The following is a 57,671-nucleotide window of genomic DNA, read 5'->3' as shown; positions in this document are numbered from 1 at the left end:
ACGATATTTCCGACATCACCAACACCAATTCCATCGATTAATACATTTCCTGAAGGAACCCTTCCTCCAACACTCATTTTCCCATTTTTATATTCAAGAACTTCTCCTTTTTCCGGAATGAATATGCGGTCTCTCGTAATTCCAACTTGTGCAGCAAGCTTACCATGGGCAATTAACATCCGGTATTCACCTTGAACCGGAATAAAATATTTTGGTTTGATTAAATTTAACATTAATTTCAAATCTTCTTGCAGTCCATGTCCAGTTACGTGCACTTTATTTGAACCGGATAGAACAGTTGCACCTGCACGATACAACATATCGATTGTTTTGGACATAAATAACTCTAAACCCGGAGAAGGACTTGCTGTAATAATAACCGTATCCCCTTGTTTAATATTAATATGTTTGTGATTACGCTTGGCCATTTTTTGTAAAACTGCAAATGGCTCTCCTTGATTACCTGTAGCTAAAACAACAATTTTATCGTCATCATATTTTTCTATATCTTGGACAGGGATAATTAGGTCTTCCGCTTTCACATGCAAATAGCCAAGTTTAAATGCAATATCGTTTATTCTTTCTAAGCTTTTTCCAACAAGTGCCACTTTTCTTCCATTCTCAAATGCTGCATCAAAAACTTGTTGAATACGAAGTAGATTTGACGCAAAACAAGCTAATACAATTCTACCTTTTGCCGAGTGAAAAGCATTTGACATTTCGGTAGCAACTAATGTTTCTGATATATTAAACCCCGGGTGTTCAGCCTCGGTACTATCGGATAAAAGACAGAGAACACCTTGTTCACCAATTTGCGCCATTTTGCCTATCTCCGCACGATATGCACCTTGCACACCTTGATCAAATTTAAAATCACCGGTATGAACAATATTCCCCTCAGACGTATGAATACAGATCCCGACTGAATCTGCAATACTGTGCGTTGTCTTAAAAAAACTAATATCAGCTGTTTCAAATTGTAATAAAGAATCGGAATGAATGATAACAAATTCAACCTGTCTTTTTACTTTTATTTCTTTTAATTTCTCTTTTGCTAATGCAATGGTTAATTTTGTTCCATAGACAGGTACATTAATTTTCATTAAAATATATGGTAAAGCACCTATTGCATCTTCATGTCCATGTGTAAGGAAAATACCTTTGATACGCTCCTTATTATTTTCCAAATATGTAATATCAGGAATAACGATATCGATACCTAGCATTTCATTCTCAGGAAACATTAATCCCGCATCTATAACAAAAATATCGTCATCGATGTCTATTACATACATATTTTTCCCAATTTCACCTACTCCTCCAAGTGGTATTATTTTTATCGTTTCATTTTTTCTCTTTTTCAAAACTTTGTTCCTCCTAGGATGAATTTCCGAACTAAATCAGTTATAGCCATTATAATCGAAATCGAATTTACACATCAATCTATAATTTAATTTTTAAATATTAACGATTATTTGTTTTTATGAAATTTTTAATATCCCCTCAAAACTTTTTACTAAAAACTACACCTCCCAGCAAAGCTGAAAGGTGTGACAAATTCCTTAAATTAATTGTAATTGATCATTTAAAAGAAGTTCCATCGTATTGCTTAACATGTTAATTTTTTTAAGATCACTGTCAAAATTCATTAATGCAATTTGCAGCCAATTTTTTTCAACTAAATATCGATTCCGGTAATGTACTAAAAATCCATTTAAATATAAATCCTCGCCAAATGCAAGTGACGAAAGCTCTTTTGGCAATTCGATCGTAATCACACAAGGTGATGAAATTTGCTCATCAATGACAAACGTAAATCCTTTTTCCTTAAATAATTCACATGCTTGAAAATAAACGGAACGTCTCTCATTATAAAAGTCCGTTTTTGAAAACTTTTTAAGTGCAGTATTAAGCGCTAAAAATAAATTTGAATTTTGGGAAAATGGAATTCCATTGCTTTTTTGATAATACTTTATATCTATATACCGTGGGATGTGATAATTTGTATCTTCAAGATTATTAAAAAACACAAAGGATAATCCTGTATAACTTCCAATTGCTTTCCCCGAAACACCAGTTGCCAAATAAATAGAATCAAAATTTAAAGGCACTGCTCCGATTGAACTAATGGCATCAACACATAGTTTAACTGAATAATTCCTACATAACCTTTCTAATGAAAAATAATCATTCACCATACCTGTTGATGTTTCGCAGTGAACAAACCATAACCAATCATAATTCTTTTTCGCTAACTTCTCTTCAATTTTATGAAAATCAAATTCCTCTCCCCATCGATAGAATAAATGATCAAATTGTAGTTGGAATCGGTTGGCATGATCGACTAATCGCTCTCCAAATTCACCATTCGATATAATTAACCCATTTGTCCCTAATCCAGATAAATGAGCAGCCACAGCATCATTACTTAATGTCCCTGAACCGGTTAGTACTACGACATTTTGAGCATTAGTCAACGCAGTTAACTTCTTATTAACCGAGTGAACGATGGTGGAATGGTCTTCGGAACGATGCCAAACTGGTTGATCATCAAAGGCGGCTTTCACTTCAGCATCAATGGTTACCGGTCCGGGTAAATAAGAAGAAATTTGTGTGAACGCGTGTAAATTTTTGTTTTTCATATACGTTTTTTTAGTTAAATACATTGGCTGAAACAACGCATCTTCTGATCCAACTAAATAGGCAAAGGATTCAAAACCTAAGTGACGGTATAATTTACTTTGTCGAGTTGTTCCGGAAATAAATGCAATATCATAGCCGCGTTGTAAACAATAACGAATCAATCCCCCTGTTAAAGCTGCAAATACCCTTCCATTTCGATAGTTCTTCTTTACGGCTAATAAACGAACTTCACAAGGTTTAGAAAAGCTAATATTTAAGTGATTTTCAATTGAACCCAGTTTTTCATCAAGTGAGAAAGGACGAGTATCCCGTAAGGCCAACATTCCAATTACATCAGAATTTTCCTTGCAGATGATGTATTCATTTTCTTCATGAAATCGGTCCACAAGCTTTCTTTTATCGTTTATATGATGTTGCGGAATTTCTTCAACAAAAGTCTCATAGTTTAAATTCAATATTTGATCAATTTCTTCTTTTTCCCTTGCCATCTTAACAATAAAACTCATTGTTCATCCCCCACAATTACTTTTTTATCTGTATGTCTTAATATAATGATGATTGCAATTATGGTAATAGCAATACTTACCCATAAATTACTTTCATACAAATATAAGAAAATTGGTGTCGTCATGATTGCTATAAGACCAGATTTCGTAAATGAGCGATAAATAAGAAACAATATGATAAACACACCAATAAAACTAAAAGTCGAGAAAGGCGATATATATAATAATCCCCCGATAAAGGAAGCTACTCCTTTCCCTCCCTTAAATTTATAGATTACTGGATACATATGCCCTAATAATACAAGAATTAATGCGATGGATTGTCCAATAATTCCTATACCGGCTTTATCGGCTAACAAACATACTAAAAATGCCTTAAGCATATCTCCAATCAGGACAAGTAGAAATCCCCATTTTCCAAATGAACGTCCAGCATTCCTTGCACCTGGATTTCCACTTCCTAAATGAAATACATTTTTGCGATATAACAGTACTCCTACAATATGAGCAAATAAAAATTGCCCGATGAAATAAGCAAATATGTAAATAAAAACCTTCTGCACTACTATCTTCCTCTACAAAAGTATATGTATATATATTACCATTATTTTCAGAAATTTGGACAAAAGCATTGAAAAAAAGGACTGATTTTTTTATCAGTCCTTTTTCATTTATCAATTTTTTAGTAAATTAGTTAATTCAAGTCGTTCATTTTCCGTTAATGGTACTAGCGGAAGGCGTACTGAACCAACATCCAACCCTTTAAGTTGAAGTGCCGTTTTCACTGGTACAGGACTTGGTGCTTGAAACAATCCTTTCATAATCGGTAACAGCTTTTGGTGCATTTTTGCTGCTTTTTCAATGGACCCATCTAAAAAGGACTGAATCATTTCTTGCATTTCATTTCCAATCACGTGGGAAGCAACAGATACAATTCCTTGCCCGCCAATTGATAATACTGGTAATGTTATTCCGTCATCTCCGCTATATAATTCGAAGTTTTCATCCGTATTAGCAATGATTTCAGTCATAGCATCTAAACTTCCACTCGCCTCTTTAACAGCAATAATATTCGGTATCCGCGAAAGTTTAATAATCGTGCTAGGTTCAATATTAATAACAGACCGCCCGGGAATATTATAAACCATAACTGGTAGGGATGTAGATTCCGCTATCGTTTTAAAATGTTGATAGATCCCTTCCTGATTCGGTTTATTGTAATATGGTGCTACAATCATAATAGCATCCACACCGATTTCCTCAGCTTTTTTTGTTAATTCAATTGAAGCATACGTATTATTACTTCCTGTTCCGGCGATGACCGGAATTCTCCCATTAACTGTTTTAACAACAAAACGAAAGAGAGCTAATTTTTCTTCCGTTGTTAAGGTTGGGGATTCTCCAGTTGTTCCAGCTACAACTAATGAATCTGTACCGTTATCAATTAAGTATTCAATTAATTGACTAGTTTTTTGGAAATCAATATTTCCTTTCTTATCGAAAGGTGTAACCATAGCGGTGGCAACCCGACCAAAATGAGCCATCCAACTCACTCCTTTATTTCATTACTCCAGTTAGTTCCTCCTGAAGATTAAATACATCATGAAGGGCATTAACTGCTTCGACTAAATCTTGCTCCTTAACCAACACCCATATGGTTGTATGACTATCTGCCGATTGTAATATGCGAATGCCCTTTTCAGAAAGTGCAGATACGATTTTATAAGTAACTCCCGGCACACCATTCATGCCTGCACCGACAACGGACACTTTTGCACATCCTCTTTCAACAATCGGATTATAGCCAAGATCTTTCAAAACAATAACCGCTCGATCAATTAGCTCTTCTGCAACTGTGTACACAACCCCAGTTGGTGAAATATTAATAAAATCTACGCTAATTTTTTCACTTGCCATTGCTTTAAATACGACAGATTGTAAATTGTATTGCCCATCCTTTTCTAAGACTTTGATTTGAGCAACCTTTGGTACGTAGGCTATTCCTGTAATAAGACGTTCCCTTATGATATCTGTTCCTTTATTTTGTCGATTGACGGAGGTAACTAGAGTGCCTAAATCATCCGAGTACGTCGAGCGAATTCTAATAGGTACTTTTGCTTGCATTGCAATCTCTACTGCACGCGGATGAATAACTTTTGCACCTTGATAGGCCATATTGCACACTTCTGTGTAGGTTACAATCGGCAATCGTCTTGCTTTTTCTGCTATTCTTGGATCCGCTGTCATGATTCCATCAACGTCTGTAAATATATCAATCCACTCCGCGTTTAAGGCAACACCAAGGGCCGCTGCAGAGGTATCACTACCGCCACGTCCAATTGTAGTTACATCTCCACCCGCAGTGGCACCTTGAAACCCAGCAACTACGATGACATCATGCATTTTAAGTTCTTTAAGCAAACGATCACACTTCATATTGATAATTTTTGCATTTGTATGTTCGGAATTTGTTCGAAACCCAGCTTGGGCACCTGTTAATGCCGTCGCTTTAATCCCTTTCTCCTGTAGCATATTTGAAAAAACTAAACTTGATATAACTTCACCACAGGATAGAAGTAAATCTTGTTCACGTTTATTTAAACATGTTTTTGAACCGTTTACTAATGACAAAAATGTATCTGTTGCATATGGATCGCCTTTTCTCCCCATAGCGGATACTACTACAACAACTTTATAGCCGTCATCTAATGCTTTTTCTATATGCTTTAATGCATGTAAGCGACTATTTTCATCGCGTACTGATGTACCACCAAATTTTTGCACAATCAGTTTCATCATAACACCTCTAAATTTTACTTTAACTCTGACTAATTATTAAATAGCCACTTTATTTTACCAATCCAAGTTTCACTAAGCTTTCAGCAATTTGAACGGAGTTCCAAGCCGCACCCTTCAATAAATTATCTGAAACTACCCACATATGAAAACCATTTTCCTCATCTAAATCTTTACGAATTCTTCCTACAAATACATCCTTCTTCCCTACAGCATATGCAGGCATAGGGTACAATTGTTCATTTGGATTATCTTGAAGAATAATACCATCGGCATCACCTAATAATGTGCGGATATTTTCTACGTCAATTCCCTCACGGTTTATTTCAAAATACACAGATTCTGAATGACCAGTTTCTACAGGTAACCGCACACATGTAGCCGCTACCTTTAATTGTGGCATATGCATGATTTTCTTCGTTTCGTTTATCATTTTCATTTCTTCAAATGTATAACCATTTTCTTCAAACTTATCGATTTGTGGAACCGCATTAAAGGCAATTTGATAGTGGTTTTTATCACCTTTGACCGGTAAAATTTTCGGTTCAATGGTTTCACCTTCAATAATCGCACGAGTTTGATTTTTCAATTCATCTATTGCTGCGGCTCCCGCTCCGGATACAGCTTGATAAGTGGATACAATAACTTTCTCTAATCCATATGCTTTGCGAATAGGTTCAAGTGCAACCACCATTTGAATTGTAGAGCAATTAGGATTAGCTATAATACCATTGTGTAGTTTTAAATCTTCTTCATTTACCTCCGGAACTACTAACGGAACCTCAGGGTCCATTCGGTATGCGCTCGTATTATCTATAACAATAGCACCACGTTTTACAGCCTCTGGTGCAAATAATTTCGAAATATTTCCGCCGGCACTAAAAAGGGCGATATCAACATCTTGAAAACTATTAGGTTTTGCTTCTTGAACAACGATATCTTCATCTTTATATTTTAAAACTGTACCTGCTGATCTTGAGGAAGATAAAAGAGTAAGCTTTCTTATTGGAAAGTTTCTCTTTTCTAATGTAAGAAGCATTTGTTGTCCAACTGCACCTGTTGCGCCTACAACAGCTACATGAAAACCGGTTGTTGCCATAAACATTCCCCTTCCAAATTCACTTATAACTTATTCTATCATCTAAGCAATGATAAAGTTTATTTTATCATATATATGGTCGGCGCTATACTTTTTTCTATTATTTTAGTAAAGGATTTTTTCTGACGTCTATATTCATAAGAACCAGGTACGCCTTTAGTTGTACCTGGTTCGTAAGTTTATTCATCCCGAAATCTTTCGACGATAACAGGCTGGAGTTGTCGTCCTTCCAGTGCAGCTTTAACTGTATCTTGTAAGGAGGACATTCTTGCTACCATTGAATTGGGTTTCTTTATCGGGTCATCTTGCCCATATGGAATAAAGTAAATATGTTTCGTTGCCATTAATCTCATAAGATTTACCCCATTCAAGCCCAGTGCATCATTTGTTGATATTCCTAAAACTACTGGTTTTTGATTTCTAATCGTTGCCTTTGCGGCCATTAGAACGGGAGAATCTGTTAATGCGTTCGCTAATTTGCTCATTGAATTTCCTGTTAATGGTGAAATGACCATACAGTCTAAAGGATATTTGGGTCCAAGTGGCTCTGCCTCAACGATTGAATCAATTACCTTTCTTCCTGTGACTGATTCAATTTTTTCAATCCAGTCTTCACCTTTTCCGAATCTCGTTTCTGTATTTTTAACAGTAAACGTTACGATCGGTACAACCTCTGCCCCTACTTCAACTAATTTCTCTATTTCTGGAAAAACTGCATCATATGTGCAATGGGATCCTGTTAATCCAAAACCAATTCGTTTCCCCTCTAAGCTCATTGTTCATTCCCCTTTCTTTTTATTACATCTTCATCAATTAGCTGAGTTAATACGTTACCAAGTATTTGCCCTGCGGTTTTTGGTGCAACGATGCCTGGCAAACTTGGTGCTAATAATGCTTTAATTCCACGTTTTTCTGCGTAGCGAAAATCTGTCCCACCCGGTTTAGATGCCAAATCAATAATCAACGTATGTGTTGGCATTTTTTGAATAACTGCGGCATTCACAATTAATTGCGGAACAGTATTAATACATATATCAATATCCTTCACTTCCAAATCTAACTCTTTTAAATGAAATGGTTTAAGAGCCATTTCTTCAATACGTGCAATATGTTCAGTTTTTCTTGCACCTACCTTTACTTTCGCTCCTAAATGATGAAATGCTCTTGCAACACTCATGCCAACTCTTCCTAGACCAAGAATGGCTACAGTTGATCCATGTATCGTAAATTCGGTATGTTGAATTGCCATCATAATTGTTCCTTCAACAGTAGGGATTGAATTATATATAGCAACATCATTTCGTTCAAAAAGTTTGACTAATTTTCGATTGGCTTTTTGTGTAATACTATCTAAATATGGATTGCTGATTCCTGAATAAATCGTGCAATAAGAGGGTGTTTTTAAGATAATTTCTTCCGTTAATCTCACTTCTTCATTTGAAAAAATGGTATCTACCTGTCCTTCAAGGTTTGTTCCAGTTACAGGTAAAATTATCGCATCAATTTCATGAAAATTTACTTCGCTTAATTTTTCTTTGTATACGCCTGAATACACATGATCTAATTGTTCAAAACCAATTAATGATAGTCTTGCATCTAATTCTGCTAATTTGCGAATTACTTCAAGTTGACGCGCATCACCGCCAATTACAGCTATTTGCAATCCTGTCAACATCATATCGTCACCTTCTTTATGATGATTACGCTTATCACTTACACATCTTATGTATTTACCTAGAAATCTGTGATTTGTTGATAAAATTAAAAAAGATTGGCTAATCGCCAATCCTTAAATGAACAATATGTTAGTAATTATTTTCAGGTACTTCCAAAATAATCATATCTGAACCAATCGTTCGAATTTGTTGCCATGGAACCCTTATTTCATTTGTTTGCTTTCTCATCCATTTTCCGGTTGGTATGATTAAAGATTGGATTTGTCCCGACTTTTCATTGAATTCTAAATCAGTGTGTCCTAGTACGCCTAATCTTTCCGCTTTTTTGAAATCGACGATTTCTTTTCCACTTAATTCACTTAATCGCATACTCATGACCCTCCTTATAACAACTGCTATTATCAATGTATCGCTTGTCAGTCTTTTTTAGAACGAGCAATTAAGAAAAGCGAAAAGCGCCTTGCCCATCGACGTAAAAGACTTACGGGACTTTGACTGAGATAAAGGAAACGCGGGTGATGCAAGGCGAATCGATGTTGACTTATCGTAGGGAAAAGTCCTGAAGTTTTCTAGTCGATAGGCGCTGGAGCTGGACAGCAAAAACAAAAAGTCCCCGTCATCAAATGACGAGGACTTTCACTTATTATTGTATACCTTTTGGCAATTTTCCGTCCGGGCTTACTAAAGAAACAGAGAAATGAGGGGTAAAAACTTTTTTCGATAGATTGTTTACATGATCAATTGAGACTTCATCGATCATTTCAACTATTTCATCGAGTGTGCGGTGTTTTCCTAATAGTAATTCGTTTTTCCCGTTTCTACTCATTCTGCTGTTTGTGCTTTCGAGACTAAGCATTAAATTTCCTTTTAACTGTTCTTTACAATTTTGAACCTCTTTAGATGTTACTCCGGTATCCTTTAAATGGTCTAATGTCGATTGAATCGTTTCATACAAGTGATCTAATTGTTTCGCACCGGTACCGGCATAGATCGTGACTATTCCGGAATCTTTAAATGAGGAGTGATAGGAAAATACAGAGTATGCTAATCCTCGTTGTTCTCTTACTTCTTGAAATAGTCTTGAAGACATGCTTCCGCCTAATATATTATTTAATACAATTAAATCGTAAATTTCCTTATGACCTATTGGCAAACCTTCAAAACCTAAGCAAAGATGTGCCTGTTCTGTATCTTTTTTTCTTACTATATTATTCAAATGAAAAGTTGGAACATTCTCTTCACTCGTGTGGTTTCCACCATTGTATGATCCAAATAGCGATTCCACTTGCTTAATAAAAGAATCTTTAACATTTCCAGCGATAGAGATAACCACTCGATCAGGTGTATACATATCATGCATATATTCATTTAAAGTCTGACCAGAAAATGTTTCTAACGTATCCTCTGTACCAAGAATCGGATATCCTAAAGGGTGATTTTCATAGACTGCTTTGCTAAGAAGATCATGAACAATATCATCAGGAGTATCTTCATACATTTTTATTTCTTCATACACAACATTTTTTTCTTTTTTAAGTTCTTCCTCAACAAAAGTGGAATTGAAAAACATATCTGAAAGTGTGTCAAGAGCAAATTGTGCATGGTTATCTAAAACCTTAGCATAATAGCACGTGTACTCTTTTGAAGTAAATGCATTTACTTGTCCACCTATTGAATCGAATGCTTCCGCAATTTCCTTAGCTGTTTTTGTTTTCGTGCCTTTAAAGAACATATGCTCCAAGAAGTGGGAGATACCGTTATTTTTACGATCCTCATTTCTTGAGCCTGTTCCTATCCAAATGCCTATTGCAACTGACCGAACAGTTGGGATCTCTTCGTGCACAATTCTTAGTCCGTTTTGACATGTATATTTCTTAATCAATTTGAATCCTCCTAAACTTGGTGGGTGTATGTTCACCATTAGGCTTTTTTCATTAATCTTTTTTTAGTTTTCCATCATTCATTTTAATAATCCGTTCTTCATCCAATAATTTTGATACAGTTCCAATTCTCAGTTGCTTCTTTTTTATTTCAGTTATCAAACGTTGCAATGATTTTTCTGTTGAATCCGTTGGGTGCATAAGAATAAGTGCACCGGGATGAATTTTGGACATTACACGGGTGACGATTGTATCAGGAGAAGGTTTTTGCCAATCAACTGTATCTACACTCCACATGATTGTTTGTAAATTCATTGAATGAGCAATTTTCACTACTTCATCACGATAACTTCCGCTAGGCGGAGCAAATAATCTAACTTGTTTACCAGTGGTTGCTTTAATAACCTGATTTGTGCTGATTAATTGTTCACGAATCCGATCTGCAGAAAGAACCTTCATATCCGGATGTGTGTACGAGTGATTTCCCACTTCATGACCCGAATCAACAATCATTTTCGCTAATTCCGGATTTTCTTTCACCCATCTTCCTTCTAGAAAAAAAGTGGCATGAATATTATTATCTTTTAATGTTTTTAACATAGGTTGCAGAAATTCATTTCCCCACGCAACATTAATGAGAAAACTCACCATTGGTTTATCAGGATTTCCTCGATATATTGGAGAGGGAGGTAAATCCTTTATATGTACTTTAGGTGAAATTTGTTTATAGACTAATTTATTTTCATCGAATTTACCATCTTTTTTCATATTATCGTAGGAAGCTTTAATATCCACTTCAACACCATTATAACCGGGAGTTGCTTTCCATACTCTATCATTCACAGCATCTTGTGGTTTAATCGAATAGTTTTTAGCTACCCGAACAATATAATCATATAAATCATTTTGTTTAGTTGGAATGTTTTCTGCATCTGTTAATTGGGTAAGATAGCTTTTTGATAATGGATTATTAATGATCGACAAAGTAAGAATAGCAATCAGAGCAAAACCTATCAAGTGTTTTAATTTATTCTTCACCTTAATATCCCCCTTCTTTTTAAAAATATGAAAAAGAAGGACAAGGTAGAACACAATACTTATTAGTATTTTATTTACTCTAAAGATTAATGAACCATAAAAAAAGCCAGGGTTTCCTGACTTTACTAGTTATTTTCATTTTTTTCCTTTTGCTCTTTTAAAACCGATTTTCTTGAAAGATTTACTCGCCCTTGGTTATCAATTTCGAGAACTTTGACTAGGACTTCATCGCCAATTTTTAATACATCCTCTACTTTACGGACTCTTTCTTCAGCAATTTCTGATATATGAACAAGTCCATCTTTACCACTAAAAATTTCGACAAAAGCGCCGAATTTTTCAATCCGTTTTACTTTTCCTAAGTAAATTTGTCCTACTTCAACTTCTCGGACAATATCTTCTATAATTTTCTTCGCTTTTTTATTCATTTCTTCATCCGTTGAAGAAATGAACACTGTACCATCTTGCTCAATATCAATTTTAACGCCAGTTTCTTCAATGATTTTGTTTATTTGTTTTCCACTTGGTCCGATAACGTCTCTTATCTTATCAGGATTAATCGTCATTGTTAAAATTTTTGGTGCAAATGCAGACAACGATTCACGTGGATTAGAAATTGTCGACATCATATGATTTAATATTTGCATCCGGCCTTGTTTAGCTTGTTGTAATGCTTCTTCTAAAATTTGTCTGGAAAGACCTTCAATTTTAATATCCATTTGCAGTGCTGTTACACCTTTAGAAGTACCGGCAACTTTAAAATCCATATCGCCTAAATGATCTTCCATGCCTTGGATATCCGTTAAAATTGTATAATGTTCACCAGATTTAACTAAGCCCATTGCAATTCCCGCAACCGGTGCTTTAATTGGTACCCCTGCATCCATCATTGCTAGTGTACTGGCACAAATACTTGCTTGAGAAGTGGAACCGTTGGATTCTAAAACTTCCGAAACTAGTCGAATCGTATAAGGAAATTGTTGTTCATTCGGAATAACCGGTTCAAGCGCCCGTTCGCCAAGTGCACCATGTCCAATTTCACGGCGACCAGGTCCTCTCATAGGTCCTGTTTCACCTACGCTAAATTGCGGAAAATTATAATGATGCATGAAGCGTTTTGACTCTTCGATTCCGAGCCCATCCAGTATTTGAACATCACCTAATGCGCCAAGAGTACAAATGCTTAATGCTTGCGTTTGTCCACGTGTGAATAAACCAGATCCATGTGTTCTTGATAATAAGCCAACCTCTGAAGATAAAGGACGAATTTCATCGATTTTTCTTCCATCTGGACGAACTTTTTCCTCGGTAATTAAACGGCGTACTTCACCTTTTACTAATTTATTTAAAATTTGTTTTACTTGCTTAATTGTATCTTCTGCTAATTCTTCACGTTCTTCAAATTTAGCAATTACTTGATCTTTTACCTCTTGAATAGCTTCTTCTCTCGCATGCTTTTCTTGTACTTGAATGGCTTTAATTAAATCTTCTTCACACATCGTACGAACTTCTGATTCTAATTCTTCGTCAATTTCGTATAATGTGACTTCCATTTTTTCTTTTCCAATTTTTGAAACAATCTCTTCTTGGAATTGAATTAATCTTTTGATTTCTTCATGACCAAACATAATTGCTTCTAACATTATTTCTTCAGGAACTTCATTCGCTCCTGCTTCAACCATATTGATTGCATCTTTAGTTCCGGCTACAGTTAAGTGCATATCGCTTTTTTCCATTTGTGATACTGTAGGATTAATGATAAATTTATTATCAATTCGACCGACTATTACTCCAGCAATTGGTCCTTCAAATGGAATATCTGAGACGGATAATGAAAGTGATGATCCGAACATTGCGGCCATTTCAGAAGGGCAGTCTTGATCCACACTCATAACAATGCTTACTACTTGAACTTCATTTCTGAATCCATCAGCAAATAACGGACGAATTGGGCGGTCAATTAAGCGGCTTGCTAAAATTGCCTTTTCGCTTGGTCTCCCTTCCCTTTTAATAAATCCTCCAGGTATCTTTCCTACTGCATAAAGACGCTCTTCATAATTTACAGTTAACGGAAAAAAATCAACTGATTTAGGTTCTTTCGAAGCCGTTGCAGTACTTAAAACGGCTGTATCTCCATAGCGTACTAAAACTGCTCCGTTTGCTTGTTTAGCTAATTGACCAATTTCTACCGTAAGTTCACGGCCGGCCCAATCTAAAGTAAATACTTGTTTCTCATGTTCCATATAAAAACTCCTTTCTACTTTTAAATCACCGTTTAGGGACTTTAAAAGCATGATTAATTTCTTAGTCATTTGAACAAAACATTATTGAATCTTTTTATGTCATCGCTTAATATGTATTGTAATCAAAATAACTTAAAAGTTTATCGTAACTTTTTGGGAGTTATCATGATAATAAAAAAGCGGGATAAATCCCGCTTCTTTTGTTAATTCGATATAAATTAACGACGTAAGCCTAATTTGTTAATTAGCTCACGGTAACGTTGAACATCTTTATTACGTAAGTAAGTTAGTAAGTTACGACGTTTACCAACCATTTTCAAAAGACCGCGACGTGAATGGTGATCTTTTTTGTGTACACGTAAATGTTCATTCAAATTATTAATATCCTCTGTTAGGATTGCAATTTGAACTTCTGGTGATCCAGTATCAGTTTCATGAACTTTGAATTGATTGATGATTTCGTTTTTGCGTTCTTGAGCAATTGCCATCCTTTTCACCTCCTAAAAATAAATAATCCCCAATTACTGAGCAAGCGTCGGTGACTCGACTTGCCAAGCAACGGTTCATTACACTGTAATATAATACTACTTTTTGTCTAAAAAAACAAGTCTAATTTCTATTTTTTTCAAAGTAATTAATGGTATTTTGTTTATCTTTTGCAATCTGAAGTTTTAATTGATCGATTCCAGCAAATTTCTGTTCATCTCTAATTCTTAAATGCCATTCGATTGAAACTTCTTCACCGTAAATGGATTGATCAAAGTCAATAATATGTACTTCAATTGATAGGGAATATTCATCGATACTTTTGAAAGTGGGCTTAAATCCTACATTACAGACCCCGTGATACCAATTTCCATCAATTTTAATTTTAACAGCATAAACGCCTGTTTTCGGGATAATATATTCATTGGATAGTTTGATGTTGGCAGTTGGAAAACCGATCTGTCTGCCGCGCTTTTCTCCATGAATTACGATCCCATTTGTCGTGTAAAATCTTCCTAAAATGCGACGAACTTCCGTCATATCTCCTTCTGCTAATAATTCCCTAGTTAAACTGGAACTCACTTTCTCATCTCCCGATTGTCGGTTAATCGCAAGTTTTTCTACTGTCGTATAGGTGAATTTTCCTTCTGAATGAATTGGCAAAGTTTCCATTGTTCCTTTACCAAATTTCCCGTATGAAAAATCAAAACCGGCGACTACATGATGGACATTTAATCCGATAATATATTGTTTTACATATTCTTCAGGAGAAAGATTAGCAAAATTAGATGTAAACTGAACAATAAATAAATAATCAATTCCCATTCTTTCAATGAGTTTCTTCTTATCTTCAATAGGAGTGATTAGCTCAACTTGTTTATTATTTTGACTTAACACAACAGAAGGATGCGGATCAAATGTCATTACCGCACTTTTCCATTGATTTTGTTCAGCAATTTCCTTCGCCAAATTAATGACTTTTTGATGTCCTAAGTGAATGCCATCAAAATACCCAAGTGCCATAACTAGGGGAGGAAAATCCTGCTTGTTGAATGAATGTGGATGATGTATTGTGATTACTTTCAATTTTCTCACCTATTTCTTTCTATTAGATCAATTATTAAGAACTTTAACAGGCTTTATTAAATGCGGCTTTTCAGGATGAATTTTGTAGATCGCTTTCACTTGATTTTGATGAATAAAAACAACTTCCTCTTCTCCAAATGTCCACCATTCTTCTTTTTCCAAAACCGCACCATTATTCACTTTCTCTGCTAATGTATCATTTATCACGTATTTCGGCAAATGAGAAACTCCTCTGTCTAAAGGAAAGATTACATCTTTTAATGTATTTTCACTTAGGCGGGTTTCAATATCTGAAAAGGTTAAACAATTTTCTTTTGTAAACGAACCTGACGATGTTCTTGTAAGATCAGACATATGCGCCGGGAATCCTAATTTTTCTCCTATTGACACTGCTAATGTTCTTATATATGTTCCCTTGCTGCATTTTACCCGAAACCGAAAAGAAATCGTATTTCCCGAAAAAACTTTTCGATCATCTAGTAATTCTATTTCATATATAGTTACGACTCTTGTTGGACGTTCAACCTCTATCCCTTTTCTTGCGTATTCATACAATCTTTTCCCGTTCACTTTAACTGCAGAATACATCGGTGGGGTTTGCGAAATTTCACCACGAAATGATTGAAGCACGTCTAAAATTTGATTCCGATTGATCGTTTTACAAATTGGAACTTCGTCAACTTTTTCACCACTGGCATCCTCGGTTGTCGTTGAATATCCAAGCGTAACTTCGCCTTCGTATTCTTTTCCAGCATTCGTTATGTATTCAGCAACTTTTGTTGCCTTTCCTAAACAAATAGGGAGAACACCCGTTACATCAGGATCTAGAGTTCCTGTATGTCCAACCTTTTTCATTTTCAACATTTTTCTTATTTTAAATACACAATCATGTGACGTCATTCCTTTTGGTTTCCATAAAGGAAGGATTCCATCCATATGAATACTCCTTTTTAAATAAAGTCTTGAAAAAAGGATAGACAAAATTGTCTATCCTTTTTTGTCTATTTATCTGTGTTTATTTCTTTAATAATGGTTTCAATTCGATTTCCATACTCAATCGATTCATCAAATGCAAATGAAAGTTCCGGAGTTTTTCTTAAGCGAATTCGATGTCCAACTTCAGAACGAATGAATCCTTTTGCTTTTTCAAGAGCAAGGAGTGTTCCTTCTTTTTGTTTATCCCCTCCGAGAACAGTAATATATACTGTAGCTTGTTGGAGATCACCTGTTACCTGAACATCTGTTACGGTAACAAAGCCAATACGTGGATCCTTTATTTTTCGGCCGATAATGTCGCTAAGTTCTTTTTTCATTTGCTCTCCGACACGATTTGCACGTAGGCTCATACATAACACCTCACATTACAACCATTCATAAATGGTTTCTAGTCTTTCCCACTCAGGAAAGGAATCTAAAAATTTTATTGCATTTTCAATTTCTCTTTCAGCAGCTGACTGGATCGATGCAACAGTGACAATGGCAATTTTGGTTCGTTGCCACAAATCTTGATGTCCAATTTCAGAAACTGAAACATTAAATTTCTGTTTTAGTCTGGTGATGACTCTTTGAAGGACTGCTCTTTTTTCCTTCAAAGAACCTGCTTCATAAATGCGGAACTCACATTCCACATATCCAATCATGAACGCTCGACTTCTTCCATCACAAACGCTTCAATGATGTCTCCTTCTTTTAAATCATTGTAGTTTTTAATAGTAATCCCGCATTCATAACCTTGACTTACTTCTTTTGCATCATCCTTAAAACGTTTTAATGTATCAATTTCTCCTTCAAAAACGACTACATTATTTCGGATAATTCGGATACCGCTGTCACGAGTAATTTTTCCATCAGTAACATAACTTCCGGCAATCGTACCAACCTTCGATACTTTGAATGTTTGACGAACTTCTGCTTGACCGATAATTTTTTCATAGAATTCCGGATCAAGCATACCTTTCATTGCAGACTCAATTTCTTCAATTACTTTATAAATAATCCGATGTAATCGTATATCAACATTTTCTGCTTCTGCAGCACGCTTTGCATTAACATCAGGGCGTACATTAAAACCGATAACAATTGCGTTTGAAGCTGCAGCAAGGGAGATATCTGATTCATTAATACCACCAACAGCAGTATGAATGATTCTAACATTTACTCCTTCTACATCAATTTTTTGTAATGATGCTGCGAGCGCCTCAACAGATCCTTGTACATCTGCTTTAATAATAATATTAATGTCTTTCATTTCGCCTTGTTTCATTTGTTCGAATAATGTATCTAGACTTACGCGGGCAGTTTCATTTCGTTGTGCTAATACGGCTTGCTGTGCGCGTAATTCTCCAACTTGACGTGCTGTTTTTTCATCATCAAATACGACGAAGCGATCTCCCGCTTGTGGTACATCATTTAATCCTGTAATTTCTACTGGAGTTGATGGGCCAGCTTCTTTCACGCGACGACCTAAATCGTTTACCATTGCACGAACTCGGCCAAAAGTATGTCCGACAACGATTGGGTCACCGACACGTAATGTACCATTTTGAACTAACAACGTAGCAACTGAGCCGCGTCCTTTGTCTAATTGTGCTTCAATTACTGTACCAATTGCATTTCGGTTCGGGTTCGCTTTATATTCTTCCACTTCACTTACTAATAGAATCATTTCAAGCAAATTATCAATACCTTCTCCATTTTTCGCAGAAATTGGTACAAAAATTGTATCGCCGCCCCAATCTTCAGGAACAAGCCCATGCTCAGTTAATTCTTGCATGACACGATCAGGATTTGCAGAAGGTTTATCCATTTTGTTAACTGCAACAATGATAGGAACATTCGCAGCTTTAGCATGATTTATTGCTTCAATCGTTTGTGGCATTACACCATCATCGGCAGCCACAACTAAAATTGTAATATCTGTAATTTGTGCCCCACGAGCTCTCATCGTTGTAAAAGCAGCATGCCCTGGTGTATCTAGGAATGTAATTTTTTTGCCATTTACTTCTACTTGATAAGCACCAATATGTTGTGTAATACCACCGGCTTCGCCAGCAGTTACTTTCGTATTACGAATAGAATCCAATGTTGTTGTTTTTCCGTGGTCAACATGTCCCATTATCGTAACGACTGATGGACGTTCTTTAAGATTCTCTTCTGTATCTTCAGTAAAATACACTTCAAGATCGGTTGTATCAATTTGTATTTCTTCTTCAACTTCTACGCCATAATCTGTGGCGATAAGTTCAATAGAATCCTTGTCAAGTTCATTATTAATCGTTGCAACAACACCAAGCATGAAAAGCTTTTTAATTAATTCTGATGGTTCTCTGTGTAATTTTTTCGCAAGTTCGGCAACTGTTAATGAACCGCTAAATGTGATTTTACTTGGAAGTTCTTTTTTCTTCGGCGGTACTTGTTGTTGTTGTTGTGGCCGTTGTTTATTTTTATTTTTATTATTGTTTTTATGCTTTTTATTATTATTAGAACCTTTATTGTCCCTAGGTGCGTTATTTTTATTGTTTGGCTTAGATTCATTCGTTTTATGTTTTTGTTGTGTAGTATCTTTCACGAGGCTCTCTTCAACTTCCATTTCTTTTTGACTATTTTTTTTATTTGTTTGTTGCTTGTTCTGTGATTGATTGTTCATAGAATTAGATTTCACCTGTTTATCATGATGATTAAACATCTTATCTAATTTACTAATAGTATCCCCATCTATCGTAGACATATGATTATTGACTTCAATGTTTAATTCTTTAAGTTTCGAAATAATGTCTTTACTAGAAACATTTTGTTTTTTTGCGTACTCATAAATTCGAATTTTACTCATATGTTCACCCCCACCTTATGATTCACCGAGCAAGATTTCTAATTTCTTCGCAAAGCCCAGATCCGTTATTGCTACGACAACTCTTGATTCTTTTCCAATTGCAGTCCCGAGGATTTCTCTATTACTGATCCAATAAATTGGTATGCGGTAAAAACGACATTTATCCTGCACTTTTTTCGTTGTATTTTCTGATGCATCCATGGAAAGTAACACGAGTTTCGCACGACCATTTTTTACTTCTTTAATTACTAATTCTTCTCCAGAAATAACTTTACGTGCGCGATTCGCTAAGCCAAGTAATGATAATGCCTTTGATTCGGTCATATATCTATAGATTCTCCCTTTCAATGAACCTTAAAAGTTCATCATAAATGGATTCATCAATAGAAGTTTCTAAATGATTTGCTAATATGTTTTTTTTCTTAGCTTGTAGAATTGCATCTTTATCCTTGGACAGATAGGCACCTCGCCCGGATTTTTTTCCTTTTGGGTCAATAGATACTTCTCCATCCTTTGATCGAACGATCCTAATCATTTCTTTTTTAGGTTTCATTTCACCCGTAGCAACACATTTCCTTAATGGAATTTTCTTTTGAGTAGCCATTTTCATGTCACCCCTATTCGAAATCATCTTCAAGCATTTCGAAATGATCTTCTTGATCATCACTTGTAATTAAAGCAGAATCCTCACGAGGATAAATTCCTAACTCACGTGCTTCTGATTCACTTTTTATGTCAATTTTCCATCCGGTAAGTTTTGCAGCTAGTCTAGCGTTTTGTCCACGTTTCCCGATAGCAAGAGATAATTGATAATCAGGTACAATCACCGTAGTCGATTTTTCTTCTTCATCAACGATAACATCTAAAACTTTTGAAGGACTTAATGCGTTAGCCACAAAGGTTACAGGGTTATCTGACCATTCAACGATATCAATTTTTTCACCTTTTAGTTCATTTACAATTGCTTGAACTCTTGTACCTTTAGGACCAACACATGCACCAACTGGGTCAACTTCTGGGCGATCAGTATAAACTGAAATTTTAGAACGATCTCCAGCTTCTCGTGCTACAGAGCGAATTTCAACTGTACCATCGTATATTTCAGGTACTTCTATTTCAAATAATCGTTTTAATAAACCAGGATGTGTACGGGAAACAAAAATTTGTGGTCCTTTTGTTGTTTTTTCCACCTTGGTTATATAAACTTTTATCCGATCATGTGGACGATAGGATTCATTTGGCATTTGTTCACTTTGTGCGAGTAATGCCTCAATTTTCCCTAGATTGACATAGATGAAGCGAGGATCTTGTCTTTGGACAATTCCCGTCATAATGTCATCTTCACGATCGATAAATTCTGAATAGATGATTCCTCTTTCTGCTTCACGAACACGTTGTGTGACGACTTGCTTTGCAGTTTGAGCGGCGATACGTCCAAAATCTTTTGGTGTTACTTCAATTTCAACAACATCTCCCACTTCATAAGCAGGATTAATTTTCACAGCATCCTCTAGTGATATTTCAAGTCGGGAATCAAAAACCTCATCGACAACATCTTTTCTAGCAAAAACTCTCATTGTTCCATTTTCTAAATTCAAGTCTGTCCGCACATTTTGCGCTTGATTAAAATTTCTTCGATATGCAGATACTAATGCTGCTTCAATTGCATCTATGATTACATCACGAGAAATCCCTTTCTCTTTTTCTAAAATAATAAGAGCATCTAATAATTCTGTGCTCATGGAAATGTCATCCCCCTCAAAAATAATAGAAACTTCACGAGTTATAGTTATCTGTTCTACCTTGTAAGTACTGGTTAGAACAGCGGGCAGTCAATGACTACTCCATTTTGTAATTTTTGCTCCAATTAATGTGGCGTCAATAAATTATCAACACTGAGCTTTAAAAAAGCCTAAAATTAAAATAAAATAGCTAAACGAGCTTTTGCCACTTTTTCGTACGGAATTTCTACTTCTTTTGTCCTTGTTTTAATTTTCATTTCAAGTTTTAATGTTTGACCATCAAAATCGAGTAGTTTTCCTTCGAATTGTTTTTCGCCATCGATTTGCTCGTAAGTACTGATATTGACGTTTTTCCCAACTGCTTGTTTGAAATCCTTTTCTTTTTTTAAAGGACGTTCTGCACCCGGAGAAGATACTTCAAGAAAATAGTTATTAGGGATTGGGTCGAGTTCATCCAATTTTTCCCCTAAACGCTCACTTACAATCCCGCATTCTTCGATATCAATCCCATTTTCTTTATCTATAAATACGCGAAGAAACCAATTTTTTCCTTCTTTAACATATTCAATATCGACGAGATCAAGTTTCATATCTTGAATGATAGGAGTAACGAGTTCTTCGACAATGTCCGTTACTTTGCTCATAAAAACCTCCTGATTAACAATGGTAATAGCTTAAGAATTAATAAAAATTAATCATCATAGAAGCAAAATGGACTTAACCAAAAAGACGAAAGAGTGGGTATGCCCCACTCTTTCCAAGAGTTATCAGTAGTATTTCCAATAAAAATATACCATAACCAAAATTTATATGCAAATAATTCGAAAAGCGGAAGCGACTATTTAGCCCCGACAAGCATAAGGCAGCTTACGTAGTGGCTTGCCCTTTAGCCACGCAGTAAGATGACTTATGACCTCGAGGGGCTAGAAGCCGCAGCTGGACAATTCGAAAAGCGGAGGCGACTGCTTAGCCCCGACAAGTACCATTATTTTTATTTAAAACAATGATAATTGATTCTGCTCCGGAAGAGATTCTAGACAGCCATGATTGTTAAGGTACTCTATAATTGTTTTAGAAACTCTTCCACGTTGTTGGAGGTCTTCTTTTGATAAGAATTCTCCCTCTTCACGCGCTTTTACAATATTTAATGCCGCGTTTGTTCCTAAACCTGGTATTGCATTAAAAGGAGGTATTAATGAGTTACCATCAATTACAAACTCAGATGCTTTCGAGCGATATAGATCGACCCGTTGAAATTGGAAGCCACGTTCACACATTTCTAAGCAAAGCTCTAATACCGTCAATAAACTTTTTTCCTTTGTAGATGCATCTAATCCTTTAGCATTTATTTCTTCAATCTTGGCTCGAATGGAACTTGAACCGCGAACCATTGCTTCTAGATCAAAATCTTCCGCCCTAACTGTAAAATATGCTGCATAATAAAGCAGTGGTAAATGTACTTTAAAATAGGCAATACGCACGGCCATCAAAACATATGCTGCGGCATGGGCTTTAGGAAACATGTATTTTATCTTTTTACATGAATCGATATACCATTCCGGAACATTTTGTTTTCGCATTTCCTCTTCCATTTCCGGCTGTAATCCTTTCCCCTTACGAACAGACTCCATAATTTTAAAAGCTAATGATGGTTCTAGGTTTTGATAGATCAAATACACCATAATATCATCACGACATCCAATTACTTCTGGTAAAGTACAAGTTCCGTTATGAATCAATTCTTGTGCATTTCCTAGCCATACATCTGTCCCATGAGAAAGGCCGGAAATTTGGACTAGTTCGGAAAATGTTGTTGGTTTTGTATCTTCAAGCATTTGCCTAACAAATCTTGTTCCAAACTCTGGTATCCCTAACGTTCCAGTTTTACACATAATCTGATCTTCAGTAACCCCTAAAGATTCAGTCCCGCTAAAGATTTGCATAACGACTGGATCATCAGTTGGGATTGTTTTCGGATCAATCCCGCTTAAATCCTGAAGCATCCGGATCATTGTTGGATCATCGTGACCTAGTATATCTAATTTTAAAACATTGTCATGAATCGAATGGAAATCAAAATGAGTCGTTTTCCACTCAGATTCCCGATCATCTGCCGGGTATTGAATCGGTGTAAAATCATATACATCCATATAATCAGGGATAACGATAATTCCCCCCGGATGCTGTCCCGTTGTCCGTTTAACACCTGTACAACCTTGTACTAAACGATCAATTTCCGCTCCACGTAAATTAAGGTTATTATCTTGAGCGTACCCTCTAACATATCCATAAGCAGTTTTATCCGCAACCGTACCAATTGTACCTGCTCGATAAACATATTCTTCACCAAACAGAACCTTTGTGTAGTTATGAGCTCGTGGTTGATATTCTCCGGAAAAGTTAAGATCAATATCGGGAACTTTATCCCCCTTAAAGCCTAAGAAGGTTTCAAATGGGATATCATGTCCATCTTTTTTATATTTTGATCCACAATTTGGACAGTCCTTATCGGGTAAGTCAAAACCTGAACCAACGGATCCGTCATTGAAAAACTCCGAATGCTTACAATTTGCACATACATAATGTGGTGGCAAAGGATTGACTTCGGTAATTTCAGTCATTGTTGCTACAAAAGATGAACCAACTGAACCACGTGAACCAACTAGGTAACCATCATCTAAAGATTTTTTTACTAGTTTATGTGAAATAAGATAAATAACTGCAAACCCGTGACCAATAATACTTTTCAGTTCTTTTTCGAGTCTTGCTTCAACAATTTCCGGGAGATCTTCACCATAAATACTCCGTGCCATTTCATAACTCATATTTCTTATTTCGTCTTCGGCCCCTTCAATTTTTGGTGTATATAGATCATCCTTGATTGGCTTAATCGTATCAATCATATCTGCAATTTTATTCGTATTCGTAATTACAATTTCCTTTGCCTTTTCTTTCCCTAAAAATGAAAAAGCTTGTAACATTTCATCAGTCGTTCGAAAATGAACATCCGGTAATTTATGACGATTTAAAGGATTAGCACCCGCTTGAGAGGCTATTAAAATTTTTCGATAGATCTTATCCTCTGGATTAAGATAATGTACATTGCCTGTTGCTACTACTGGAAGGTCTAGTTTTTCACCCAATTTAACGATATTCGAAATAATTTCTTCTAATGATTTCTCGTCTCGAACTAATTCTAATTCTATTAAATGTGCATATACCTCTTTCGGATGCACTTCTAGATAATCATAGAATTTCGCTGTTTCCTCTACCTCATCAGGGGCTTTTTGCATCATCCCTTCAAAAACCTCTCCCTTATCACAGGCAGAACCGACAAGGATGCCTTCACGGAACTTTTGTAATTGTGACCGGGGTATTCTTGGAACACGGTAAAAATAATCAATATGAGCGAGTGAAATGAGCTTAAATAAATTTTTAAGTCCTTTTTCCGTCTGAGCTAATAATGTGCAATGTGATGGACGTGCCCGTTTATACGCTCCACCTTTACCCATATAATCATTAAATTGATCATGATATTCAATTCCTTGTTTACTTGCATCTTTTAATAATTTTAATAGAATATATCCGGTTGCTTCAGCATCATATATTGCACGATGGTGTTGGGTTAATTCAATATCGAATTTTTTCGCAAGTGTATTTAAACGATGATTTTTAAATTCCGGATAAAGTAGTCTTGCTACCTCTAACGTATCAATAACAGGGTTTGTTGCTTTTGGTAAACCGATCTTCTGGTAACCAACATTTAGAAACCCCATATCAAATGAGGCATTATGTGCTACTAAAATATCATCTTTGGCCCACTCTGAAAATTTTCGTAAAACAATATCTACATCAGGAGCACTTTCAACCATTTCATCGGTTATTCCGGTTAGCTCGATCGTTGTATTAGATAGTCGATGATGAGGGTTAGCGAACGATTCAAAACGGTCGATAATTTCTCCATTGTGAATTTTCACGGCAGCGAGTTCAATGATTGTATCATAAACAGCTGACAAACCTGTCGTTTCCACATCAAAGACGACAAATGTATCTTCACTTAATAATCGATGTGCATCATTATACGTAATCGGAACTCCGTCATCAACCAGATTTGCTTCTACTCCATATAGAATCTTTATGTCGTTCTTTTTCCCGGCACTAAATGCCTCCGGGAACGATTGAGCGATTCCATGATCGGTAACCGCAATAGCTTTATGACCCCATTTTTTCGCCTGGCTGACTAAATCACTTATCGGTGTTACAGCATCCATTTGGCTCATCGGTGTATGAAGATGAAGCTCGACTCGTTTTTCGCCTTCAGGTGAGTGATCTTGTCTAAGTTTCGGTTTAATTTCATTTAAATCATTTGCAATCATGACAAGATCCCGAACGAAAGTATCATTTTGGATGCTTCCTCTTGCCCGAATCCACATTCCTTTTTTCACTTGGCTAAGAATTGCAGCATCTTCTTTATCACGCGAAAACATTTTCACCAAAATTGAGCTTGTATAGTCCGTAATTTTAAATGTTAATAATGTTCTTCCACTGCGGAGTTCTTTTGTTTCAGCAAAAAAGACATATCCTTCTACTGTAATTCGTCTCTCTTCATCAATAATTTCCTCCATGCGACGGAACGTATCATCCTCTTTAATTGTTAACCCAATCATGATTGGACCTTCATTTACAGGTGAATCACTAGTCTCTGATTCTTTCTTCTGCATTTCTATTACGGCTAATTTCGCCCGTTCCTCGTCTTCTTTTTGTTTTTCTTCAATAAATTTTTTATATTCTTCATTTGCTTCATTTTGTCCGATTTCAGCATCTAATACATAAAGTGGAAAACCAAAGTTTTGGTAAATATTTGATATCCATTCTCCGTATTTTTGTTTTAGTGTTCTTGCTTCCGTGTCATTTCTCGTTTGTACAATTAATTTATTCCCTTTTAATGTTGGTACTTGCTCATTTAATAAGGATAAGAGCATGGGGGATATCCCATCTAGTTCTTTTATACAATGTCTCCAATAATCAACGACAGCTTCTTCGGGAAAGCTCGACTCCATAACACGAATCGTAAAGTCAACCTTTGCCACATGGTTAAATGCGTGTTGCAGTTGCAGGGTAAAACGGTTAAAAATTTCATAGGGTAATATCTGCTGAAACAAAAAGTAAAAATGCCAACGTTTTGATTTTCTTTCTACTACGAGTTTTTCTATTTCCGCGTTTTGAAAGAATTGGACGATTCGATCTTCTGTCATATTAAGTTGTTGCAATAAAACACGAAATCGCTCTTTTTTTTCGGCGGGATTGCTTGTCATATTTTCCTCTCCCATCCTTCTCTATATCTATATCTTAAATCAACGTTCAATTATAAATCATTCCATATACATAATAAAAAAACATCACGACAATTTCAATCCACAAACATTGACAGATGTTTTTCTAAAAAGAGAGAAGAAGCAATCGGTATGTTCCGACTGCTTCACTATTTTATAAAAAGAATCTTTGTATATCATTCCATGTAACGATTATCATCAACAGCATTAATAACATAAAACCTATAAAATGGACCATTCCTTCTTTTTGACGATCGATCGGTTTTCCTCTTAGCGCTTCTACTCCAAAAAATAGTAAACGACCGCCATCTAGTGCTGGAATAGGTAATAAGTTCATGATACCTAAGTTTATGCTTAATAATGCAGCCCATTTCATTAAAAAGATAATACCCGATTTAGCGACTACTTCTGTTGATTTATAAATACCGACAGGTCCTGAGAGCATATCGATTGAAAATTGGCCTGTTACAAGTTTTCCAAGCATTCTAAAGATTTCAATCGTCCACTGGTATGTTTGCTCGACACCGTATGTCGCAACTTTTAATGGTGACTTTTGAACCGGGTTATTTACCCCAATTCTTCCAATTTCCTGATTACCTTCTTTTTCCGCCTTAGGTGTTACGGCAATATCTTTCGTTTGATTATTTCTTTCAATAGTAAACATTAATTCTTCGCCCGGATGCTTTTGGATGACTTCAACTATGTCTTCCCAACTAGAAATTTCCGAGCCATCAATGCTTATAATCGTATCCCCTTCATGTAAACCTGCTTGCTTTGCAGCACCATCAGGAGTTAACTTCCCCAGTACCGGGTCATTGACAGGTACACCTTGAATAATGGCTAAAATAGTGAAAATAACAATCGCAAGAACAAAGTTCATCATTGGCCCAGCAAAAATAGTCATTGCACGATGACCTAATGATTTCGATCCAAATTGTCTATCCCATGGGGCAATTTGCGTTTCAACACGATCTTCGACGATCACAGCGTCTTTTGTAATAGAAAAGGTTTTTAAAGTTTCATCTTCATCTCCCTCTTCATATCCTTTAATAATTAACTTGTGATCCAAATCAGATTCTTCCACCTCGATGGTACGAATATCCGCAAAGCGACTTTTTCCATTCACGACGATTTTATTAACTTCTTCTTTCTCGTTAAAAAGAAGTCCGACCCTTTGACCGGCTTTTAAATCACTCATTTCTTGATCTTCACCAGCCATACGAACATATCCGCCAATCGGTAATAACCTTATTGTATAAAGAGTTTCATTTTTTCTAAAAGATAATACTTTCGGACCAAATCCAATAGCAAATTCACGAACCAAAATACCAGCTCGTTTCGCAAAATAAAAATGACCTGCTTCATGGAAAAATACTAATGCCCCGAAAATAATAATAAATGCGATTACAGTCGTCAAAATTCAAAACCACCTTTTATAAGAGTGAGTTTATATACGCTCTTGTTTCCTGATCTACCATTTTGATTGTATCAAGATCTGGATGATTAATCATATGATGCTTTTCAAGTGCTTTTGAAACGAATTCATCAATCGTTAAAAAAGAAATTTTTCTATTTAAAAACGCATCAACTGCCATTTCATTTGCTGCATTTAAAACGGTTGGCATTGTGCCTCCAACTCTCCCGGCTTCGTAGGCAAGTTTTAAACAAACGAAGCGATTTAAATCCATCTCTTCGAAATGTAATTTACCGATTTCAGCCAAATTCAATTTATGTCCCGATGTTAATGAGAGACGATCGGGATATGATAGTGCATACTGAATAGCGACTCTCATATCCGGTGTACCTAGCTGGGCTTTTACACTAGTATCCCGGAATTCAACCAGCGAATGAATGATACTTTCCCGATGCAATAATACATCTATTTTTTCATAAGGTACATTAAAAAGCCAATGTGCTTCGATGACTTCTAATCCTTTATTCATCATCGTGGCTGAGTCAATCGTAATTTTTGCGCCCATCGACCAATTCGGATGATTTAACGCTTGATCAACAGTAACATCTTTAAGTTCTTCGCGACTTTTATCTCGGAAACTACCGCCCGAAGCAGTAATGATGAGACGCTCAATATTTTTTTCTTTTTCGCCTTGTAAACATTGAAATATCGCTGAATGCTCACTATCAACTGGCAAAATGCTTACCTCATTTGCCTTAGCTGCTTCCATAACGATGTGGCCTGCTGTTACAAGTGTTTCTTTATTTGCTAGGGCAATTGTTTTCTTTGCTTTAATTGCCTGTAAAGTCGGGAATAAACCAACACTTCCCATAACAGCATTAACAACGACATCGGTCTTTTCATAGGCAGCAACTTCTACTAACCCATCGTCTCCATAGGAAAAACGGATATTGCTGCTAAATTCAGCTTTTAAACTTTCATAATCTGTTCGTTCTTTAACAGAAACAAGTTCAGGACTAAACTCCGCGATAATTTTTCTAGCAAGCTCAATATTTTTCCCAATAGAAAAAGCTACTAAGCGAAATTTATCTGAATGATTTCGAATTACATCCAATGTTTGCGTACCAATTGATCCGGTCGCTCCTAATAAACTTATATATTTCATCTTTTCAACTCCTAATTATAACACTAAAACCCTTCATTTTCATTGGACAAAATGGAGTAAATGAAGTAGTGGCCAAACGAATAATAAACTATCGAATCGATCTAAAATCCCACCATGACCAGGTAAGATGTTACCAGAATCTTTTACACCGTATTGTCGTTTATAGGCTGATTCCACTAAATCCCCTATTTGTCCAAAAATAGCAACGACTGCTGAAACAACAATCAGCTGAATGAGGGAGGCATCTAAATTAGAAAATAGTGCGAATAGGATACCAACGATGATCGCACAAACAACTCCCCCTATTGCACCTTCTACGGTTTTATTAGGGCTTATTTCTGGCCAAAGTTTTCTTTTACCTAAAGCACGTCCAATGAAATAAGCACCGGAATCAGTTGCCCAAATGGTAAATAAAGAATATAAAATATATGTAAGACCATTATTTGCGTCACGTGTTTCGACAAAATAATAGAAACCCATACCTATATAAACTACCGTAAGTAACAAAAAGGATACATGGTCAAAAGTTGTTTTATTTTTAGTGATAACAGTAATGACTAAAAATAGTAAAACGGCTATAAAAATATAATGCAGTTTCGTATAGCCAAAATGCTCAATTACATGAGTAAATTGTCTTGGAACTAGTATAATCCATAATAATAATAATGAAATGATACCTTGAATAGAAAAAATAGATAGTTTCCTCATCTTTAAAAGCTCATAAAGAGCTACCGTTCCCATTAAATAGGATAATATTACAAAAGGGATATTCCCATATATTACAATTGGTATGAATATTGCTGCTGCAATCACTGCTGTAATTATTCGTTGCTTCACTTCTCATTACCCTCACTTTTTAAGCCACCGTATCGTCTTGATCTTTGTTGATATTCTTCAATTGCCTGCAGTAAATCTTCTTCACAAAAGTCAGGCCATAAAACATCAGTAAAAACAAATTCAGTATATGCCATTTGCCAAAGCATAAAATTACTTAACCTGATTTCACCACTCGTACGAATAAGTAAATCGGGGTCTTGAAATTTTTTTGACATTAAATAATTTGAAAACAAATCTTCAGAAACATTTTTTTTGTCAATTGTGCCATTTTCCACATCACTAATAATATTTTGAACCGCATTTATTATTTCATCCCTGCCACCATAATTAAGGGCAAAGTTTAAAATAAGCCCCGTATTATCGAGTGTATCATCAATCGCTTTTTGCACAGCCTTCATTGTATGTTCGGGTAATTGTTCTTTATGACCCATCATTTGCACTTTTACATTTTCTTCCACCAACTCAGGTAAAAAAGTACCGAGGAATTCCTCTGGAAGCTTCATTAAATAGTCAACTTCGTTTTTAGGTCTAATCCAATTTTCCGTAGAAAAAGCATAAAGCGTCAATACTTCAATTCCAAGATTGTTTGCAAAGCGTGTGATCGGTTTAACCTTTTTCATCCCTTCATGATGTCCAGCGATTCGCGGCAATGCACGTTTACTTGCCCACCTTCCATTCCCATCCATTATGATTGCGATATGTTTTGGTAGACCATGTTTTTTTATGTTTTCAATTCTTTCTTCAATACTTTGAGTTCCTTTGGAAGTTTTTTTTAACTTCAACTTATTTAACATAACTTGCCCTCCACTGGAATACTGCACCAAATAATCTGTACCATATTATATAATATCAAAAAATCGCAGGAATATCTTTATTTACTATAAATTATGTATTGAATGTGATTTCTATTATAGATAATATAATTATATTTGAGAAGTTTTTCACGGTAATTATTTAGTTTTATGCAAAAAAAAACTCTCGAAATACGAGAGTTCGTTAATTTTACACTTCTAATATATCTTGTTCTTTAGTTTTAGTGATTTGATCGATTTTATTAATATGTTCATCGGTAATTTTTTGAACATCGTCTGAATATCCACGAAGATCATCTTCCGAAATCTCGCCGTTCTTTTCTAACTTTTTCAATTCATCATTCGCATCACGACGAATATTCCGAATTCCAACCTTTGCTACTTCAGCTTCTTTTTTAACTTGCTTCACTAATTCTTTACGACGTTCTTCAGTCAATGCTGGAATAGCAAGACGAATTAGTGTCCCATCATTATTTGGAGTTAGTCCCAAGTCTGATTTCAAGATGGCTTTTTCGATATCTGATACAATTGATTTATCATACGGTTGAATGACTAATAATCTAGCTTCAGGAACAGATACGGATGCAAGTTGGTTCACTGGTGTTGGTGCTCCGTAATAATCAACAACGATTCTGTCCAATAAAGAAGCACTAGCTCTTCCTGCTCTAATCGAACTTAGTTCACGAGTATATGCTGATATTGCCTTTGACATTTTGTCCTTCGCATTTGCTATGATTTGTTTTGGCATTAAGCTTTCCCCCTAACAATTGTACCAATATTTTCTCCCATTATAACACGTTTAATATTTCCTTTTTCCATTATTGAAAAAACAATTAGTGGAATGTCATTATCCATACATAAAGATGATGCGGTTGAATCCATTACGGCTAAACCGTTTTTAATTACATCAAGATAAGTTAATTCTTCATATTTAACAGCACTTTCATCCAGTTTTGGATCCGCAGAATATACTCCATCTACGTTATTTTTCGCCATTAAGATAACTTCAGCTTCAATTTCAGCGGCTCTTAATGCGGCAGTAGTATCTGTTGAAAAATAAGGATTTCCTGTGCCCGCAGCAAAAATGACGACACGTTTTTTTTCAAGATGTCTAATTGCACGCCGACGAATATATGGTTCTGCAACTTGACGCATATCAATTGACGTTTGAACTCTTGTTTCTATTCCATTTTGTTCTAAACTATCTTGAAGTGCTAAAGAGTTCATAACAGTCGCTAGCATACCCATATAATCGGCAGTTGCTCTGTCCATCCCCATTTCACTTCCGATTTTCCCGCGCCAGATGTTTCCACCGCCAACAACAACAGCGACTTCAACACCTAATTCAGCGAGCTCTTTTACTTGTTCTGCTACTGATTTAATTACAGTAGGATTAATTCCAAAACCTTGTTCACCTGCTAATGCTTCACCACTAAGTTTTAAAACGACACGTTTATATTTTGGGGTGCTCATTGTGAACCTCCAATATTTTAAGTATGTATTCTATATTATTATCTTTAAAAATAGGGAACACAACGTGTCCCCTATCCATTGATAATATTACTTCTTAACTTGGCTCATTACTTCTTCAGCAAAGTTATCTTGACGTTTTTCGATTCCTTCACCAACTTCATAACGAACTAAGTTCGTAATTGTCGCACCATGTGATTTAACAAATTGGCCGACTTTTTGATCAGGATTTTTAACGAAAGCTTGGTCAACAATACAAATTTCTTCAAAGTATTTGCTTAGACGTCCTTCTACCATTTTCGCCACAATATTTTCTGGTTTGCCTTCGTTTAATGCTTGTTGTGTTAAAACTTCACGTTCATGTTCAACTTCTTGGGCAGATACTTGATCACGTGAAATATATTTTGGATTTAAAGCTGCAGCATGCATTGCAACATCTTTCGCAACTGATTGATCAGTTGTTCCCTCTAACACAGCTAATACACCAATGCGGCCACCCATGTGTAGGTATTCACCAAATGCTGCATTTTCAGGTTTTGTTAATACTTCAAAACGACGTAAAGTGATTTTTTCACCAATTTTAGCAATAGCCGCATTAATTGTATCTTCAACAGTTGTACCATTATCCATTTGTTGTTCCAAAGCTTCTTCAACAGTAGCTGGTTTTTTGTTCAATAAATGTGCAGCTAATTCTTTAACAAGGTTTTGGAAACCTTCATTTTTAGCAACAAAGTCAGTTTCAGAGTTAACTTCTAAAATAACTCCGTCATTGCCTTGTACGAAAATATAAGTTGTACCTTCTGCAGCAATACGATCAGCTTTTTTAGCTGCTTTTGCAATTCCTTTTTCACGAAGGTAATCAATTGCTTTTTCCATATTTCCGTCTGTTTCTGTCAATGCCTTTTTGCAATCCATCATTCCGGCACCTGTTTTTTCGCGAAGTTCTTTAACCATTTGTGCAGTAACTGCCATGGGATGTTCCTCCTTATTATATGTAGATTCATTATTAATGCTAGAATAGAATTTACTCTTAAAAAAAGGTGATAAGGATGAAGCCTTCTTATCACCTTTTCACATACATTTTTAACAATACGAACAAAATTTATAATTATTCAGCTGCAACTGTTGCAGTAACTTCTTCTTCTTCACCTTGTTTAACTTCGATGATTGCATCAGCAATTTTACCAGTTAATAGTTTAACAGCACGGATTGCATCATCATTTGCTGGAATTACATAGTCGATTTCATCCGGATCACAGTTTGTATCAACAATACCAACGATAGGAATATTCAATTTACGAGCTTCGGCAACAGCAATACGCTCTTTACGAGGATCGATGATGAATAATGCGTCCGGTAATTTTTTCATATCTTTAATTCCACCAAGGAATTTAACTAAGCGTTCATGTTCTTTTTTAAGTTGAACAACTTCTTTTTTAGGAAGAACTTCAAAAGTACCGTCTTCTTCCATTTTTTCGATAGATTTTAAACGTTCAATACGCTTTTGAATTGTTTCAAAGTTTGTTAATGTACCACCTAACCAACGGTGATTCACATAGTACATACCTACGCGTTCTGCTTCTTCTTTAACAGATTCTTGAGCTTGCTTTTTCGTACCAACGAAAAGAATGTTTCCGCCGTTTGCTGCAAGTTCTCTTACAAAGTTGTATGCTTCTTCAACTTTTTTAACTGTTTTTTGAAGATCGATAATGTAGATGCCGTTACGCTCTGTGAAAATATATTTTTTCATTTTAGGGTTCCAACGGCGTGTTTGGTGACCGAAGTGTACACCAGCTTCAAGCAATTGCTTCATAGAAATTACTGACATGTTATTTCCTCCTAATGGTTTTGATTTCCTCCGCTTCATTCATCTTTAAATAAAGACTATCCATTTAGAATAGCACCCTTTATTTAAATCCAAAAGCGTGTGTATTAACACCATGAAATAATATAGCATAAAAAATAGTTTCAATCAAGTTTATCTAACGATTTTTGTTGAAATTTCACCATCAACTCGATTTCAGTTTTGCCTTTATTTAGTTTTTTCGCTATTTCATCATTTGTTAATCCTTTTTTTTGCAAAAATATGACTTTATCAATTAATGATCCTGTTTCATCTTGCACTTCTTTTTTTAAATCTTTATTCATCCCAACTGAGTTTTGATATGATTTCGCTGCATACATACGATTATAATTATCAGAGTTTACTTCATTAACTTCATTCGTTCGCTTCTCAATAGCTGGATGATGGTGAGACGTTTTCTCAATGGCTTCGTCGCTATTCTGCTCATTTTGAATACTTTTGAATTTATTTATAAATTGCTCATTTTCTTCTTTCAATTCTTCAATATATGCTGTAAAGATATCTTCCATCTCTTTCATTGTTTGCTTTTGAGAATGATCCATAGTTAATAAACGATTTTGTCGTAAATATAAGATGATAATGGCAAATATCGTAATAATATTTAATATAATTGATAGAAATAAAATAAAGATTGTCATAATGATTCCCTACCCATAATGTACACTAATTTTTTTCCAAAATTTTCTTTAGTTTAAATATCGCTTTGGAATGGATTTGTGAGATTCGCGATGTTGAAAGGTTCATAATTTCTCCTATTTCAGTTAAAGTTAGCTCTTCACGATAAAATAAACTTAGAACTAATTGTTCCTTCTCGGTTAGTTGCGTGATGGTGGCAGTTAGTTCTTTGATTTGTTCATTTTTCACTAACTGTTCTTCAGGGCTCGGAGAATTATCATCCTTAATAATATAACTGCCAGTCTCCCCGTCATCCATTTCGCTAATGTGTTCATCGATGGAGAGAATATTTGCAAAAAAATGCTCGTTCACAGTTTGATAAACTTCTTCTTCACTTATTCCTAAATGATTCCCAATTTCTTCTGGAGATACGGTTCTCATATATTGTTGTTCTAATTGTTCGATCGTCATTTCAATTTTTTTTGCCTTTTCTCGCGTTCCCCTAGGCAACCAATCCTCTTTCCTTAGACCGTCAAGAATAGCGCCCCGAATCCTAAATGATGCATATGTATCAAATTTCAAGTCTCGCGATAGGTCAAATTTATTTAATGCGTCCAGTAGCCCTAACATACCTAGACTTTTCAGATCATCCTTTGAAACATTGCGAGGAAGCCCTACCGCAATCCTTTGTACATGATAATGTACAAGCGGTAAATATTTTTTCACTAAAATATCACCCGCCTGTGTATCACGAGAACTTAGCCATAAATCCCAGTATTTTTTTTCTTCTTTCGTTTCCGGATATGCCATGGTTGCCCCTCCTCGTTAGTTTCATAAACTAGACGCTACAGTTCTATTATTCCTTTATTAACTGTCCGTACTTGCAAAATTAATGTTTCTGGATTAAATTCGATTGTTCTACCGCTATTTCCACCGGTATCTTCTGCCACTAGTTGGATATTTTCGTTTTGTAAGGCTGACTTAACTGCTTCCACATTTCTTGGTCCTATTCGCATCACTTCATTAACCGCTGAAAAGGAAAACATTTCGGCTCCACCGGCAATTTTTGCTTTTAATTTTAGTGGATTACCCCCAGCATGAATGATCCTAGATTTTAATTCTATAATAGCAGTATCTGCAAATTTACTTTTATTAATTGATTGAGAATTTTTCGCAATACTTGAATCCGGTAACATAATATGAGCTAATCCAGCTAAAGGTTGAGATGAATCATATACAATAACCCCTACACATGAGCCTAAACCAGTCGTACGGATTGTATTTGGTGCTGTAACAATATTCATATCTGCAATCCCAACTTTAACAACAGTATCCATTCATTCCACTCCCAACGATTTAAAAATAATTTGAAATGATTCTGGATTTGGGAGTAGAAAAAAATGTCCATTTACAGCTGATAAAGAATCCGCTTCATAAAGTGCCGTATCAACAACGATTGCATGATCACTTATTTGAGAAACCTCTAATAAACCATAACTTATGATCGCTCCAAACATATCAACACTAAGCGCCGGAACTGAAGGTAATAAATCTAATTGTGTGAAATCTGATAAAGCTGTTAAATATGAACCTGCCAAAATATTCCCTAACTCTTGAGCAGCTGATACTCCTATTTCTGAGATGGGACTAGCAAATGTAAATGTTGGGTCACCGATCATTTGTTTAATAAAACGTTCACCTTGTTCAATTGGGAGAATAAAAAACATATTCCCATTAGCATCCCCTTCAATTCTTAAGAACACACTAACAACGACATTTTCCGACCCGCCTGCTAGTTCCATGATTTCATTGAAAGGGACTATTCTTACATTTGGAATTTTCATATCAATTTTTTTGTTTAAAAGGGTAGATAATGCTGTCGCTGCATGACCGGCACCAATATTCCCAATTTCTTTTAATATATCCAAATGTATATTTGTAAATTGATCCTTTTCCATAAATGAAAACTCCTATTTGAGTGGACTTAGTACTTTTTCTAAGTTAATTAATAATAATAATCGTTTATCAATTTTCGCTACTCCGGAAATATATTCCGCTTTGATCGTGTCGACAACTTCAGGATGGGGTTCGATGATGTCTTTTGTAATATCCAGAACATCATTGGCTGCATCTACTAATAAACCAACTTCCATATTATCAACTACAACAATAATTATTCTCGTGCTTTCATTGGATAAAATCTTTCCAATCCCTAACCGTTTTTGTAAATCGATAATTGGTAAAACAACGCCGCGTAAATTTATGACACCTTTAACAAAACTTTCGGTACGAGGGACTCTCGTTATATGTTGTACTTTTTCAATTGCACGAACTTGTTCAACAGGAATAGCATATTCTTTATCCAATAATTGAAATACAATTAATTTTACATTTTCTGAAGCTATTGATTCTGTCAATTTCCCCACTCCCATCACTTTATCAATGCGTTACAATCGATGATTAATGCAACTTGTCCATCGCCAAGAATCGTTGCACCAGATATTGCAAAAACATTTGTTAAATAATTACCTAGTGATTTTAAAACAATTTCTTGCTGCCCAATAAATGAATCAACGACCAATGCAGCCATTTTACTTCCTTTTCTTACTATAACAACGGATAAATACTCATTCTCTTCAATTTCCACCGGTACACTAAATACCTCATTTAAAAATACAAGTGGTACGATATTTCCTCTAAAATCGATTACTTTTTGATTATGAGCATTTAAAATATCACTTTTCTTAATGATTGCTGTTTCGATAATAGATGAAAGTGGAACAGCGTATTTTTCATTACCTAATTCTACTAACATTGCTGAAATAATAGATAATGTTAGTGGGAGCTGGATAATAAAGACTGAACCTTGACCTTCTGTTGATTCAATATTAATGACACCACCTAGAGATTCAATAGTTGCTTTAACAACATCCAAGCCAACCCCTCTGCCGGAAATGTCGGAAATCGTATCTGCCGTTGAGAATCCAGATGCTAAAATTAATTCAAATACCTGCTTATCGGTTAAACTGCTAGCCTCATCTTCACTAATGATCCCTTTTGATAATGCTTTATTTAATACTTTCTCCCGATTAATTCCTGCACCATCATCTTCGATTTCGATAAAGACATGGTTTCCACTATGATACGCTTTTAACTTGATCGTTCCTTCCTCAGGCTTGCCTTGACTTCTTCTTTTCTCAGGAGTTTCAATTCCATGGTCAATTGCGTTTCGAAGTAAATGGACGAGTGGATCACCAATCTCATCAATTACTGTACGATCAAGTTCAGTTTCTGCTCCAATTACCTCAAGGTTAATACTTTTATGTAAGTCTCTAGCAAGTTGTCTTACCATTCTTGGGAATCGATTAAATACAGTCTCAACAGGAACCATCCGCATATTTAAAATAATATTTTGTAGATCACTAGAGATTCTTGTCATTCTTTCAACCGTTTCATCTAGTTCCGAGTGATGAAGTTCTTTTGAAATTTGTTCTAATCTCCCGCGGTCAATCACTAGTTCTTCGAATAAATTCATTAATATATCAAGTCTTTCGATATTCACTCGAATCGTTTTATTTTGACTTGTGGAATTTCCTTTCGTTTGCGTACTTTTCTTTTCTTTTGATTTTTCAATTTGTTTTTCCCTCTTTTGAGGTGCTGCATGTACTTGATTTGTTATTTCTTTATCTCCCAATTCTTCTTCCTGGCATTGATTCAAACGGGTAATTTCCACAATCTCGACTTTTTCAATCTCAGAAACTTTCATTACTTTCTTTTTGATCTCTTCAGATAAATCATTTGTTATTAATGTAATAAAAAATTCATGGTCAAATTGTTCAGCTTCCAATTGTTCCACGGTTGGATTTGACTTTATTACTTCGCCGCATTTTTCTAACACTTCAAAGGTCATAAAGACACGGGCAGCTTTTAATAAACAGTCACTTCTTAATGAAATGGAAAGTTCATAGCAATGAAAACCTTGATCTAATGATTGCTGTATAATCGTTTGCTCATATTGGTCATAATTATTTTTTAATTCAAGTTTACTATCTTCTACGGTAGTTGCTGCAACTTCATCTTGTGCCATTTGGATAGTTGCCGGTTCTCCGGTTTCTATCATATGTAATTTCTCAATGACTAAGGATACATCTTTTTTTCCATCGCCACCAGTGGCAATGGACTCAACCATAAATTCAAGATCATCAACTGCTAAAAATACTACATCTAAAATCTCAGGGGTCACCTTAATCTTTTCATTCCGAATTGCATCTAAAACATTTTCCATCTTGTGGGTAAGATTTGCTAAATCTTCATACCCCATTGTTGCTGACATACCTTTCAATGTATGTGCGGACCTGAAAATTTCATTTACAATTGAAAGATCTTCCGGATTCTTTTCTAAAAGTAATAATTGTTCATTACAAGATTGCAAATGCTCTTTACTTTCCTCAATAAAAATCTCTAAATATTGCCCCATTTCCATATTAACCCCACACCCTTCTATCCCATATATTTCATTATTGTTTTCGCAACGTGATTAAGATCTGTAATTTCATCTACAAGATTCGTAGCAATTGCGGATTTCGGCATTCCAAAAACGATACAGCTGTTTTCTGATTCTGCAATCGCCTTGACATTCCCTTTTGTTTTTAATTCGATTAATCCTTTTGATCCATCCGCCCCCATCCCCGTTAATATGACAGCAATCTTGTCATACTCACTGAAGTGACTAAGAGATTCAAACATCATATCAACGGATGGTCGATGTCCTTTAATAGGGGGTGAGTGATTCAAACTAATCGCTAGTTCATTACCTACTTGTTTTAAAACTAAGTGATGATTTCCGGGTGCAATATAGGCGACACCATCTTTGATATATTCGCCATCCTCAGCTTCTTTTACGGTAATTTCACTTAATGCATCCAGACGGCTAGCTAACGATTTTGTAAATCCGGCTGGCATATGTTGAACGATTAAAATAGGCGCCTTAATTGATTTTGGCAAGACTGTTAGCACTTCCTGCAATGCTTTTGGTCCGCCGGTTGAAGAACCAATACATATGATTTTTTTTCTTTGGGCGTTCTTCCAATTATCCTTTAGTATCGGTTTTATTTTTTCCGGAACATTGTCCCGGTTCGTAATTAACGCTCTTTTCACGTTCGTCATATTTACCTGTCCAGCATTTTTCACTTTATTAATTAATTGTATTTTTATTTTTTCTAAATCAAGAGATATCGTTCCTGAAGGTTTAGCAATAAAATCAATAGCACCATTTTGCATCGCTATAATTGTATTTTCCGCGCCTGATTTCGTTGTGCTCGATAGCATAATGACAGGTTTAGGAAACTCATCCATTAAAATTGCTAACGCTTCTAGTCCGTTCATAATTGGCATTTCAATGTCCATCGTAATAACATCCGGGTTTAATTGTTTTGTTTTTTCAATCGCATCCTTTCCATTTCTAGCAATTCCCACTACCTCTAAGTAGGGGTCCTCTTCTAAAAAATTCACGATTAATTTTCTCATGAATGCAGAATCATCAACGACTAATACTTTAATAGGTTTCATGATCAGCCCTACCTTTCAAAGAAACTCCGTAGTTTCCGGATAAACGGATTCGATTGGGATGATTGTTTCTCATATTTTGTTTCACCTAAATAATTTCGCACCATTTTTTCAAGTTTTTCCGAAATGGATGAGTGAGGAAACTCTGTATAAAAAGGAATTTGACGAATGACCGCTTTTCTTACATGCGAATCTTCAGGTAATATTCCAAGTATGTGAATATCTTTATTCAAAAATTTTTTCATCACGGTTTGTAAACGGTTTACAGTAATAATTCCTTCCTTTTCTTTTTCGCTTCGATTGCAAATTAAAAAGAGGTTATTTTCTAAACTTTGTAAAACAATGTATTTCATCATTGAATATGCATCTGTTACCGAAGTAGGTTCAGGTGTTGTTACAACAAAAATATCATCAACCGATAATAATATTTGTAGATTCACAGTTGTAGCTCCTGCCCCCATATCGAATAGAATAAAATCATATTGATATTGTAACTTTTCTAATTCTTCCAATAATCTTTGAACAAAAATATGATCTAATTCCAGTACTTTAGAAAATCCATTTCCTGCTGAAATATAGGAAATATTATTAGGTCCTGAAAAAATAATTTCATTGATTGGTATGTCTTTTTCAATATAATCAGAAATGGTATATTTTGTATCTACACCTAATAAGACGTTGATATTCCCCATCCCTATATCAAAATCAAAAATCAGCACCTTATTTCCTTTTTGTGCTAAAGAAAACGCAGTATTTACCGTAATATTGGATTTACCAACACCGCCTTTTCCGCTAACAACAGCAATCGTTTTAGCAGGAGTAGATTCAATAGCTTTTAGCTTCTTTCGTAATTTTTCTGCTTGATCACTCATAATTTCATACCTTCAAATAAATGATTAACCAATCTGTCCCTTGAACATTCTTCCAAATCGTCTGGTACGTCTTGACCATTCGTTAAGTAAGCAACGCCTTTCCCATTTTTTAATACTAAATTAAAAATGGTTCCATAAGTTGAGGTTTCATCCAATTTAGTAAAAATGAATTTGTTAATTTTTAGTGACTCAAAGTTTTTAATAATCATTTGAATGTCTTTTTCTTTCATCGTCAGTGACAGTGTCAAAAATGTTTCCATGCTTTGATTGAAATCGATGAGGTTTTCAAGTTCAGTAATATACTTCATTTCCCGGTAATTTCGACCTGCAGTATCAATAAATATGTGATCATATTCAGCATATTTTGTAATCGCCTTTTGGAAATCTTCTAATTTATATACTACTTCAACTGGTACATTTAAAAGATTAGCATATGTTTTCAACTGTTCTATAGCAGCTATTCTATAAGTGTCCGTTGTAATAAAGGCAATTTTCTTTCTTTTTTCAAGCACTTCACCTGCAGCAATTTTTGCTAGCGTAGTTGTTTTCCCAACTCCTGTAGGGCCAACTAAATTAATGAACTTTTTCTGAGGAGAAATGCCGCCATGGTTAATCGTAGACAAACTCGAAATAAAAAATTCTTTTGCCCATTCCACTACTTGGTTCATTGTTGGCTCATTGTCACTATTTCGATAACGAATAAGTAGTTTATTACTTAACTCCGAAATAATATCAGCATTTATTTCTTGTTCGTGTAATTTTTCACAAATGATTTGGATAGGCTCAGGTAAATGTTTTAGTACAATTGATTGATTTAATGTCATTTCCTGAACCATTTTTTTAATTTCTGCCAGTTCATTATGAAATTCATTTTTATTATTTTTCTCAATGTTTACTTGTTGCTGTACAGGAATAATCGTTGGCTTTTGCTGTTTTTCTTTCAAAACTGCATGATTTTGTCTCGAATCCATATCTAAGGCAGCAATGACTTCTAGGTTTTTTTTCTTAAATAATCCAAACCAGCCACCCGAATAGACGACTTTAGAATTAAGAATGACTGCGTCATCACCCAATTCACGACGAATTTGCTTCATTGCTTCTGACATATTTGATGCTACGAACTTTTTTACTTTCATTATAGATTCACCACCCCAACGCTTTGTACCTCAACATTTGCCTCCAATTCATTATAAGAAAGAATAGGAACCCTCGGAAAATATCTTTCTGTCAATTGTCGCACGTACATCCTTACTGCAGGAGAACATAAAATAATTGGTGATTGACCAATCACTGACAACTGTTCGACCTGCTCGGCTATTGCTTCTAATATGCTTTGTGAATCATTCGGATCGATTGATAAATAATTTCCATGTTCTGTTTGTTGAACACCATCAGCTATTATTTTTTCAATTTTTCCCGAAACAGTAATAACTTTTAAATTATTTCCGTCCTCAATATATTGATTCGTAATTTGCCTTGCTAAGCTTTGTCTTACATATTCAGTTAACAAATCAGTATCAGATGTCATTTTTCCAAAATCAGCTAAAGTTTCAAAGATAACCGTTAAATTACGAATTGATACATTTTCTTTAAGTAGTTTAGCTAAAACTTTTTGTATATCACCGACAGAAAGTGGGTTTGGTGTAACTTCCTCTACTAAAATCGGATAAGTCTCTTTTACATGATCAATTAGTTGCTTCGTTTCCTGTCTACCTAATAATTCATAAGCATTTGCACGTAAAAGTTCTGTAATATGAGTAGATACAACGGATGGCGGATCAACAACCGTAAAACCTAAAATCTCCGCTTGTTCTTTCGCATCTTCAGTAATCCATTTAGCAGGTAAACCGAAAGACGGTTCTATCGTATCAATTCCTTCAATTGAATCTTCCCCAATACCAGGGCTCATCGCCAAGTAATGATCGAGGAGCAGTTCCCCTCGTCCCATTTCACTACCCTTTATTTTTAGCACATACTCATTGGGTTGCAGTTGAATATTATCACGAATTCGCACAACCGGAATGACAATACCCAATTCTAATGCTAATTGACGTCTAATCATAACGACTCGGTCAAGTAAATCTCCACCTTGATTTGCATCTGCAAGAGGAATGAGACCGTAGCCAAATTCAAATTCTATCGGGTCGATATTTAATAGATTAATAACACTTTCGGGACTTTTCAGTTCTTCCGACTGTATTTCTTCTTCCATATCCTGAATATTATTATCGGTAGTCTTCGGTACTTTCGAAAGTCTATATCCACCGAGTGCAATAGCCGCTGAGATTGGAATTGTCACCAAATCATTAATCGGAGTGGCAATACCTAATAAAAAAATTGTGCCAGCGGCAACATATAACATTTTCGGAAAAGCAAGGAGCTGAGATATGATATCTTGTCCCAAGTTCCCATCTGATGCGGCCCTTGTAACGACTATTCCTGTTGCCGTCGAAATTAATAGTGCTGGTATTTGACTTACAATACCATCCCCAACAGTGAGTAGTGAATATCTAGTAGCTGCTTCCGCAATCGGTAAACCTTGCTGGGTCATTCCGATAATAATTCCAAAAATTAAGTTGATAAGTACAATGATAATTCCCGCAATGGCATCTCCTTTTACGAATTTACTCGCACCATCCATAGCACCGTAAAAATCTGATTCCCTACTTACTTTCTCTCGACGTTCCCGAGCTTCTTGTTCCGATATCATACCGGCATTTAAATCGGCATCAATACTCATCTGTTTCCCTGGCATTGCATCAAGAGTGAAACGGGCTGCTACTTCCGATACCCTTTCAGATCCTTTTGTTATTACAACAAATTGGATGATAATTAAGATGAGAAAGACAACAAGTCCAACAACGACATTTCCGCCAACAACAAACGTTCCAAATGTTTCTACTACACCACCAGCTTCACCTTTTGAAAGAATCGATCTTGTCGTGGATACGTTTAAGCCAAGACGAAATAAGGTTAATAGCAATAGAAGTGATGGAAAAATGGAAAACTGTAAAGGCTCTGTCATATTCATTGATGTTAATAAAACTAATAATGCTAAAGAAATATTGATGATGATAAGAAAGCTCAGTAGTCCTGGTGGAAATGGTATGATCAACATCGCCACTATTAAAATGACACTTAATATAACAGACAAATCTCTTGTTGACACACTATTCTCTCCTAACTAATGAAAAAACTAAATTTTATTTTTGATTCGATAAACATATGCAAGAATTTCAGCTACAACTTTAAAAAATTCTTCTGGAATTGCATCACCAATTTCGGTCTGATCATATAAGGCCCTTGCCAATGGACGATTTTCAACCATAATGATTTCATGTTCTTTTGCGATCTTTTTAATTTTTTCTGCTACAAAATCAACGCCTTTGGCAATCACGTATGGAGCATCTTGCTTGTTCTCATCATATTTTAAACAAATGGCAAAGTGGGTCGGGTTTGTGATAATGACATCGGCTTTTGGAACTTCTTGCATCATCCTTCGCATCGCCATCTCCCTCTGCCTTTGCTTTATTTTCGATTTAATTAATGGGTCACCTTCACTATTTTTGTACTCGTCTTTAATATCCTGTTTTGACATTCGAATATTTTTTTCAAAGTCAAATTTTTGATATAAAAAATCAAAAACAGCCAAAAATAAAAGTGCAATGGATGCAGCTACACCCATTTGTAATGCTAGATTAATAATAACCTTGACTGCATCTCCAACTGACTTATAGGATAATCCCAATACTTCGTCAATTCTAGTCCAGAGAACGATAAATGTAACAACGCCGACAAATAATATTTTCAATATAGACTTAAGCAATTCAACAATAGCCCTCATTGAAAAGATTCGTTTAAAACCTTTAATTGGATCAAGCTTTTCTAGTTTAGGTGCGATACTTTCCGGGGAAAATAGTAATCCTATTTGAGCGAAATTAGAAACGATTGCCGCTATAAATGCTACAAGTAGAATCGGACCTAATACTATGGCTATTTCCTTTAAAACCTCTACTACAAGTACATGAAAATTATTTTCAGTTAAATCTACTAATAATAAATGTTGAAAAGAAGAACGGAAAAAATTAAAAATATGATTTCCAATAAATGACGAACCAAATAATAAAAATAAAAATACTGCTAAAAGTCCTACTGCTGTATTGATGTCTTGACTTTTAGCCGTTTGTCCCTTTTTTTTAGCATCCTGCCGCTTTTTAGGGGTTGCTTTTTCTGTTTTTTCTCCGGAAAAAAATTGTAAGTCAAGCGATAGCAACTTCATTTATGAACCACCTACTAATTTCATGACATCTCTCATCGTGTAAAACATAGATGCAAATAATTGCTGGCATACAGAAAAAATGACGCCCATCACGATAATTAAGACGATAAAACTGACCGCTATTTTTACCGGGAATCCGACCACAAAAATATTGAGTTGTGGCACCGTTCTAGCAATTATTCCTAATGCAATATCCACTAAAAAGATAGTCGCTACGACAGGAATCGACATTTGGAAAGCAATAACAAACATCTTACTAAATGTTTTCATAATAAAATCGACCACACTGGCATCTCCAAATGAGAATAATGCTTTATCAATAGGGATAAATTGATAACTGTAAAATATTCCGTCTAAAATAATATGATGACCATTTACCGCAAGTAACAATAATAAAGCAAAACTATATAAATATTGACCCATTAATGGACTTTGCGTTCCTGTTTGTGGATCAATCACATTGGCAATTGCAAATCCCATTTGAAAGTCAATAAACCCTCCGGCAATTTGAATCGCTGATAAAATCAAGTATGCGATAAATCCAATAAAAAGCCCGACCATTGCTTCTTTAATAATTAGCAAAATATATTTTCCATTAATTTCAAATCCATGAACATCCATCGTATAATACATTAACCATGCTAAAAAAAAGGCAAAGCCAATCCGATAGACAGCCGGAATTGTTCGATAGGAAAAAAAGGGCATAGTAACAAAAAAAGCTGATATACGGACAAAAATCAGTAAGAAGACCGTAAAAGATGGAATAAGTTGCTCCATTATCTTAACCTACATATCTTGTTAGATTTGCGAAAATATCTGTTGCATAGGATAGTAAATGACTTAACATCCATGGCCCAAAAAGTACAAGCCCGATCAAAACTGCCACAATTTTCGGGATAAACGCGAGTGTTTGTTCTTGTATTTGTGTTGTTGCTTGAAATATGCTGACAATTAAGCCAATGATTAACGCAACTAATAAAAGTGGCCCGGCAACAATTAAAGTAACATAGATCCCCTTCTCAGCAATGGATATGACCATATCCGAATTCATTTTCAATCACCTATCTTTAAAAGCTTTGTAATAATGATTTAACTACGAGATACCATCCATCGACTAAAACAAATAATAATATTTTAAACGGTAGAGAAATCATAACAGGGGGTAGCATCATCATCCCCATAGACATTAAAATACTTGCAACAACCATATCGATTACTAGAAAAGGAATAAAAATCATAAAACCAATTTGGAATGCAGTCTTAATCTCACTTAATGCAAACGCTGGAACTAAAGCTGTAATTGGAATGTTTTCTACTTTTTCTGGCTGTTTTGCATGTGAATAATCAAGGAAAAGCTCTAAATCTTTTTGTCGCGTGTATTTACTCATAAATTCCTTAAATGGAACGCTTGCTTTATCATAAGCCTGTTCTAAAGTGATCTTATCATTAAATAAAGGTGTTAAAGCTTGTTGATTTACCTCACTAAATGTCGGTGCCATAATAAAAAATGTAAGAAATAATGACAAGCCAACAATCACTTGATTTGGTGGCATTTGTTGTGTCGCTAATGATGTACGAACAAAGGATAAAACAATCACAATTCTTGTAAAAGAAGTCATTAAGATTAATATACTAGGAGCTAAAGATAATACTGTTAACAAAAGAAGGAGCTTTACTGCTGTCGAAACATTATCAGGTGAACTATTATTAAAAAACTGCATAAAATCATTCATCTGTTTCTTGCTCCTTCGCGTCTATCTTGTTCATCGTTTTTCTTCTTTCTTTATTCATATTTTCCAGTTGATTTTTCAATATATGTTGAAAAGAAGGTGATTTGGAAGAATTATTATCCGACTTTTTCTGTTTGTATTTATTTGTTAATTTTGTAATCATATCTCTCGGTTCAAGCGACTGATCGACTTGATCTTCGTAGTATTGGATAAACTCTTCAACTTCTTTTTGATTTTCAATTTCTTTAAGTAAATGGATATCTTCGCCGACACCCAAAATCAGTATTCTATTTCCTGCTTTAACGATTTGTAATGATCGGTTACCTCCTAATGGAGTGCCTCCGAAATTTTGTATTAATCGGTTCTGCTGATACGAACGACTTTTTTTATTAATAAATTTAAGTAAAAAATATAATAAGGCAATAACAAATATTAACGCAAAAACCATTTTGACTCCATCCCATACTGTGATGATGGAATGATTAGATTTTGCAATACTATCCGCACTTTTTGTGTTTTTTTCGGATTCCTTTTTTGAATCCTTCTGAGATTCATTTGAATGTTGTTTAAACCAGTCTTGAACATTCCCATTATTTGCCTCCGCATGGGCGACAATATGTTGCCCATACAGAGGTGTAATGAGTAAAATGAGTGTCAATAGTTTAAATACCGCTTTTCGCACGTTTCGTACACCCTCTTATTATCAATTAAGCCAGTGTTTTTTGAATTGCTTCTATTACACGATCAGCCTGGAAAGGTTTCACGATAAAATCTTTCGCGCCAGCTTGAATAGCATCAATAACCATTGCTTGTTGTCCCATTGCTGAGCACATAATTATTTTCGCACTTGGATCTATGCCTTTAATTTCTTTCAATGCAGTAATTCCATCCATTTCCGGCATCGTAATATCCATTGTTACTAAATCTGGTTTTAATTCTTTATATTTTTCAACTGCTTGCGCACCATCAGCTGCCTCAGCCACTACTTCAAAGCCATTTTTTGTTAATATATCTTTAATCATCATTCTCATAAATGCAGCATCATCTACAACTAATATTCTGTTTCCCATTTTTATATCCTCCGTTATAAAGCTTATATTTGTTTTATTCTTTCTCTCTGACTAACAATATCTGTAATTCTCACACCAAAGTTTTCATCAATTACAACTACTTCCCCTTGTGCAATCAATTGCCTGTTCACTAATATATCGACTGGCTCACCAGCGAGTTTGTCCAATTCAATAATAGACCCCGAGCCCAATTCAAGAATCTCTTTAACTGATCTTTTTGTTTTGCCCAGTTCTACCGATACTTGAAGTGGAATATCCAATAACATATTTAAATTTCTTGTTTCAGGTGCAGCAAGCTGTTGTTCATCGAAACTAGAAAAAACAGCCGGTTGAACATTTTGTTGTATATTATTCTCAGTATTCGTATTAGAGGGTTGCTGTCTTATTGGTTGTGTTGCCTGAGGTTGTACCGTTTGTTTCCCACTAAATGAATCTACGTTTGTATGACTAACTACTTGTTCGTTTATCGCGTCATAACTATTTTGTGGATTTTTTGTTTCTTTCGTTTCATTGGTGTTAAATAGGTCATCTACTAATCTTTTCCCAAAATCTAGCGGTAAAACTTGCATGATTGAGGAATCAATTAGATCTCCTACTTTTAATCGAAAAGAAATTTTAATAATTAAATCCTGATCAGGTATATTTTCAGTTCCTTCACCTGCATTTAAATTTAAAATATCGACTGTTGGTGGAGAAATGTCAACACGCTTATTAAATACTGTAGACATCGATGTAGCAGCCGAACCCATCATTTGATTCATTGCTTCTTGTACAGCACTTAGATGTATTTCATCCATCGTTTCAGATGATTGTCCAGTTCCACCAAGCATTAAATCAGCAATTACAGAAGCATCGGATTGTTTAATGATCATCATATTTATCCCGGAAAAGCCTTCTGTATATTTAACTTGAATAGAAATATACGGATGTGGAAATTCATCTTTTAATTTAGATTTTTCTACAATTGTAACTGTAGGAGTAGTAATTTCCACCTTTTGTGATAATAGAGTAGATAATGCTGTAGCTGAGCTTCCAAACGAGATGTTTCCAATCTCTCCTAGTGCATCTCTTTCCATTGATGTTAAGTAATCGTCGACATTCAATGTTGCATTTTCTTCTTCATCATCAGCAGTACCACGTAAAAGAGCATCAATTTCATCTTGTGAGAGCATGTTATTCATCATCTTCTCCCCCTTTCACATCTTGTAATATTTGAACGGCCATTTTTTTACCTCTTTTTCCCGTTTGTGCAATGTATTTTGGGATTCCCTCTATTTTTACAATTACAGGGTCATTAATATTTTGATCCAATTGAATAACATCTCCTATATTCAAATTCAGAAAATCTTCAATTGTAATTTCACTAGTACCTAATTCAGCAACAAGTGGAATAATAGCTTGCTTAATGTTTTTTTCAATCTTCTCTGTTTCTTTAGGTTCTTTTTCTTTCAAACTATTATTTTGCATCCAATAGTGAACCGATAGATTGGGGATAATTGGTTCCAACACTACGTGTGGAATACAAAGATTAATCATTCCACTCGTTTCCCCAATTACAGTATTCATAGAAATTACAACAACTGTTTCATTCGGAGATACCATTTGTAAAAATTGTGGGTTTACTTCAAAATCAACTAACATTGGCTCAATTTCTGTTATATTTACCCACGCTTCCGTTAGATATTCAAATCCGCGTTCAAATAAGTTCGACATAATTTTCTTTTCAATTTCAGTCAAATTATCAACTTTATTGACACTGGTCCCTTTTCCACCCATTACAAGGTCTAGCATGGAGTATGCGATATTAGGGTTAATTTCCATTATGATTCTTCCATCTAATGGCGGAACATCAAAGGAAGTTAATATTGTCATTTTTGGTACTGAACGAACAAATTCTTCAAATGGAATCTGATCTGTTGAAGCTACCGTTATTTGAACAAATGTCCGTAGCTGTGCTGAAAAATAGGTTGTTAACAATCTCGCAAAATTTTCATGAATTCTTGTTAAGCTTCTAATTTGATCTTTAGAAAAGCGTAGAGCTCTTTTAAAGTCATATACCTTTACTTTCTTCGTTTCTTCCTCTTTTTTAATATCCTCAGCATTCATTTCTCCCGTTGACAAGGCACTTAATAGGGCATCAATTTCGCTTTGTGATAGTACTTCACCTGACAATAGTCTACACCTCCCTTATTTGGTTTTTAGTTATTTATTGTATTACATAGGAGGTTATATATATTTTTACAACATTACCATTCTGTAAATAATGATCAATTTTTGTTTTTAACGTATTTGTTAATTTCTCTTTTCCTTTTCTTCCTTTTAAATCATTAGATGTTACTTCAGAAAGTTCTTCGATAACGGAATCCTTCACTTGAAAATCACGTTTTTCTAATTCTTCTTTTGCTTTTTTATTATTTGTCTCTATTTTTAAGGCAATTTTTATAAAATGATTATCTTTTAAATTTGTCGTAATTTCAGGTACATCTAAAGAATTTTCTACAACTTCCTCAATGGAAGGCTCGGTAGTTTCCTTTTTCGTATCCATTTTATTAATAATAATAATTGCAATTGCACCGACCAATACTATTCCTAAAATAATCGTAATACTTGTAGCAATCATTTTATTCTTCATCATTTATCACCTCCTGATTTAACGTACCGATAAGATTAATAGAACGGTAGAACTGATAAATTTGTTCTTGAACTTGTTCCACCGTTTCTAAAACGACATATTTATGTCCATTCAATAATGTAATGGTCGTATCAGGAAATGCTTCAATTGTTTCAATATAAAGGGCATTTAATATAAAACTTTGCCCTTTTAATTTTGTTACAGTTATCATAAATATTTCAGGACTAAGGCATGACAACTTAGTCCTGTTCCTCCTAATTATCGTTTTAGATTAATTAATTCCTGCAAAATTTCATCAGATGTTGTAATAATTCGGGTATTTGCTTGAAAACCGCGTTGTGCAACAATCATTTCAGTAAATTCCTCTGAAAGATCGACGTTTGACATTTCGAGTGAACCGGGAGCAAGTGTTCCAAGACCATCGCCTGGAATACCGTAATTTGCTGTACCTGAGTTAACCGTTGCTTGAAATAAGTTATTACCAGCTTTCTGTAAACCAGCCGGATTACTAAATTTAGCTAACGCTAGAACCCCTAATTGGATAACCTTTCCGTTGGAATAGACGCCATTTACTTCACCCATTGAACCGATATTAAAACTTTCAAGAGATCCTTGTATTTGTCCATTTGGCGTAAAAACAGCATTTAAATTTTCACCGCCGAAGGTTAATTTAGTTAGATCCAAATTAATATCATTTGACAGCACTGCCTTTCCAGTTCCATCATTTAATTTTAATTTTATTTTTGTTCCGTTTTGGGTCCATTTATTATTAGCTGCATCATAAACAAGATTGATAGAAACTTTATTATCATCCGGTTTATTCGCTGGTGGTGCATCTAATGATTTATCCTCAAAAGTCAATTTCCATGTCTTTCCATTGTTTGAACTAGTTTTTAATTCTAGTACATGTTTCACGCCTTTTGCATCGACTACTTCAATCTGTTGAGTTTGTTCAGTTATTCCACTAACACTTTTAGGCAAATTACCAACTATTTTAATAGCATCAGTCAATTGAGAAGGCAAAATAGAATTCACGTCAACTACAATATCTTTTAAATTACCAGTACTGTCGTATTGTTGAACCTTCATTCCGTCACTGTTTACCAAAGTACCAGTATTATCTAGATAAAAGTTCCCTGCCCGTGTATAAAGATTTGAATTGCCATTTTTTACGATAAAGTATCCGTCTCCGTCGATTGCTAAATCAAGTGATCTACCAGTTGTTTGTAGGCTTGATTGTGTATCAACAATATCAATAGATGCAAGGGTTGATCCTAAGCCGACTTGCATCGGATTTTTACCACCTTTACTATCGGTTGCTCCGCTAGCACCTGAAATTGTTTGATTCATTGTGTCTTTGAAAGTCACACGACCTTTTTTAAAACCGTACGTATTTACGTTTGCAATATTATTTCCAATTACGTCTAATTTTGTTTGGAAATTTTTCATACCACTTATTCCTGAATACATGGAACGTAACATTTTATTTTCCCCTCTCGAAATGGTTTAGCTGTATCTATCGGTCAACAGCTTTCGACTTCCTTCTCGGTCCAGTCGAATAAATTAATTAACGATGATTGCACCGTTTATATTAGTGAATATTTGTTCACTTGCTTCTTGTAAATTCATCGCTGTAATTACCGTTTCGTTTTTTGCACTGACAATTAAGGCAGCATTTTTCACAATGACAAGCGATTCATTTATTCCTTTATTTTTAGCTTCAGAAACTCTTTGACCAATTTTATTCCATTGACTTGAATCTATTTGAATACCTCTTTGTCTTAGCCTTTCACTAGCATGCTTACTTATTGTCAATTTTGTCGATTGCTTCGATATTGCCTTGTTTAAATGCTCAGAAAAAGGTGCTTTTCCTGCATTCGTTTTACTGTTTGAAACCTGAATAGGTTGTTTCGACGTAATTGGATGTAATGGAACTTGACTAAATATTGGTCTATCCATTAAACCACATCCTTAATTTTCAATTTGTGTTAATTGGTCTGCTTTTATTTTCTTGTCATTATCTAATACGAGCCAAGTATTTCCGTCTTTTGCAGAAACAGACTTTACAATTGATTTTTGTTCCTTTCCATCATCGTCGAGCCAAGTTACAGATTTTCCAATTAAATAACTTGCTTGTATTAAAGCATTTTCTTTACTTTGTGTATTTACTTGGGAAATATTAGCGGGATCTAATTCAGTTCCATCATCTAAAATAAACTTGACTGAATTTTCAATGAATCGAACTCCTTTTATAGTCCCTTTCCCTTGTAAAACTTTGGTTCCATCTTCGGAATTTTTATCTTCCACTATTTTGTGCCATGTAATTTCTTTACCGACGAATTGCGAATATGTAACTAATTGGTTCTGCTGTTGCATATCTACAAATGTTTCCATTGATTTACTCATATTCGTCATTTGTTCTAATGATGAAAAAGTGGCCATTTGTGCAATAAAATCTTTATCTTGCATCGGATTTAATGGATCTTGATTTTGCAATTGCACCATTAATATTTTTAAGAAATCATCTTTACCTAAAATATCCGAACCCGTTTTTCTTTTTGCATTTTGCGTACTAGAGTACATTAGATTTGGATCGATTGTATTTGCCATATCATCACCTATATTTTCTCTTCTAGTAAACTCTCTTGTAAAAAATCTGAAAATTGGACGTTATTTTCATCTTCATGTTCACTCGTTTGTGTTTGCTGCTCTTGCTCAAATGGATGTTTCCCGGATTCATTGCCACCACGTTCAAATCTCTGCGCCTCAGCCTCACCATATAGAACATCAATTTTATCTACTTGGATATTTTGTAGTGTAAAAGCATTTTTTAATTGATGTAGTTGGGAATCAAGTAATTCCTTTGCGGAACCTGTAGATGCAAACAATTTAGCCGTTATCATTCCTTTATCCTGTAAGATTTCAATTCTTAATGATCCGAGATTCTCAGGATATAGTTTAATCAACAGCTTATTTGTACCATCACCTTTAAGTAATTGTGATTTTCCAATAATATTAGAAAAGTCTTTTACAAATTGTTGGTAATCAACTGGTTTAGAATCCCTATTTACATGAATTGCAAATTGCTCTATTTTCGAGATTTGCTGCATTGGAACATGACTAGATAAAGACTGCTCACTTATCTCTGTTTTTGAATTGCTATTCGTGCTATTTTTAATTGCTTCTTGCTTATCAACAAATACCCTTTGAAAGGTATTTTGTAAAATGGTATTTTTATTCTCATTACTGTCTTTCGCAAGAATCGTTTCTAATTTTGAAATGACTGTTTGCATTGATTCTTTGAGAACTGATACATTTTTTAAATCATTTTTAGAAAGATCCATTTGTTTCGCCAAACTTTCAATTACTACACCTGTTTTGGCAGCGATATGCAAAAAATCCGGATTCAAATGTTTAAAAGTCTCTTTCGGCAAGTTTGAAAGAACGGTTAATAAATCGGCTGCACCTTTTATGTACTCACCGTCTTGCATTGATTTTTTTATCGATAACAATTGAGTCGACTGTATTGGATTATTTCCAATTAGCGAAAGAAGTTCATCTATTAAGGTAGATAATTGTTCTTGCCATTTTTCCTTTGGTAAGCCTAATACTTCACTAATTTGATCCTCAGTTGGTTTTGTTTCATTAAGTAATAGTCCCGTACTATTATCATCTTTCATGAATCCGTTTTTTAATAACGTTAGTACCTCATTTAATGCTTCAAGTAGATTCTGTTCACCATCGGAATTCATTCCATTTTGCGGACTCACCATCATATCAAATGCATTTTTGAATCCTTTAGACTGTTGTGCTTGACCTATTTGACCTAATTTTTGTTGAACCGGAACTTGAACTGGCATTTGTAAAACTCCAATATTCACTTGTTCACCTCCTTTCAATCGACTTAAATAATTACTTAGTTGTATTTGCACTAAGCAATTCAGTGTATTTTGCCGCACGGTCAGCAGGCATTTTTTCCATTACTTTTGCCAATACATCTGATTTCATATTGGATAGAATTTTTAATGCTTCTTTATCGTTCATATTCATAATGATCGGTGCAGCATTTTTAGCAGACATTGTTTCATACGTACGGACTATTTCCGAAAAAGCTTTTTTGTTTTTATCTTGAATTTGCTTCAATTCTATAATTTCATCTTGAAGTCTTTTCTGTTCTAGCAAAAGTTGCTTCTTTTCGGAATCCTGACTGTCAATTTTGGATTGTAATTGTGTTAATTCAGCATTTTTATTCTCAATTTCTGCTTGCAAATCGACAATTTTATCTTCATATTTCTTAATACTTTTACCGCTGCTTGTATCTTTATTTGATGATGAAGCAAGCGAAAACTTTGCACCGATATCTTTCGCCTTTTCAAAAACATTTACACCAGCTACTTGAGCTACAACTAAGCCGATAAAAATAGCAAATAATAAAGGAATAAAGATAACATATACAAACCACTGAAACTTATTCTTTGATTTCTTTTCATTTTGTTCATTCATCACTTTGCTCATTTGAATCACCTAGTTTCCAATGCGATGAAAATAAATTTGAGTTGATATTTCATCTATTTGCTTGTTCTCTATTTCCTGTAGTAAAAATAGATATTTCTCAAAATCTTTTTCCTTCAATTTTTCATATTTCTTCACTTCAATGTTTTTTTCTTGTAATTTTTGTTCATACCAATTCATTTGATTTCTTGCATTAATGACAAGATCCTGATAGTGTTTGATAGATTTTTCTAAGTTCGTAATAAAACGTTGATGATGTCTAATTTCTTGAATAGATAGTCCGGTTTCTAATTTTGATGTTTGAAAGTCTAGTAAATCTTCTTTTTTCTTTAATAATTGATATAACTCTTCCGCTACATTTTCAAACCGTTTGACAGATTTTTGATAAGTTGAAAGGGCTTCATCCTTTTCCCTTTCTTTTAGGGATAATATTTTTTCGAATTTATATTGATATTTCATTGGTTATCCTCTATTCCGCAAGGTTGATAATTGCTTCGATGCTTTCTTCCATCGTAATTTTTTCATTCGTTTTTTGCTTTAAAAATGAAATAATTTCCGGATATCTTTCAATTGCTTCATCAATTTCTTTAGATGCACCTCGTTTATAAGCACCTATATTAATTAAGTCTTCCGAATTAATATAGGTGCTTAAATATTCCCTAACTTTTTCAGCGGCATTTTTATGCGAATCTGTAGCTAAATGATTCATTAAACGGCTAATACTTTTTAAAATATTAATCGCAGGAAATTGTCCTTTATTTGCTAAATTTCGATCAAGTACAAAATGGCCATCTAAAATTCCTCGAACGGTATCGGCAATCGGCTCATTCATATCATCACCATCAACTAATACCGTATAAAAACCTGTTATCGTTCCTTTTTCGTTAGTCCCCGTACGCTCCAATAATTTCGGTAAGATTGCAAAAACAGATGGGGTATATCCTTTTGTCGCCGGTGGTTCACCTACTGCAAGCCCGACTTCCCTTTGTGCCATTGCCACACGTGTAACAGAATCCATCATAAACATGACGTTTAACCCTTTATCACGAAAATACTCTGCAATCGCAGTAGCTGTAAATGCACCTTTTATACGCATAAGTGCGGGTTGATCTGATGTGGCTGCAATAACGACTGATCTGCTGAGTCCTTCAGGTCCTAGATCTCTCTCAATAAACTCCCTGACTTCACGACCACGTTCTCCTATCAATGCAATAACATTAATATCTGCTTTCGTATTGCGAGCAATCATGCCGAGCAGTGTGCTCTTTCCTACCCCACTACCGGCAAAAATACCGATTCTTTGTCCTTTTCCAACCGTTAATAGGCTATCGATAGCTCGTACACCTACTTCAATCCCCTCAGATATTGGCGGCCTTTTTAAAGGATTTGGCGGGCTTTGTTCAGTTGGAACAGACTTCATTCCCTTCGGTAATACTGAACCATCCATTGGATTCCCTAAAGAGTCGATTACTCTACCCTTTAAAGCTGAACCGACTTTTATTTCTAACGGCTTTGAAGTCGTTTCTACTAGACTGCCCGGGGCAATTTCTTGTATATCTGAATAAGGCATTAAAATAACAAATTCATCTTTAAATCCAACAACTTCCGCTTGGATTTTCCGAGTTTGTTTTTTTCCATTCAAATGAATCCAACATACATCGCCGATAGAGCTTTCCGGACCTAATGATTCAATCATTAATCCGACAACACGTTTTACTTTTCCGTAACGCTTATATGTTTCGATATCTGGTATTAACGAAACTAGATCGATTGCTTTCATGAGTGAACACCCTCAATAATTTCCATAAGTTTCAGCTTTAACTCAGAAAGTTGACTGTCAATACTTGCATCAATTTTTCCGTGGCTCGTTTCTATCAGGCATTGATATTCATTCAATTGATCATCGGAATAGAGATAACATTGCTGATTATTTGGTAATAATGCGTCTAATTCTTCTTTACTTTGAATGACTAAACTAAATTGATTCGGATGAATATAAATTTGTATATCCTTATTTTCCCTTGCTTCCTTTATTACTTGTTTCACAAGAGAAACAAATGATGAAGGATGTTCCTTTAAAGTTTCTTGCAATATTTTTTCTGCTGCTTTCATGCCAAGGTCTAAAATGACTTTCTCAGAGGATTCAATATGTCTCGCAAATTCTTGTCGCATCTCATCGGTAATGCGATTTGCTGTTTCAATTAAATGATTATATTGATCAAACCCCTGCTTTTGGCCTTCTTGAAAACCTTGTTGGAACCCTTCTGATTTAGCTTCTTCAACTAATCTCGCTCTTTCCTCTATCCATTCATTTCGTTCCAACTCGACTTTTTTTCTCATTTCTTCGGCATCTTGTTCAGCCGCTAGTAAGACTTCTTTTGCTTGTTTTTGGAAATGGTTTAAAATTTTCTTCTTTTCAATTTCCAAGTGTCCTTCTGCTTCTATTTCTCCTAGTGAATCAAATTGTGATATGTCTT

At 35.0% G+C, this 57,671-nt stretch carries 59 protein-coding genes (2 of these 59 cut by a window edge); all 59 read right to left on the bottom strand.

The window, feature by feature from the left end; translation table 11 throughout:
• Positions 1-1,364, bottom strand: partial view of a ribonuclease J gene (locus MKY81_RS13440; RefSeq protein ID WP_341118034.1) — the 5' portion only. 307 nt of this gene lie to the left of the window's left edge; 1,364 of the gene's 1,671 nt are visible here — the first part of the coding sequence; its start codon is at positions 1,362-1,364; its stop codon lies off the left edge, out of view.
• A 198-nt stretch (positions 1,365-1,562) separates the two neighbouring features.
• Positions 1,563-3,149, bottom strand: a complete 1,587-nt coding sequence (locus MKY81_RS13435; RefSeq protein WP_341118033.1) for an aminotransferase class V-fold PLP-dependent enzyme — start codon at positions 3,147-3,149, stop codon at positions 1,563-1,565.
• Positions 3,146-3,712: a glycerol-3-phosphate acyltransferase gene (locus MKY81_RS13430; protein WP_341118032.1), complete on the bottom strand. Its 567-nt coding sequence runs from the start codon at positions 3,710-3,712 to the stop codon at positions 3,146-3,148. Before MKY81_RS13430 ends, MKY81_RS13435 begins: the two co-directional genes overlap by 4 nt.
• A 111-nt stretch (positions 3,713-3,823) precedes the next feature.
• Positions 3,824-4,693: a 4-hydroxy-tetrahydrodipicolinate synthase gene (gene dapA / locus MKY81_RS13425; protein ID WP_066233197.1), complete on the bottom strand. Its 870-nt coding sequence runs from the start codon at positions 4,691-4,693 to the stop codon at positions 3,824-3,826.
• A gap of 13 nt (positions 4,694-4,706) precedes the next feature.
• Positions 4,707-5,945, bottom strand: coding sequence for an aspartate kinase (gene dapG / locus MKY81_RS13420; RefSeq protein ID WP_066233194.1), 1,239 nt, complete (start codon positions 5,943-5,945; stop codon positions 4,707-4,709).
• Positions 5,946-5,997: 52 nt separating this feature from the next.
• Positions 5,998-7,044, bottom strand: coding sequence for an aspartate-semialdehyde dehydrogenase (gene asd, locus MKY81_RS13415; RefSeq protein ID WP_084347735.1), 1,047 nt, complete (start codon positions 7,042-7,044; stop codon positions 5,998-6,000).
• Positions 7,045-7,223: 179 nt separating this feature from the next.
• The gene (gene dpaB / locus MKY81_RS13410) at positions 7,224-7,820 is read right to left on the bottom strand and encodes a dipicolinate synthase subunit B (protein ID WP_066233188.1); all 597 of its coding nucleotides are present in this window, start codon (positions 7,818-7,820) and stop codon (positions 7,224-7,226) included.
• Positions 7,817-8,719, bottom strand: coding sequence for a dipicolinic acid synthetase subunit A (gene dpaA, locus MKY81_RS13405; protein ID WP_108070615.1), 903 nt, complete (start codon positions 8,717-8,719; stop codon positions 7,817-7,819). Before dpaA ends, dpaB begins: the two co-directional genes overlap by 4 nt.
• A gap of 130 nt (positions 8,720-8,849) precedes the next feature.
• Positions 8,850-9,089: a YlmC/YmxH family sporulation protein gene (locus tag MKY81_RS13400; protein ID WP_202776730.1), complete on the bottom strand. Its 240-nt coding sequence runs from the start codon at positions 9,087-9,089 to the stop codon at positions 8,850-8,852.
• Between the two features lie 274 nt (positions 9,090-9,363).
• On the bottom strand, positions 9,364-10,641 hold the full coding sequence (locus tag MKY81_RS13395) for a M16 family metallopeptidase (RefSeq protein ID WP_181294259.1): 1,278 nt from the start codon (positions 10,639-10,641) through the stop codon (positions 9,364-9,366).
• A gap of 13 nt (positions 10,642-10,654) precedes the next feature.
• Complete coding sequence (locus MKY81_RS13390) at positions 10,655-11,638, bottom strand: polysaccharide deacetylase family protein (protein WP_066233181.1); 984 nt, start codon at positions 11,636-11,638, stop codon at positions 10,655-10,657.
• 125 nt (positions 11,639-11,763) lie between these two features.
• Positions 11,764-13,881, bottom strand: a complete 2,118-nt coding sequence (pnp, locus tag MKY81_RS13385; RefSeq protein WP_066233179.1) for a polyribonucleotide nucleotidyltransferase — start codon at positions 13,879-13,881, stop codon at positions 11,764-11,766.
• Positions 13,882-14,099: 218 nt separating this feature from the next.
• Entirely contained in the window at positions 14,100-14,369 is a 270-nt protein-coding gene (rpsO, locus tag MKY81_RS13380) for a 30S ribosomal protein S15 (RefSeq protein WP_066233176.1), read from the bottom strand.
• A gap of 121 nt (positions 14,370-14,490) precedes the next feature.
• A complete protein-coding gene (ribF, locus tag MKY81_RS13375; RefSeq protein ID WP_066233173.1) occupies positions 14,491-15,453 on the bottom strand; it encodes a bifunctional riboflavin kinase/FAD synthetase in 963 nt (320 codons plus the stop codon).
• 27 nt (positions 15,454-15,480) lie between these two features.
• The gene (gene truB / locus MKY81_RS13370; protein WP_066233170.1) at positions 15,481-16,389 is read right to left on the bottom strand and encodes a tRNA pseudouridine(55) synthase TruB; all 909 of its coding nucleotides are present in this window, start codon (positions 16,387-16,389) and stop codon (positions 15,481-15,483) included.
• 65 nt (positions 16,390-16,454) lie between these two features.
• On the bottom strand, positions 16,455-16,799 hold the full coding sequence (gene rbfA / locus MKY81_RS13365) for a 30S ribosome-binding factor RbfA (RefSeq protein WP_066233168.1): 345 nt from the start codon (positions 16,797-16,799) through the stop codon (positions 16,455-16,457).
• A gap of 15 nt (positions 16,800-16,814) precedes the next feature.
• Positions 16,815-17,093 carry a DUF503 domain-containing protein gene (locus tag MKY81_RS13360; protein ID WP_066233164.1) on the bottom strand — a complete coding sequence of 93 codons (279 nt, stop codon included), beginning with the start codon at positions 17,091-17,093 and terminating at the stop codon, positions 16,815-16,817.
• On the bottom strand, positions 17,090-19,282 hold the full coding sequence (infB, locus tag MKY81_RS13355; protein ID WP_066233162.1) for a translation initiation factor IF-2: 2,193 nt from the start codon (positions 19,280-19,282) through the stop codon (positions 17,090-17,092). The genes MKY81_RS13360 and infB overlap by 4 nt, the downstream gene beginning before the upstream one ends.
• A gap of 15 nt (positions 19,283-19,297) precedes the next feature.
• Positions 19,298-19,606: a YlxQ family RNA-binding protein gene (locus tag MKY81_RS13350; RefSeq protein WP_066233159.1), complete on the bottom strand. Its 309-nt coding sequence runs from the start codon at positions 19,604-19,606 to the stop codon at positions 19,298-19,300.
• 4 nt (positions 19,607-19,610) lie between these two features.
• On the bottom strand, positions 19,611-19,886 hold the full coding sequence (gene rnpM / locus MKY81_RS13345; RefSeq protein ID WP_066233155.1) for an RNase P modulator RnpM: 276 nt from the start codon (positions 19,884-19,886) through the stop codon (positions 19,611-19,613).
• Positions 19,887-19,899: 13 nt separating this feature from the next.
• A complete protein-coding gene (gene nusA, locus MKY81_RS13340) occupies positions 19,900-21,024 on the bottom strand; it encodes a transcription termination factor NusA (protein WP_066233152.1) in 1,125 nt (374 codons plus the stop codon).
• Positions 21,025-21,200: 176 nt separating this feature from the next.
• Complete coding sequence (gene rimP, locus MKY81_RS13335; protein ID WP_066233149.1) at positions 21,201-21,668, bottom strand: ribosome maturation factor RimP; 468 nt, start codon at positions 21,666-21,668, stop codon at positions 21,201-21,203.
• A gap of 351 nt (positions 21,669-22,019) precedes the next feature.
• A complete protein-coding gene (locus MKY81_RS13330) occupies positions 22,020-26,339 on the bottom strand; it encodes a PolC-type DNA polymerase III (protein WP_107958341.1) in 4,320 nt (1,439 codons plus the stop codon).
• Between the two features lie 172 nt (positions 26,340-26,511).
• Positions 26,512-27,774 carry an RIP metalloprotease RseP gene (rseP, locus tag MKY81_RS13325; RefSeq protein ID WP_066233145.1) on the bottom strand — a complete coding sequence of 421 codons (1,263 nt, stop codon included), beginning with the start codon at positions 27,772-27,774 and terminating at the stop codon, positions 26,512-26,514.
• A 16-nt stretch (positions 27,775-27,790) separates the two neighbouring features.
• Complete coding sequence (locus MKY81_RS13320) at positions 27,791-28,936, bottom strand: 1-deoxy-D-xylulose-5-phosphate reductoisomerase (protein ID WP_066233142.1); 1,146 nt, start codon at positions 28,934-28,936, stop codon at positions 27,791-27,793.
• 39 nt (positions 28,937-28,975) lie between these two features.
• Positions 28,976-29,773 (bottom strand): phosphatidate cytidylyltransferase, encoded by a 798-nt coding sequence (locus MKY81_RS13315; RefSeq protein ID WP_066233139.1) that lies wholly within the window; start codon positions 29,771-29,773, stop codon positions 28,976-28,978.
• Positions 29,770-30,567, bottom strand: coding sequence for an isoprenyl transferase (locus MKY81_RS13310; protein WP_107921302.1), 798 nt, complete (start codon positions 30,565-30,567; stop codon positions 29,770-29,772). The genes MKY81_RS13315 and MKY81_RS13310 overlap by 4 nt, the downstream gene beginning before the upstream one ends.
• A gap of 208 nt (positions 30,568-30,775) precedes the next feature.
• Positions 30,776-31,333, bottom strand: a complete 558-nt coding sequence (frr, locus tag MKY81_RS13305) for a ribosome recycling factor (RefSeq protein WP_066233134.1) — start codon at positions 31,331-31,333, stop codon at positions 30,776-30,778.
• The gene (gene pyrH / locus MKY81_RS13300) at positions 31,333-32,058 is read right to left on the bottom strand and encodes a UMP kinase (RefSeq protein ID WP_066233131.1); all 726 of its coding nucleotides are present in this window, start codon (positions 32,056-32,058) and stop codon (positions 31,333-31,335) included. Before pyrH ends, frr begins: the two co-directional genes overlap by 1 nt.
• 87 nt (positions 32,059-32,145) lie before the next feature.
• Positions 32,146-33,027 carry a translation elongation factor Ts gene (gene tsf, locus MKY81_RS13295; protein WP_066233128.1) on the bottom strand — a complete coding sequence of 294 codons (882 nt, stop codon included), beginning with the start codon at positions 33,025-33,027 and terminating at the stop codon, positions 32,146-32,148.
• A 136-nt stretch (positions 33,028-33,163) separates the two neighbouring features.
• Positions 33,164-33,883 carry a 30S ribosomal protein S2 gene (gene rpsB / locus MKY81_RS13290; RefSeq protein WP_066233125.1) on the bottom strand — a complete coding sequence of 240 codons (720 nt, stop codon included), beginning with the start codon at positions 33,881-33,883 and terminating at the stop codon, positions 33,164-33,166.
• Positions 33,884-34,023: 140 nt separating this feature from the next.
• Positions 34,024-34,557, bottom strand: a complete 534-nt coding sequence (locus MKY81_RS13285; protein WP_108070627.1) for a hypothetical protein — start codon at positions 34,555-34,557, stop codon at positions 34,024-34,026.
• Between the two features lie 25 nt (positions 34,558-34,582).
• Positions 34,583-35,344 (bottom strand): FliA/WhiG family RNA polymerase sigma factor, encoded by a 762-nt coding sequence (locus MKY81_RS13280; protein ID WP_108070629.1) that lies wholly within the window; start codon positions 35,342-35,344, stop codon positions 34,583-34,585.
• 35 nt (positions 35,345-35,379) lie between these two features.
• Positions 35,380-35,871: a chemotaxis protein CheD gene (locus tag MKY81_RS13275; RefSeq protein WP_108070631.1), complete on the bottom strand. Its 492-nt coding sequence runs from the start codon at positions 35,869-35,871 to the stop codon at positions 35,380-35,382.
• Positions 35,872-36,492, bottom strand: a complete 621-nt coding sequence (locus MKY81_RS13270; RefSeq protein WP_328007457.1) for a chemotaxis protein CheC — start codon at positions 36,490-36,492, stop codon at positions 35,872-35,874.
• Between the two features lie 12 nt (positions 36,493-36,504).
• The gene (locus tag MKY81_RS13265) at positions 36,505-36,966 is read right to left on the bottom strand and encodes a chemotaxis protein CheW (protein ID WP_328018639.1); all 462 of its coding nucleotides are present in this window, start codon (positions 36,964-36,966) and stop codon (positions 36,505-36,507) included.
• Positions 36,966-39,017: a chemotaxis protein CheA gene (locus MKY81_RS13260; protein ID WP_325946779.1), complete on the bottom strand. Its 2,052-nt coding sequence runs from the start codon at positions 39,015-39,017 to the stop codon at positions 36,966-36,968. The genes MKY81_RS13265 and MKY81_RS13260 overlap by 1 nt, the downstream gene beginning before the upstream one ends.
• A gap of 17 nt (positions 39,018-39,034) precedes the next feature.
• Entirely contained in the window at positions 39,035-40,102 is a 1,068-nt protein-coding gene (locus MKY81_RS13255) for a protein-glutamate methylesterase/protein-glutamine glutaminase (RefSeq protein WP_107921083.1), read from the bottom strand.
• A gap of 8 nt (positions 40,103-40,110) precedes the next feature.
• Positions 40,111-40,971, bottom strand: a complete 861-nt coding sequence (locus MKY81_RS13250) for a MinD/ParA family protein (protein ID WP_107921082.1) — start codon at positions 40,969-40,971, stop codon at positions 40,111-40,113.
• Positions 40,968-42,107 (bottom strand): flagellar biosynthesis protein FlhF, encoded by a 1,140-nt coding sequence (flhF, locus tag MKY81_RS13245; RefSeq protein ID WP_341118028.1) that lies wholly within the window; start codon positions 42,105-42,107, stop codon positions 40,968-40,970. Before flhF ends, MKY81_RS13250 begins: the two co-directional genes overlap by 4 nt.
• A complete protein-coding gene (gene flhA, locus MKY81_RS13240) occupies positions 42,107-44,140 on the bottom strand; it encodes a flagellar biosynthesis protein FlhA (RefSeq protein ID WP_107921081.1) in 2,034 nt (677 codons plus the stop codon). The genes flhF and flhA overlap by 1 nt, the downstream gene beginning before the upstream one ends.
• Positions 44,141-44,167: 27 nt before the next feature.
• Positions 44,168-45,250, bottom strand: coding sequence for a flagellar biosynthesis protein FlhB (gene flhB / locus MKY81_RS13235; protein ID WP_066233096.1), 1,083 nt, complete (start codon positions 45,248-45,250; stop codon positions 44,168-44,170).
• Positions 45,251-46,027, bottom strand: coding sequence for a flagellar biosynthetic protein FliR (gene fliR, locus MKY81_RS13230; RefSeq protein ID WP_066233093.1), 777 nt, complete (start codon positions 46,025-46,027; stop codon positions 45,251-45,253).
• 4 nt (positions 46,028-46,031) lie between these two features.
• A complete protein-coding gene (gene fliQ / locus MKY81_RS13225) occupies positions 46,032-46,301 on the bottom strand; it encodes a flagellar biosynthesis protein FliQ (RefSeq protein ID WP_066233090.1) in 270 nt (89 codons plus the stop codon).
• A gap of 16 nt (positions 46,302-46,317) precedes the next feature.
• Complete coding sequence (gene fliP / locus MKY81_RS13220) at positions 46,318-46,983, bottom strand: flagellar type III secretion system pore protein FliP (RefSeq protein ID WP_107921080.1); 666 nt, start codon at positions 46,981-46,983, stop codon at positions 46,318-46,320.
• Positions 46,976-47,662 (bottom strand): flagellar biosynthetic protein FliO, encoded by a 687-nt coding sequence (locus MKY81_RS13215; RefSeq protein WP_107921079.1) that lies wholly within the window; start codon positions 47,660-47,662, stop codon positions 46,976-46,978. Before MKY81_RS13215 ends, fliP begins: the two co-directional genes overlap by 8 nt.
• Before the next feature lie 25 nt (positions 47,663-47,687).
• Positions 47,688-48,050 carry a response regulator gene (locus tag MKY81_RS13210; protein ID WP_066233078.1) on the bottom strand — a complete coding sequence of 121 codons (363 nt, stop codon included), beginning with the start codon at positions 48,048-48,050 and terminating at the stop codon, positions 47,688-47,690.
• A gap of 23 nt (positions 48,051-48,073) precedes the next feature.
• A complete protein-coding gene (fliY, locus tag MKY81_RS13205; protein WP_108070645.1) occupies positions 48,074-49,234 on the bottom strand; it encodes a flagellar motor switch phosphatase FliY in 1,161 nt (386 codons plus the stop codon).
• Positions 49,224-50,222, bottom strand: coding sequence for a flagellar motor switch protein FliM (gene fliM, locus MKY81_RS13200; RefSeq protein WP_107921077.1), 999 nt, complete (start codon positions 50,220-50,222; stop codon positions 49,224-49,226). Before fliM ends, fliY begins: the two co-directional genes overlap by 11 nt.
• Before the next feature lie 34 nt (positions 50,223-50,256).
• Positions 50,257-50,685 carry a flagellar basal body-associated protein FliL gene (fliL, locus tag MKY81_RS13195; RefSeq protein ID WP_066233068.1) on the bottom strand — a complete coding sequence of 143 codons (429 nt, stop codon included), beginning with the start codon at positions 50,683-50,685 and terminating at the stop codon, positions 50,257-50,259.
• Positions 50,672-50,893 carry a flagellar FlbD family protein gene (locus tag MKY81_RS13190; protein WP_066233550.1) on the bottom strand — a complete coding sequence of 74 codons (222 nt, stop codon included), beginning with the start codon at positions 50,891-50,893 and terminating at the stop codon, positions 50,672-50,674. The genes fliL and MKY81_RS13190 overlap by 14 nt, the downstream gene beginning before the upstream one ends.
• A 47-nt stretch (positions 50,894-50,940) precedes the next feature.
• Positions 50,941-52,164, bottom strand: coding sequence for a flagellar basal-body rod protein FlgF (flgF, locus tag MKY81_RS13185; protein WP_341118023.1), 1,224 nt, complete (start codon positions 52,162-52,164; stop codon positions 50,941-50,943).
• Positions 52,165-52,245: 81 nt separating this feature from the next.
• Positions 52,246-52,641 (bottom strand): TIGR02530 family flagellar biosynthesis protein, encoded by a 396-nt coding sequence (locus MKY81_RS13180; RefSeq protein ID WP_066233060.1) that lies wholly within the window; start codon positions 52,639-52,641, stop codon positions 52,246-52,248.
• 12 nt (positions 52,642-52,653) lie between these two features.
• A complete protein-coding gene (flgD, locus tag MKY81_RS13175; RefSeq protein WP_066233055.1) occupies positions 52,654-53,292 on the bottom strand; it encodes a flagellar hook assembly protein FlgD in 639 nt (212 codons plus the stop codon).
• Positions 53,293-53,300: 8 nt separating this feature from the next.
• Positions 53,301-54,563, bottom strand: coding sequence for a flagellar hook-length control protein FliK (locus MKY81_RS13170; protein WP_341118022.1), 1,263 nt, complete (start codon positions 54,561-54,563; stop codon positions 53,301-53,303).
• A 31-nt stretch (positions 54,564-54,594) separates the two neighbouring features.
• Positions 54,595-55,197, bottom strand: a complete 603-nt coding sequence (locus MKY81_RS13165) for a MotE family protein (protein ID WP_066233049.1) — start codon at positions 55,195-55,197, stop codon at positions 54,595-54,597.
• A gap of 9 nt (positions 55,198-55,206) precedes the next feature.
• Positions 55,207-55,653, bottom strand: coding sequence for a flagellar export protein FliJ (gene fliJ, locus MKY81_RS13160; RefSeq protein ID WP_066233045.1), 447 nt, complete (start codon positions 55,651-55,653; stop codon positions 55,207-55,209).
• Between the two features lie 10 nt (positions 55,654-55,663).
• Positions 55,664-56,974, bottom strand: coding sequence for a flagellar protein export ATPase FliI (fliI, locus tag MKY81_RS13155; protein ID WP_066233042.1), 1,311 nt, complete (start codon positions 56,972-56,974; stop codon positions 55,664-55,666).
• Positions 56,971-57,671: the 3' portion of a flagellar assembly protein FliH gene (gene fliH / locus MKY81_RS13150; RefSeq protein WP_066233039.1), read on the bottom strand. The gene runs 67 nt beyond the window's last position; only the last 701 of its 768 coding nucleotides appear in the window; its start codon lies beyond the right edge, outside the window — the gene reads right to left on this strand; it ends in the stop codon at positions 56,971-56,973. Before fliH ends, fliI begins: the two co-directional genes overlap by 4 nt.

Origin of the sequence: Heyndrickxia sp. FSL W8-0423, from assembly GCF_038009395.1 — a bacterium.
GTDB classification, from domain to species: domain Bacteria; phylum Bacillota; class Bacilli; order Bacillales; family Bacillaceae_C; genus Heyndrickxia; species Heyndrickxia sporothermodurans.
This window is presented reverse-complemented; position numbering and strand designations above follow the sequence as displayed.

What these genes read in the sequence shown, in the direction of transcription:
- MKY81_RS13435 (WP_341118033.1), bottom strand. Translation starts at nt 3,149, where the DNA reads ATGAGTTTTATTGTTAAGATGGCAAGGGAAAAAGAAGAAATTGATCAA.
- dapA (WP_066233197.1), bottom strand. Translation starts at nt 4,693, where the DNA reads ATGGCTCATTTTGGTCGGGTTGCCACCGCTATGGTTACACCTTTCGAT.
- dapG (WP_066233194.1), bottom strand. Translation starts at nt 5,945, where the DNA reads ATGAAACTGATTGTGCAAAAATTTGGTGGTACATCAGTACGCGATGAA.
- asd (WP_084347735.1), bottom strand. Translation starts at nt 7,044, where the DNA reads ATGGCAACAACCGGTTTTCATGTAGCTGTTGTAGGCGCAACAGGTGCA.
- dpaB (WP_066233188.1), bottom strand. Translation starts at nt 7,820, where the DNA reads ATGAGCTTAGAGGGGAAACGAATTGGTTTTGGATTAACAGGATCCCAT.
- dpaA (WP_108070615.1), bottom strand. Translation starts at nt 8,719, where the DNA reads ATGTTGACAGGATTGCAAATAGCTGTAATTGGCGGTGATGCGCGTCAA.
- MKY81_RS13400 (WP_202776730.1), bottom strand. Translation starts at nt 9,089, where the DNA reads ATGCGATTAAGTGAATTAAGTGGAAAAGAAATCGTCGATTTCAAAAAA.
- MKY81_RS13395 (WP_181294259.1), bottom strand. Translation starts at nt 10,641, where the DNA reads ATGGTGAACATACACCCACCAAGTTTAGGAGGATTCAAATTGATTAAG.
- pnp (WP_066233179.1), bottom strand. Translation starts at nt 13,881, where the DNA reads ATGGAACATGAGAAACAAGTATTTACTTTAGATTGGGCCGGCCGTGAA.
- rpsO (WP_066233176.1), bottom strand. Translation starts at nt 14,369, where the DNA reads ATGGCAATTGCTCAAGAACGCAAAAACGAAATCATCAATCAATTCAAA.
- truB (WP_066233170.1), bottom strand. Translation starts at nt 16,389, where the DNA reads ATGGATGGAATCCTTCCTTTATGGAAACCAAAAGGAATGACGTCACAT.
- rbfA (WP_066233168.1), bottom strand. Translation starts at nt 16,799, where the DNA reads ATGAGCCTACGTGCAAATCGTGTCGGAGAGCAAATGAAAAAAGAACTT.
- MKY81_RS13360 (WP_066233164.1), bottom strand. Translation starts at nt 17,093, where the DNA reads ATGATTGGATATGTGGAATGTGAGTTCCGCATTTATGAAGCAGGTTCT.
- infB (WP_066233162.1), bottom strand. Translation starts at nt 19,282, where the DNA reads ATGAGTAAAATTCGAATTTATGAGTACGCAAAAAAACAAAATGTTTCT.
- MKY81_RS13350 (WP_066233159.1), bottom strand. Translation starts at nt 19,606, where the DNA reads ATGACCGAATCAAAGGCATTATCATTACTTGGCTTAGCGAATCGCGCA.
- rnpM (WP_066233155.1), bottom strand. Translation starts at nt 19,886, where the DNA reads ATGGCTACTCAAAAGAAAATTCCATTAAGGAAATGTGTTGCTACGGGT.
- nusA (WP_066233152.1), bottom strand. Translation starts at nt 21,024, where the DNA reads ATGAGCACAGAATTATTAGATGCTCTTATTATTTTAGAAAAAGAGAAA.
- rimP (WP_066233149.1), bottom strand. Translation starts at nt 21,668, where the DNA reads ATGAGCAAAGTAACGGACATTGTCGAAGAACTCGTTACTCCTATCATT.
- MKY81_RS13330 (WP_107958341.1), bottom strand. Translation starts at nt 26,339, where the DNA reads ATGACAAGCAATCCCGCCGAAAAAAAAGAGCGATTTCGTGTTTTATTG.
- MKY81_RS13320 (WP_066233142.1), bottom strand. Translation starts at nt 28,936, where the DNA reads ATGAAATATATAAGTTTATTAGGAGCGACCGGATCAATTGGTACGCAA.
- MKY81_RS13310 (WP_107921302.1), bottom strand. Translation starts at nt 30,567, where the DNA reads ATGTTAAATAAGTTGAAGTTAAAAAAAACTTCCAAAGGAACTCAAAGT.
- frr (WP_066233134.1), bottom strand. Translation starts at nt 31,333, where the DNA reads ATGCCAAAACAAATCATAGCAAATGCGAAGGACAAAATGTCAAAGGCA.
- pyrH (WP_066233131.1), bottom strand. Translation starts at nt 32,058, where the DNA reads ATGAGCACCCCAAAATATAAACGTGTCGTTTTAAAACTTAGTGGTGAA.
- tsf (WP_066233128.1), bottom strand. Translation starts at nt 33,027, where the DNA reads ATGGCAGTTACTGCACAAATGGTTAAAGAACTTCGCGAAAAAACAGGT.
- rpsB (WP_066233125.1), bottom strand. Translation starts at nt 33,883, where the DNA reads ATGTCAGTAATTTCTATGAAGCAATTGCTTGAAGCTGGTGTACACTTC.
- MKY81_RS13285 (WP_108070627.1), bottom strand. Translation starts at nt 34,557, where the DNA reads ATGACAATCTTTATTTTATTTCTATCAATTATATTAAATATTATTACG.
- MKY81_RS13280 (WP_108070629.1), bottom strand. Translation starts at nt 35,344, where the DNA reads ATGGCATATCCGGAAACGAAAGAAGAAAAAAAATACTGGGATTTATGG.
- MKY81_RS13275 (WP_108070631.1), bottom strand. Translation starts at nt 35,871, where the DNA reads ATGGATACTGTTGTTAAAGTTGGGATTGCAGATATGAATATTGTTACA.
- MKY81_RS13270 (WP_328007457.1), bottom strand. Translation starts at nt 36,492, where the DNA reads ATGGAAAAGGATCAATTTACAAATATACATTTGGATATATTAAAAGAA.
- MKY81_RS13265 (WP_328018639.1), bottom strand. Translation starts at nt 36,966, where the DNA reads ATGGGAGTGGGGAAATTGACAGAATCAATAGCTTCAGAAAATGTAAAA.
- MKY81_RS13260 (WP_325946779.1), bottom strand. Translation starts at nt 39,017, where the DNA reads ATGGAAATGGGGCAATATTTAGAGATTTTTATTGAGGAAAGTAAAGAG.
- MKY81_RS13255 (WP_107921083.1), bottom strand. Translation starts at nt 40,102, where the DNA reads ATGAAACCTATTAAAGTATTAGTCGTTGATGATTCTGCATTCATGAGA.
- MKY81_RS13250 (WP_107921082.1), bottom strand. Translation starts at nt 40,971, where the DNA reads ATGAGTGATCAAGCAGAAAAATTACGAAAGAAGCTAAAAGCTATTGAA.
- flhF (WP_341118028.1), bottom strand. Translation starts at nt 42,107, where the DNA reads ATGAAAGTAAAAAAGTTCGTAGCATCAAATATGTCAGAAGCAATGAAG.
- flhB (WP_066233096.1), bottom strand. Translation starts at nt 45,250, where the DNA reads ATGAAGTTGCTATCGCTTGACTTACAATTTTTTTCCGGAGAAAAAACA.
- fliR (WP_066233093.1), bottom strand. Translation starts at nt 46,027, where the DNA reads ATGGAGCAACTTATTCCATCTTTTACGGTCTTCTTACTGATTTTTGTC.
- fliQ (WP_066233090.1), bottom strand. Translation starts at nt 46,301, where the DNA reads ATGAATTCGGATATGGTCATATCCATTGCTGAGAAGGGGATCTATGTT.
- fliP (WP_107921080.1), bottom strand. Translation starts at nt 46,983, where the DNA reads ATGAATGATTTTATGCAGTTTTTTAATAATAGTTCACCTGATAATGTT.
- MKY81_RS13210 (WP_066233078.1), bottom strand. Translation starts at nt 48,050, where the DNA reads ATGGGAAACAGAATATTAGTTGTAGATGATGCTGCATTTATGAGAATG.
- fliY (WP_108070645.1), bottom strand. Translation starts at nt 49,234, where the DNA reads ATGATGAATAACATGCTCTCACAAGATGAAATTGATGCTCTTTTACGT.
- fliL (WP_066233068.1), bottom strand. Translation starts at nt 50,685, where the DNA reads ATGATGAAGAATAAAATGATTGCTACAAGTATTACGATTATTTTAGGA.
- MKY81_RS13190 (WP_066233550.1), bottom strand. Translation starts at nt 50,893, where the DNA reads ATGATAACTGTAACAAAATTAAAAGGGCAAAGTTTTATATTAAATGCC.
- flgF (WP_341118023.1), bottom strand. Translation starts at nt 52,164, where the DNA reads ATGTTACGTTCCATGTATTCAGGAATAAGTGGTATGAAAAATTTCCAA.
- MKY81_RS13180 (WP_066233060.1), bottom strand. Translation starts at nt 52,641, where the DNA reads ATGGATAGACCAATATTTAGTCAAGTTCCATTACATCCAATTACGTCG.
- flgD (WP_066233055.1), bottom strand. Translation starts at nt 53,292, where the DNA reads ATGGCAAATACAATCGATCCAAATCTAATGTACTCTAGTACGCAAAAT.
- MKY81_RS13165 (WP_066233049.1), bottom strand. Translation starts at nt 55,197, where the DNA reads ATGAGCAAAGTGATGAATGAACAAAATGAAAAGAAATCAAAGAATAAG.
- fliJ (WP_066233045.1), bottom strand. Translation starts at nt 55,653, where the DNA reads ATGAAATATCAATATAAATTCGAAAAAATATTATCCCTAAAAGAAAGG.
- fliI (WP_066233042.1), bottom strand. Translation starts at nt 56,974, where the DNA reads ATGAAAGCAATCGATCTAGTTTCGTTAATACCAGATATCGAAACATAT.